Origin of the sequence: Peribacillus deserti, from assembly GCF_002863585.1 — a bacterium.
In the GTDB taxonomy this organism is placed as follows: Bacteria; Bacillota; Bacilli; order Bacillales; family DSM-1321; genus Paraperibacillus; species Paraperibacillus deserti_A.
The window spans coordinates 1-46,310 of record NZ_PGUY01000039.1; the positions used below are offsets into that span (position 1 = coordinate 1).

39 protein-coding genes, 13 tRNA genes and 3 pseudogenes are annotated in these 46,310 nt (G+C 40.4%); 9 read left to right on the forward strand and 46 right to left on the reverse strand.

The window, feature by feature from the left end; translation table 11 throughout:
* Positions 1-317 precede the first annotated feature (317 nt).
* Positions 318-1,247: pseudogene (locus tag CUU66_RS12745) on the forward strand (IS1595 family transposase); the annotation flags it as partial.
* Positions 1,248-1,386: 139 nt separating this feature from the next.
* Here CUU66_RS12745 and CUU66_RS12750 read toward each other — a convergent pair.
* Positions 1,387-1,920 carry a GNAT family N-acetyltransferase gene (locus CUU66_RS12750; protein WP_101642751.1) on the reverse strand — a complete coding sequence of 178 codons (534 nt, stop codon included), beginning with the start codon at positions 1,918-1,920 and terminating at the stop codon, positions 1,387-1,389.
* A gap of 386 nt (positions 1,921-2,306) precedes the next feature.
* Between CUU66_RS12750 and CUU66_RS12755 the strand changes: the two genes are divergently transcribed.
* Positions 2,307-3,545, forward strand: a complete 1,239-nt coding sequence (locus tag CUU66_RS12755) for an IS110 family transposase (RefSeq protein WP_101642752.1) — start codon at positions 2,307-2,309, stop codon at positions 3,543-3,545.
* A gap of 187 nt (positions 3,546-3,732) precedes the next feature.
* Here CUU66_RS12755 and CUU66_RS12760 read toward each other — a convergent pair whose 3' ends face one another.
* Positions 3,733-4,614, reverse strand: a complete 882-nt coding sequence (locus CUU66_RS12760; protein ID WP_101642755.1) for an aminoglycoside phosphotransferase family protein — start codon at positions 4,612-4,614, stop codon at positions 3,733-3,735.
* A 650-nt stretch (positions 4,615-5,264) separates the two neighbouring features.
* Between CUU66_RS12760 and CUU66_RS12770 the strand changes: the two genes are divergently transcribed.
* Positions 5,265-6,245, forward strand: a complete 981-nt coding sequence (locus CUU66_RS12770) for an aldo/keto reductase (RefSeq protein WP_101642760.1) — start codon at positions 5,265-5,267, stop codon at positions 6,243-6,245.
* A gap of 119 nt (positions 6,246-6,364) precedes the next feature.
* Here CUU66_RS12770 and CUU66_RS12775 read toward each other — a convergent pair whose 3' ends face one another.
* A complete protein-coding gene (locus CUU66_RS12775) occupies positions 6,365-7,258 on the reverse strand; it encodes an aminoglycoside 6-adenylyltransferase (RefSeq protein ID WP_101642762.1) in 894 nt (297 codons plus the stop codon).
* Between the two features lie 772 nt (positions 7,259-8,030).
* Entirely contained in the window at positions 8,031-8,303 is a 273-nt protein-coding gene (locus CUU66_RS24170) for a hypothetical protein (protein WP_180955272.1), read from the reverse strand.
* Between the two features lie 881 nt (positions 8,304-9,184).
* On the opposite strand from CUU66_RS24170, the gene CUU66_RS12785 reads away from it, so the two are divergent.
* Entirely contained in the window at positions 9,185-10,228 is a 1,044-nt protein-coding gene (locus CUU66_RS12785) for a C45 family autoproteolytic acyltransferase/hydolase (RefSeq protein ID WP_101642764.1), read from the forward strand.
* Positions 10,229-10,317: 89 nt separating this feature from the next.
* Here CUU66_RS12785 and CUU66_RS12790 read toward each other — a convergent pair whose 3' ends face one another.
* Positions 10,318-10,785, reverse strand: coding sequence for a hypothetical protein (locus CUU66_RS12790; protein ID WP_101642766.1), 468 nt, complete (start codon positions 10,783-10,785; stop codon positions 10,318-10,320).
* A 141-nt stretch (positions 10,786-10,926) separates the two neighbouring features.
* Between CUU66_RS12790 and CUU66_RS12795 the strand changes: the two genes are divergently transcribed.
* Positions 10,927-11,061, forward strand: a complete 135-nt coding sequence (locus CUU66_RS12795; protein ID WP_101642768.1) for a YolD-like family protein — start codon at positions 10,927-10,929, stop codon at positions 11,059-11,061.
* A gap of 153 nt (positions 11,062-11,214) precedes the next feature.
* Here the strand turns inward: CUU66_RS12795 and CUU66_RS25430 are convergent.
* The 6 genes and pseudogenes from CUU66_RS25430 to CUU66_RS12830 all read right to left on the reverse strand — a co-directional run bounded on the left by CUU66_RS25430 (position 11,215) and on the right by CUU66_RS12830 (position 16,096).
* A pseudogene (locus CUU66_RS25430) lies at positions 11,215-11,753 on the reverse strand (IS3 family transposase).
* Positions 11,747-11,905: a hypothetical protein gene (locus CUU66_RS25435; protein WP_374702995.1), complete on the reverse strand. Its 159-nt coding sequence runs from the start codon at positions 11,903-11,905 to the stop codon at positions 11,747-11,749. Before CUU66_RS25435 ends, CUU66_RS25430 begins: the two are co-directional and overlap by 7 nt.
* Before the next feature lie 143 nt (positions 11,906-12,048).
* Positions 12,049-12,559: pseudogene (locus CUU66_RS12815) on the reverse strand (ABC transporter ATP-binding protein); the annotation flags it as partial.
* Between the two features lie 29 nt (positions 12,560-12,588).
* Complete coding sequence (locus tag CUU66_RS12820) at positions 12,589-13,425, reverse strand: sugar ABC transporter permease (protein WP_101642776.1); 837 nt, start codon at positions 13,423-13,425, stop codon at positions 12,589-12,591.
* On the reverse strand, positions 13,422-14,729 hold the full coding sequence (locus CUU66_RS12825; RefSeq protein WP_101642779.1) for a sugar ABC transporter permease: 1,308 nt from the start codon (positions 14,727-14,729) through the stop codon (positions 13,422-13,424). Before CUU66_RS12825 ends, CUU66_RS12820 begins: the two co-directional genes overlap by 4 nt.
* 65 nt (positions 14,730-14,794) lie before the next feature.
* On the reverse strand, positions 14,795-16,096 hold the full coding sequence (locus tag CUU66_RS12830; protein ID WP_101642780.1) for a sugar ABC transporter substrate-binding protein: 1,302 nt from the start codon (positions 16,094-16,096) through the stop codon (positions 14,795-14,797).
* Positions 16,097-16,391: 295 nt separating this feature from the next.
* Here CUU66_RS12830 and CUU66_RS12835 point away from each other — a divergent pair, with 295 nt between their 5' ends.
* The gene (locus CUU66_RS12835; protein WP_101642783.1) at positions 16,392-16,601 is read left to right on the forward strand and encodes a hypothetical protein; all 210 of its coding nucleotides are present in this window, start codon (positions 16,392-16,394) and stop codon (positions 16,599-16,601) included.
* Between the two features lie 539 nt (positions 16,602-17,140).
* Here the strand turns inward: CUU66_RS12835 and CUU66_RS12840 are convergent.
* Entirely contained in the window at positions 17,141-17,431 is a 291-nt protein-coding gene (locus CUU66_RS12840; protein ID WP_101642785.1) for a hypothetical protein, read from the reverse strand.
* Positions 17,432-17,639: 208 nt separating this feature from the next.
* On the opposite strand from CUU66_RS12840, the gene CUU66_RS12845 reads away from it, so the two are divergent.
* A complete protein-coding gene (locus CUU66_RS12845) occupies positions 17,640-18,464 on the forward strand; it encodes an STAS domain-containing protein (RefSeq protein ID WP_101642789.1) in 825 nt (274 codons plus the stop codon).
* Positions 18,465-18,653: 189 nt separating this feature from the next.
* Here CUU66_RS12845 and CUU66_RS12850 read toward each other — a convergent pair whose 3' ends face one another.
* Complete coding sequence (locus CUU66_RS12850; protein WP_101642792.1) at positions 18,654-19,418, reverse strand: LAGLIDADG family homing endonuclease; 765 nt, start codon at positions 19,416-19,418, stop codon at positions 18,654-18,656.
* Between the two features lie 407 nt (positions 19,419-19,825).
* Here CUU66_RS12850 and CUU66_RS12855 point away from each other — a divergent pair, with 407 nt between their 5' ends.
* The gene (locus CUU66_RS12855; protein ID WP_101642794.1) at positions 19,826-20,026 is read left to right on the forward strand and encodes a hypothetical protein; all 201 of its coding nucleotides are present in this window, start codon (positions 19,826-19,828) and stop codon (positions 20,024-20,026) included.
* A 746-nt stretch (positions 20,027-20,772) separates the two neighbouring features.
* On the opposite strand, the gene CUU66_RS24175 is transcribed toward CUU66_RS12855, so the two are convergent.
* The 20 genes from CUU66_RS24175 to CUU66_RS12955 form a co-directional block, all read right to left on the reverse strand.
* Positions 20,773-20,946: a hypothetical protein gene (locus CUU66_RS24175; protein ID WP_180955273.1), complete on the reverse strand. Its 174-nt coding sequence runs from the start codon at positions 20,944-20,946 to the stop codon at positions 20,773-20,775.
* Positions 20,943-21,962, reverse strand: coding sequence for a TIR domain-containing protein (locus tag CUU66_RS12860; RefSeq protein WP_101642795.1), 1,020 nt, complete (start codon positions 21,960-21,962; stop codon positions 20,943-20,945). The genes CUU66_RS24175 and CUU66_RS12860 overlap by 4 nt, the downstream gene beginning before the upstream one ends.
* Before the next feature lie 280 nt (positions 21,963-22,242).
* On the reverse strand, positions 22,243-22,977 hold the full coding sequence (tatC, locus tag CUU66_RS12865) for a twin-arginine translocase subunit TatC (RefSeq protein ID WP_101642798.1): 735 nt from the start codon (positions 22,975-22,977) through the stop codon (positions 22,243-22,245).
* 279 nt (positions 22,978-23,256) lie between these two features.
* Positions 23,257-23,466 (reverse strand): twin-arginine translocase TatA/TatE family subunit, encoded by a 210-nt coding sequence (gene tatA / locus CUU66_RS12870; protein WP_101642800.1) that lies wholly within the window; start codon positions 23,464-23,466, stop codon positions 23,257-23,259.
* A 53-nt stretch (positions 23,467-23,519) separates the two neighbouring features.
* Positions 23,520-25,244: an alkaline phosphatase D family protein gene (locus CUU66_RS12875; protein ID WP_374702997.1), complete on the reverse strand. Its 1,725-nt coding sequence runs from the start codon at positions 25,242-25,244 to the stop codon at positions 23,520-23,522.
* 339 nt (positions 25,245-25,583) lie between these two features.
* The gene (locus CUU66_RS12880; RefSeq protein WP_101642805.1) at positions 25,584-26,009 is read right to left on the reverse strand and encodes an EamA family transporter; all 426 of its coding nucleotides are present in this window, start codon (positions 26,007-26,009) and stop codon (positions 25,584-25,586) included.
* A 149-nt stretch (positions 26,010-26,158) separates the two neighbouring features.
* Positions 26,159-26,437, reverse strand: coding sequence for a hypothetical protein (locus CUU66_RS12885; protein ID WP_101642808.1), 279 nt, complete (start codon positions 26,435-26,437; stop codon positions 26,159-26,161).
* A 668-nt stretch (positions 26,438-27,105) separates the two neighbouring features.
* Positions 27,106-28,002: an oxidoreductase gene (locus CUU66_RS12895; RefSeq protein WP_101642813.1), complete on the reverse strand. Its 897-nt coding sequence runs from the start codon at positions 28,000-28,002 to the stop codon at positions 27,106-27,108.
* A 142-nt stretch (positions 28,003-28,144) separates the two neighbouring features.
* Positions 28,145-29,065 (reverse strand): 2-dehydropantoate 2-reductase, encoded by a 921-nt coding sequence (gene panE / locus CUU66_RS12900; RefSeq protein ID WP_101642816.1) that lies wholly within the window; start codon positions 29,063-29,065, stop codon positions 28,145-28,147.
* Between the two features lie 40 nt (positions 29,066-29,105).
* Positions 29,106-29,915 (reverse strand): uroporphyrinogen-III synthase, encoded by an 810-nt coding sequence (locus CUU66_RS12905; RefSeq protein ID WP_101642839.1) that lies wholly within the window; start codon positions 29,913-29,915, stop codon positions 29,106-29,108.
* Positions 29,916-30,057: 142 nt separating this feature from the next.
* Complete coding sequence (locus CUU66_RS12910) at positions 30,058-30,636, reverse strand: GNAT family N-acetyltransferase (RefSeq protein WP_101642818.1); 579 nt, start codon at positions 30,634-30,636, stop codon at positions 30,058-30,060.
* A gap of 174 nt (positions 30,637-30,810) precedes the next feature.
* Entirely contained in the window at positions 30,811-31,080 is a 270-nt protein-coding gene (locus tag CUU66_RS12915) for a DUF1292 domain-containing protein (protein WP_101642821.1), read from the reverse strand.
* Between the two features lie 148 nt (positions 31,081-31,228).
* Positions 31,229-32,584: an aspartate aminotransferase family protein gene (locus CUU66_RS12920; RefSeq protein ID WP_101642823.1), complete on the reverse strand. Its 1,356-nt coding sequence runs from the start codon at positions 32,582-32,584 to the stop codon at positions 31,229-31,231.
* Between the two features lie 22 nt (positions 32,585-32,606).
* The gene (locus CUU66_RS12925) at positions 32,607-34,073 is read right to left on the reverse strand and encodes a CoA-acylating methylmalonate-semialdehyde dehydrogenase (RefSeq protein WP_101642826.1); all 1,467 of its coding nucleotides are present in this window, start codon (positions 34,071-34,073) and stop codon (positions 32,607-32,609) included.
* 91 nt (positions 34,074-34,164) lie between these two features.
* Positions 34,165-34,377: a hypothetical protein gene (locus CUU66_RS12930; RefSeq protein ID WP_101642841.1), complete on the reverse strand. Its 213-nt coding sequence runs from the start codon at positions 34,375-34,377 to the stop codon at positions 34,165-34,167.
* Between the two features lie 39 nt (positions 34,378-34,416).
* On the reverse strand, positions 34,417-35,859 hold the full coding sequence (locus CUU66_RS12935) for an NCS1 family transporter (protein ID WP_101642828.1): 1,443 nt from the start codon (positions 35,857-35,859) through the stop codon (positions 34,417-34,419).
* 76 nt (positions 35,860-35,935) lie between these two features.
* The gene (gene hydA / locus CUU66_RS12940) at positions 35,936-37,363 is read right to left on the reverse strand and encodes a dihydropyrimidinase (protein ID WP_101642831.1); all 1,428 of its coding nucleotides are present in this window, start codon (positions 37,361-37,363) and stop codon (positions 35,936-35,938) included.
* 23 nt (positions 37,364-37,386) lie between these two features.
* Positions 37,387-38,646 (reverse strand): NAD-dependent dihydropyrimidine dehydrogenase subunit PreA, encoded by a 1,260-nt coding sequence (gene preA, locus CUU66_RS12945; protein ID WP_101642834.1) that lies wholly within the window; start codon positions 38,644-38,646, stop codon positions 37,387-37,389.
* Positions 38,647-38,706: 60 nt separating this feature from the next.
* The gene (locus tag CUU66_RS12950; protein WP_374702996.1) at positions 38,707-40,077 is read right to left on the reverse strand and encodes an NAD(P)-dependent oxidoreductase; all 1,371 of its coding nucleotides are present in this window, start codon (positions 40,075-40,077) and stop codon (positions 38,707-38,709) included.
* An 809-nt stretch (positions 40,078-40,886) separates the two neighbouring features.
* Positions 40,887-42,671: a M3 family metallopeptidase gene (locus tag CUU66_RS12955; RefSeq protein ID WP_101642836.1), complete on the reverse strand. Its 1,785-nt coding sequence runs from the start codon at positions 42,669-42,671 to the stop codon at positions 40,887-40,889.
* 168 nt (positions 42,672-42,839) lie between these two features.
* On the opposite strand from CUU66_RS12955, the gene pepF reads away from it, so the two are divergent.
* Positions 42,840-44,726 (forward strand): oligoendopeptidase F, encoded by a 1,887-nt coding sequence (gene pepF / locus CUU66_RS12960; protein WP_257967987.1) that lies wholly within the window; start codon positions 42,840-42,842, stop codon positions 44,724-44,726.
* Between the two features lie 190 nt (positions 44,727-44,916).
* Here the strand turns inward: pepF and CUU66_RS12965 are convergent.
* The 13 genes from CUU66_RS12965 to CUU66_RS13025 all read right to left on the reverse strand — a co-directional run bounded on the left by CUU66_RS12965 (position 44,917) and on the right by CUU66_RS13025 (position 46,238).
* Positions 44,917-44,988 (reverse strand) — tRNA-Glu (locus tag CUU66_RS12965).
* A 1-nt stretch (position 44,989) separates the two neighbouring features.
* Positions 44,990-45,064, reverse strand: a tRNA-Asn gene (locus tag CUU66_RS12970).
* Between the two features lies 1 nt (position 45,065).
* Positions 45,066-45,142 (reverse strand) — tRNA-Ile (locus tag CUU66_RS12975).
* 5 nt (positions 45,143-45,147) lie between these two features.
* Positions 45,148-45,221 (reverse strand) — tRNA-Gly (locus CUU66_RS12980).
* Between the two features lie 10 nt (positions 45,222-45,231).
* A tRNA-Gln gene (locus CUU66_RS12985) sits at positions 45,232-45,306 on the reverse strand.
* A gap of 13 nt (positions 45,307-45,319) precedes the next feature.
* A tRNA-His gene (locus CUU66_RS12990) sits at positions 45,320-45,395 on the reverse strand.
* 14 nt (positions 45,396-45,409) lie between these two features.
* A tRNA-Trp gene (locus tag CUU66_RS12995) sits at positions 45,410-45,483 on the reverse strand.
* Between the two features lie 15 nt (positions 45,484-45,498).
* Positions 45,499-45,583: transfer RNA gene (locus CUU66_RS13000), tRNA-Tyr, on the reverse strand.
* 54 nt (positions 45,584-45,637) lie between these two features.
* Positions 45,638-45,710, reverse strand: a tRNA-Phe gene (locus CUU66_RS13005).
* Between the two features lie 7 nt (positions 45,711-45,717).
* Positions 45,718-45,793, reverse strand: a tRNA-Asp gene (locus tag CUU66_RS13010).
* 5 nt (positions 45,794-45,798) lie between these two features.
* Positions 45,799-45,872, reverse strand: a tRNA-Met gene (locus CUU66_RS13015).
* Between the two features lie 167 nt (positions 45,873-46,039).
* Positions 46,040-46,132, reverse strand: a tRNA-Ser gene (locus tag CUU66_RS13020).
* A gap of 29 nt (positions 46,133-46,161) precedes the next feature.
* Positions 46,162-46,238: transfer RNA gene (locus tag CUU66_RS13025), tRNA-Arg, on the reverse strand.
* Positions 46,239-46,310 lie beyond the last annotated feature (72 nt).

The window sequence follows — 46,310 nt, forward strand, 5'->3', positions numbered from 1 at the left end:
CAAGGCTTGTTAAAATGGAGGCTGGTGCAGCAACCAGAATTAGGATTAATCTACCATGAGTGCCCGCAAGGGAGCGACAGTCGGTGGCACCCGTTCGTAATATAAGGTTAGCCAGATATTTCTGGTTGACCTTTTTATTTGGCTATGTTAAAGTTCTTCGTTGATTTTGAATAAATCGCAATCTATTGTGGTAAAGGAGTAAAATGGCGGGTAAGAAACCCTAAGATATATTCTTTATCCCTATCGCTTAAAGAATATATATCAGCTAATATGGTTGCCACAGTCATTTGAGTTGCCCCTTTTGTCATTAATAACAATCAGGTTCTCAACAAGGAGCTTTAATAGGTGAATTAAGGGAGCGGAAATTTTCTCACGGCTTTCATTGTCGTCATTGTGGAAGTATGTCAGTTGTTCGCTATGGAAAGCGAAATGGTCGCCAACGTTACAAGTGCAAAGATTGTATTAAATTGAGCTGTAATTTAACAAATTCCCCTATGTATCGTTCAAAAAAGGCAGACAAATGGATTTCATTTATTGAATGTATGTTGAAGGGGCTATCTCTTCGTAATACAGCCGAAATAGTTGGTATCACTCACGTAACTGCTTTTTACTGGAGACATAAAGTGTTGTCTGCTCTTGCGAAAGAAAGTGTAGGTACATTTGAAGGAATAGTAGAAGTAGATGAAATCTATTTCTTAGACAGTTATAAAGGTCGAAAGACTATCGCAACTCGCAAATCAAGAAAACGTGGTGGTTCAGCGTCAAAAAGAGGTATCTCCAATGAACAAGTCTGTGTATTGGTTGCAAGAGACCGAAACAAAACAACCCTTTCGAAGCGTGTCGGTTCAGGCAGAATTCTAACCGAACAAATCGATATAACTCTTACTTCCCATTTACAAAGTGATACGGTACTTATTTCTGATGCTCATTATTCATATAAATCTTATTCGGCTAAAAACAATGTCGAACACATTATCATAAATGGAAGTAAGAAAGAATATGTCAAGAAAGGCATCTATCATCTTAACAATATTAATAATTATCACTCCCGATTAAAGAAATGGATAAGTCGATTTAATGGCGTTTCTACGAAGTATTTACAGCTCTATTTAGTGTGGTTTCAGTTCCTTGATATTAGGAAAATGGAAAGCGAATTAAGCAAGAAAAAGCTAATGCTTATTTTATCAAGTGTTCTCGGAACTTGGGAAACCGCAGATACATTAAGACTTAGAAACACAGCCTTCTAAAATTACAGAATATCTAAATAGGAAATCACAAATATGCACCGGTGGATTTAAATTAAAAATGAACTTGGAAATGTATCTCCAAGCTCATTTATTTTAATGTCCATTTTTTCTAAATATCCCATTATTTTAATAGTTAATCTTATTTACTATTTTTAAGAATTGAGTAGACATATGTATCGTGTGCTTTACCACTTTGATGCATATAATCCCTCAGAATACCTTCTTTTTGAAACCCTACTTTAGTTAGCAAATTATTAGATGCTTCGTTATCTATAAAAACGACAGCCCCTAAGCGAGTAAGACCTAATTCATCAAAGCCATATTGAAGGACTTTCGAAACTGCTTCCGAGGTATATCCCTTTCTCCATTGTTCCGGATGAATTTCATAACCTATTTCCGCCCGTTTATGTTTAGGTGACCAGGCATTAAAGCCAATTGTTCCAATTATTCCTTGAGTTCCTTTTATTTCAATTCCCCACCGTATGCCCCTTTTTTCTGTATAACTTTTTGCAAAAAAATCAACGAATGTTTCCGCTTGTTTTATATCCTCTAATGTCTCTTGCCCGTAATAACGTGTCACATTCTCATTAGAAAAACAAGCAAATATGTCTTTTGCATCATCTATTGTTATTTCTCTTAATAGTAATCTTTCTGTTTCTAATATAGGAAACATCTTTTTCTCTCCCTTTTGTTTATCTGTTTAAATTTCCGTTTGAACTGTAATTATCCCATTAAAAACCGTTATTTTTATTAGGAATTTTCACAATCTCATATTAATTTTAACATAAATATCCAATCATAATTTTTTTATTGTCTATTTAAAATCAAATCAACCTTTCCCTTTAACATAGCCTTTTATTTAGGGTCTTAATATTACGGTAGTCGGGGTAGAACGTCGCACCCGTGGGTTAAATCCCGTCAGCTAAACTGTTCACCCCCTACTTGTATAAACATGTTTCAGGCTGGTTGGGACAACGATCCCGTTTAACAAGCGAACCTATGACATTACAAGAAGCCTTAGGGGATACCGACAAAAAGAGTTTCTAGGAGGAGAAAAGCATGAATCCAGTAGTAGGCCTGGATGTATCAAAGGGAGAAAGTCAGGTCCAGGCATTTTTAGATAAGGGGAAACCTTATCGTAGAGGCTTTAGTATTACTCATAACCTCAAAGGATTAGGGAACTTACTAGAATTCCTTATAGAGGTTGAAAAAACAGCACTCGGTCAACAACCTTCGGTCGTTTTAGAGGCAACTGGACATTATCATACTCCAGTCATTCAATTTTTGGAGGAACACAAGTATGTTTATATAATTGTTAATCCTCTCATCTCACATAGAGCCAAGAGTTCAAGTTTACGGAAGGTAAAGACAGATGCAGCTGATGCTTATCACCTTTGTGAACTGTTTTATAAAGAGGAGCTGGGGCCTCATAAAAAACGTGGTATACAGCTCTTAAACCTGAGGAATTTAACTAGACAACAAGAGAGTATTGCGGAAGTTACAGCCAAAACCAAGATTCAACTTCATACCTTATTGGATCAAGTATTCCCTGAGTACAGAGGGGTATTTGGGAGTTTATATTCAAAGGTATCATTACTCACCCTGCTTGAATTCCCGACATCCGAGGAAGTTCTAAGGGCTAGTGAAAGTGAAATTACCGAGAAGATTTCTTCTTTATGTAATAGCCGATCAAGGCTTTGGGCAAAAGAAAAGGCACAGAAACTAAGAGAGGCAGCCCTTCTAAACCCTTTCCAAAGGAATCTGTACCAGAGCCATATCTTTAACCTTGAGATACTGGTTAAAATTGTTCTTCAATACCAAGAGCATCTATCAAAGTTATCAGTAGAAATAGATGCCCTCGCAAAAGAAATTGAAGAATATAAGCTACTCCAATCCATCCCTGGAATCGGAGAAAAAACCGCGGCAACGATTATCTCTGAAATTGGTGAAATAGATCGGTTTAATAATGCCAAAAAGCTCGTTGCATTCGCAGGCGTCGATCCCAGTGTCTACTCTTCTGGTAAATTTACTGCATTGGTTAACAGGATTACCAAACGAGGTTCCAGCAGACTCCGTCACGCCTTATACATGGCCGTTCAAAGTGGCATTAGGGACGCTCGCAAAAAGAAGATGACTGATGAAATCATTCCACGCAATAAAAGACTGAGAGAGTTTTATGACAAGAAACGCGAAGAAGGAAAAACCTTCAGAGTAGCTGTTATAGCCTGTGTAAATAAACTTTTGCATTGGATTTATGCCTTACTAAAAAGCAGAACCACTTTCCAAGATATTGTTTAAAAACAATATCTAACTAAATACAACAAAACCTTCCAATTCGGCAAAACGGAAGGTTATTTGGCATGCTTATTTTTAGCATACCACAGAATAAAAATCTATTTAAATGAAAAATGTTGACAAACTATTAGCTGGTTTAGCTTAAGTACAATGTGATAATCTTAATTTTAATTGAAAATACCTGTATCCATTAATTTTTTTTATAATCTTTCACTATTGTTTGAATAGTTATTTTTGCTTCTTTTGCTTTCAATTTATCAGTATCTTTTTTAGCATTATATGTTATCAATGCTTTCCATAGAGCCCATCCACGTGCTCTATTCCAGGTTGCTTCGTCCAAATTCAGTTCATTCTTCAACACTTTTCTGCTGGCATCATCAAAGAAAGTCCAGGCTATTGCTGCATCACAAGAAGGGTCCCCTACTCCTAAAATACCAAAATCAATAACTGCACAGAGCTGTCCATCTTTAACCAACACATTCCCTGGTGCTATATCACCGTGTACCCATAAGGGCTTTGATTCCCATACAGAATCTAAAGCTAACCCCCATATTTCACTCAACAAACCTTCATCAAAATCCTCTTTGTTGTTCTTTATAGCATTTCTAGATTCCTCATTATAAATAGATAGTGATCCACCTCTATAAAAATTATGCTTACCAGCTGATGGGCCTATGCTGGCATCAATAGCTTGTAACTCTTTTAGAAATGACCCCAAGTCTTTTGCTATGTGATTAAGGTTTTCAATATTGTTATGTGAAAGGGGTTCTCCCTGAAGCCATTTATAGATGGACCAGGACCAGGGATAATTTTCATTCGGATTTCCTTTTGCTATTGGAATGGGAATTGGTAATGAAAGTTTTTCAGCTAATATCGGAAGCCACATTTGTTCTTTTTCTACTTGTGGAGCATAGCCTGCTGAACTAGGTAATCTTACACTCATATGTTCACCGAGATGAAATGTTCTATTATCATTCCCGCCATTTTTTACAGGTGTGATATTTAAATTAGACCATTCTGGAAATTGTTCGTTTATTAGACTTGATACTAATTCTATATTTATAATCAATATTTAACTCACCCACCCTTTTCTATTTATAATAGCTTTTTTCTTCCTCAACACTCTTAAATCCTTCTTCTACGAAACTGCCCGTAAGATGAAAAACAAAAAAAGACTGCCTTAGCAGCCCTCCTTCTTTAACTAACGCGCACCCGTTTAATATATTCTATCAAGTATAAAGAAAAGGAGCCCTTACAAGGCTCCTTTGATTTAACAGTAATTCCGTTTATTTATCTCTTATTCAATCCAACAAGTTCAGTCAATACCTTCCCATTGTTATACGTCTTCACTAGCCCCACACCTTTAGCATAGAAATTCGTATATCCATCCTGATCCTTTACCTCTATACACTTAAACGTTCCTGCCGTTGTTTTAACGGTTTTATTTTTAGATGATACCCATAATACAAGAAAAGCAGCCTCAAAACTTTCAAAAAAACACTCTCTGGAAATCATTAAAAACGTTCGTTATGGGTCAAAACTGCCCTTTGAATAAGGAAATTGCCCTTTTCATTTCCAGCAAATGTATTAGTGTATAATACATACCTTCTGCTGTCGAGACCCCTTATTCTTTACTTGTTTCTTTATCAAAGATTATAATAAATTTGGAAATTTAAAAATTTAACTATTTTACACCTTAATTAAGCAGAGAGGATGGTTAATATGAAGAAAAGAACGCTTGGAAAATCTGATTTAGAGGTTTCATCTCTTGGTTTAGGCTGTATGGGCATGTCTGATTTTTACAGTGGACGAAATGATGATCAATCAGTAAAAACCATTCATCGTGCCATCGAACTGGGCATCAATTTCCTTGATACAGCGGATATGTACGGCGTTGGCCAAAATGAAAAATTAGTTGGTCAAGCTATTAAAGATCGACGTGATCAAGTTATTGTTGCAACAAAGTTTGGAAATGTAAGAGGGGAAGATGGATCATTTTTAGGAGTTAATGGCCATCCAGACTATGTAAAACAAGCTTGTGATGCAAGTTTATCTCGCTTAGGTGTAGATTATATTGATCTTTATTATCAACATAGAGTAGATCCTAATGTTCCAATTGAAGAAACAATTGGTGCGATGTCTGAATTAGTTCAAGAGGGAAAAGTACGCTACCTGGGCATGTCTGAGGCAGCTCCTCAAACGATCCGCCGTGCTCATACGGTACATGAAATAACAGCCATTCAGACGGAATATTCACTATGGAGTCGAGATGTCGAAGACAAAATTTTACCTGTAATCCGTGAGCTTGGAATTGGATTTGTAGCCTACAGTCCTTTAGGAAGAGGCTTTTTAACAGGGCAAATTCAAACATTTGAAGACTTGGCAGAAGATGATTATCGCCGCTTTTCTCCTCGCTTTCAAGGAGAAAACTTTACAAAAAATTTAAACCTTGTGAATCAAATTAAAGAATTAGCAAGAGAAAAAGACTGTCAGCCTTCACAACTAGCACTTGCTTGGATTCTTTCTCAAGGTGATGATATTATCCCGATTCCAGGAACAAAACGAGTTCAATATCTAGAAGAAAATATTGGAGCCCTTAAAATTCAATTATCCAAAGAAGACATTCGCCGCATTAATGAAGTAGCTCCAAAAGGTGTGGCAGCAGGAGAACGTTATCCGGATATGAGCAACGTTAATTTGTAATGAGGTTTTTCATTTAAAATAATCCAATAATTAAAATAACCTTAGGGTGATCCTTCTATCCTAAGGTTATTTTTATGTCTATAAAGACACTTTCCGTTATCCATAGGGAAAATGAATGTTTATGTATTTTGTTTAAAAATTTGCTTTGTTTCACGGGGTAAATTCCGAACACGATGAAGATATTCCGTCATATTTACATCATCCACGACTGGATAAATAAAAGTAAAGTATTCGGATACATCTTTAGATAGGTTCCGAAACAAGTCACAAGTAGCCAATATAGCAACCCAAAAATTATCATAATTACTATCAGAGTATGTCCTTTTATACATTTCCCAATAGGATTCCGGAAGGTATTTTTTAAAATACTTTCCCATCTTTCCAGTTGAAACTTCGAAGTTGTTATGGAGACCAATCCACCATGAAACCATATCATCCAGGGAAGCCCTGGTCGTATATTCAAACATCAATTTTGCATACGGCAACTCATCCCGCCAAATTCCTTTTACAACATTTTGCAAGCACCACCAAAATTCGTTAGTACAACTATTAAACATTGCTTCAGTTGGTCTTTTTACATGATAGTCACTATCCGTTGGATTGTCGATAAGCGGTAGAATTTTGTCTTTGTCTAATAACGGTAGAGTAAGTTTATCATTTTCATATCCTTCGTGCATAGCTTCTATTGTTTGGAGTTGAAGGTCGATCCGATTCCCATCTTTGAATAGCATTAAATAAGTGTATGAACGTTCGAAATCGCGTTCCATGCCTATGAGTTGATCCATTTTATCAGGCTCTTGCTTCATAATCAACTCGCCAAACAGACTAATCCAATTTTCATCAATTATAAATGAGGCTGTTTCCGTCACAACAAAAACAATATCGTAGTCCTGAAAAATATCTTTTGGTACATTGGGATTGGTTCTAGAACCATTCATATAAGCTGCTCGGATTCGGTCATCGTTCTTAGCTACTCCTACTATCAAATCAAACATTTCCTGATTGCTTCGCATAAGAATTCACCCCCGCAAATATATGGAACCGTTTAATTTCAAAAACAAAACTTAAAATCTATTATTATAAATTTACTATATGATCTAAAATTGTTCAAAAAGTAATAGCCTACGCGAATAGTATGTGGCTCTTACTTTTATGCATTAATTAAGTTAAAGAGCCTCAGAAACTAACTCACCCGTTAGTGAATCGCATATAATTCTCGTACTATTCATCTTTTGAATACTATTAAAAAGCCCATCAATAACTTTGATTGTTACCAATGCAACAGTTATAAACTATATAATAGCAAGAACACCTATTGTACCTTGTATTAACATTTCCTGTTGTATTTCCATTAGTTGTAATCAACTACGACATCAAGAAAAAATAAGCCATCCAACCTTCCTTAATGTGGGTACCAATCACTGTTCAACTAACGCATCCAATAGTTTAATGTGTTTTTTCACAAACTTTCTGCTGATATAAAAAGGGTAATTACATTTTACTTTTTTAAATAAAGCAATTTTATTTAAATCCCAGAACCATCCACTCTCCTACTTCTTGAAAACCAATTTTATTGTAAATCAAACCAGCAGTAGGATTATTATAAAATAGATAAACTATTTTCCCTTCACTTTTTGTTGGACAATTCGGTCCTCAATGGTTGGAATTCCGAGGGACGTTTCTTCCCATTTTTCTTTGGAATATAGACTCTTTTGACTGGTTGGGGCTGATAGGTCTTCGCTCTTAATTTACTAAGAAGATTCATAATGTTATCTTCAAGGTTTGCTACATAATTTCTATGGTTTCCCCATCAATTCCACCTGCACCTTTGTTTTCCTTTACCTTAAGGAAACTCTCAGTAAGTTTACGATCAAACAGGATCTGTCCGTAAACACTGTGCATTTTGTATTTCCACTCTTGATTCATTGCGTATTCCACGCCTTTCCTTGATGTACATTCAAACGGTTTTACCTCGGTAACTTGATTGTTGGCATTACATCTCGTCCATAGCATAGAGCCATAGGTCGCTCCCTTCCGTTCACTTAGTGTTATGGTCACTAAGCTACTTCCGTACTATGAGAGCGTCTGACTTCTCCACCCGTTCTTTATCACTTCGGTCTACCCTTATAGATAAGAACCCTGCCTGTTTGGTAAGGTGGAGACCTCACGGGGTCATCGCATTTTCCTTCTGAACATACCCTGCACCATCACGTTATAAGTCGCATTCCCTTGTTCTGACTTCTAAAAGAAATGCCTGAAAGTGGGCTTCCTCTACCTATCAAAAAGTCGCCGACTTACTCCGCCGCCGTGCTTCACGCTTATGCATTAGGGTCTGTCCATTCGCCTGCGGATCTTTCGATTTTCCGCATCTCCTTCAGACAAACACCTCGCGATATTGCCCTAGATTAGGCTTCCCAAGCTAGGTCAGTCTCCTTGGGGAAGGATTTTCACCACCTGGAATCCAGTTTCCTTACATTCTTCCAGTCGTTTCACCTCGATGACGTCTCTGTCCTGTAAAGTAGTGAAGGACGCTGACTAAGTCAGCGTCCAATCGACTGCCCGTCGCACAAAAGGCTGCTGAAGCAGCCATACTTTCAAATTAACATTATGAACCAAATATTTGTTTATGCTTTCCTAAAATTAAACGTGAGGACTAATAAAGCAGATGAATACAAAATACGAAATAAAAATAATAGGCAAAGCAGAAAATTGTTTAGCCCAAAGACATCTTCTGAATGTGCTGTGGGCTACTGAAGACTGCTTGCGAATCAAAGAAGATTTAAATAAATCAATGAATATCAAGAAGGCAAATTAAATCCATCAGAACAATAAAGCAGGAAACGAATGACTTTTACCTGGATTTGTTAAGAACGAGGAAAGAGACAGTAATAGATTTTTTAGATATAGTTAAAGTGAATCAATATCAAAAGGAGTAATCAATGTTCCCTGTTTATAGCGATACCATTCAATTTAAAGGGACTCATTATGAGTTTGGATATATGCAAGGAGAAACATTAAAAGAGTCTCCTATTTTACCAAATCGAGCAAAGCAATGGACTTCGAGAAGAACACGTCATTTCGCTACTGACCAAGAAAAGGCACTAACTCTATTGTCAAAATATATACCGGGAGTTATAGAAGAAATACATGGATTAGCAGATGCTTTACAATGGAGCATTGATGACGCAATAAGAGAATTTGGCGGGTATTATTTGGAGTACGGAAAAAGCGGGTGCTCTATCTTAACCGGCACCGACTACCTTATACGGAATTACGACAGTCATCCTGGTTCTTACGAAGGAAGATTCACTCTTTATCAACCAACCGATGGTGGATACGCAGTTATTGGTCCTTCTATGCAGATAACCGGAAGAATTGATGGTATGAACGAAAAGGGTCTTGCTATGGGGTATAACTTTATCAATCGTATCCATTCGGGAGACGGATTTATTTGCAACATGATTGGGCGAATGATACTAGAGACATGTTCCAATGTAGAGGATGCTATTAATCTACTGAAAGAAATCCCGCATCGAACGTCATTCAGTTATGTATTGCTCGACCCAAAAGGTGATTCTTATGTAGTAGAAGCATCTCCCCGCTCCGTAATAGCTAGAAAATCAAACACCAGCACGAATCATTTCGAAATGCTTCTAGAGGAAAATCGTTATCGAATGGACGATTCGAAACGAAGACAACAAATTATGGAGAAACAACAAAAATTAGGTGTTTACGAGGCTTTTTCTTTATTAAATAACAAAGATGAACAAGTTTTTTCTGAAAAGTACGATGCTTCGTCAGGAACTTTACACACTTCTGCTTACATTCCAAAAGAAAAAAAGGTTTGGTTCGCAATGGGTCCAAACCGTAACCCAGTCATTTTTGATTTCGAGAAGTTTCTAGGTGGAGAAAAAAATAACATCAAAAAAATAAAAGGGGAACTAAATTTTAATGTCCCCTTCCTGAATATGAATTTATTATAATTCGTACCCATTATAAACTAATAAAACTATAATAAAAGAAGGCATTATTAATGTCTTCTTTTTTTGAAAAGAAATAATAAAAAGACTGTCTATTCCACTTCAAGAGCAAATGAATAAAAAGCATCCCCATTCGAAACATTCTTCTCTTTTTCATCCATCCACCAAACGCCATATGAATAATAATAAATTCCTTTCTCCGTTGGTGCCTTAAAATGTCCATCCCTTACCGGAACTTGTCTCGGTGTATCTCCAGTTAGTTGTTCAAGATGGACTTCATTCGGCTGTGGAGTGTAATCCATCATGAAGACTACTTCTTCTCCTGGCTGGACAGGGATAGCTTTTTTACCTTTTAGTTCCAAAAGATCTTTAGGTCCAATTGTATCGACACATTTACCACTGTTTCCATTACTCCAGCAATAGGTTCCAAGAACTGTCTCGTAATGTTTGCCACTTGCCACGATCTCCGCTTCTGGTGGTTTTTTTCCTTTCAATTCATTATTTGAACAGGCAGCAAGAATGGTGATTAAACATACCAATAAAGATACCAATTTACTCATACGATTCCTCCTCTTACTCCATTAGTCGGATTTATTCAAGAACATGTTTCAAATGTAAAAAATTTCCTTTTAACATAAAACATATGTTCACAAACACTTAACAAGGAGTGGTAAAATGATACGTGACCGTGGAAACATAAAATGGACAGTTTGATGCTTCCTGAACATGTCAGTATGTTAAGGAAATATGCAAATGAAGAATATTATGATGAGAGAGAACCCATAGCCGATGATCAACAATTGGAGGAAGTAAATAATTTGATTAATTCTGCGTAAAAGATTATCCTTAGGAACGATTAAATTATAAAGGTCCATATAAGGACTAAAAGTCATGGATTGTTGTTTTTGAATCATCGTGCCCACCGCCTTAAAGAGATACCATTATTATAAAATAAAAAAGGCAGAAGCCCTCAATCTTAGTGAGAGGTTCTACCTTTGATTGTTTTTAATAAAGACTTTTTCAGTGGCCTCGTATTGTACCGGGGTCATTTTATTTAATCCCCATTGATAACGATGATTATTATACTCCTCGATATAAGAATCCACCATTTGTTTTAATTCACTTAAGCTAGCACACTCTTTAACATCTACCTCGTCCTTAAAATGACCAAAGAAAGATTCAATTGGAGCGTTATCCCAACAGTTTCCCTTACGGGACATGATTGAGTGATGCCCAATTTCTTTACTTTCTTTTGAAATAGGTGATGAGTGTAATGCATACCTTGGTCTGAATGAAGGATGACTTCAGGATGAAACTGATTCTGTACAGTTTCTTTAAGTCTTTGTAGCGTCTTATATACTATACTCATTTCTAAAGACGTGGATAAATAATGGGCCAGTATTTCGTTCGTGCTTCCATCCTTAATGCAGGATAAATAGGCTTTTTGACCGTTCTCATAATAAAGATAAGTAATATCCGTTAATAATACTTTTCCAGGCTCTCCTTGATTAAATTCACGATTTAACAGGTTAGGGCATGTACGGTGTTATAGGGTAGCTTTTGCCATTTTTTTATAAGGCTTGCTTTTCTAACCTTTGTGAAGAATAATTGATATTTCCTCATTAACCTTCTAATTTTCTTGTGATTCATCTTAACAAAATAGTCATTTTCTAAGAACATTTTGATTTGAAGAGCCCCGACTTTTTCCTTTTTTTGCAGGAAGAACTCTTTGCATTGTTAAATTTTTTCTCAGGCAGACAACAAACCATGCCTGCCCTAAGTTGGAATTCAGCTTCTAGTGACTGGATTGTTTAGTGAAGTTACTGTACCTTCACATCAAGGTTCGAGAGGGGTTCATCCATCAAGAACACCTTCGGATTCCGAACGATGGCGACCAAGTGCCACACGCTGGCGCTGACCGCCTGATAAAGCTTTTGGTTTTCGGTCAATGTACGGTGTGAGACCAAGGATTTTTGCAGCATTTTCCACTCTTTCCTTGATTTCTGATTTGTCATATTTGCGAAGTTTCAACCCGAATGCCATATTATCATACACGCTCATTTGCGGATACAGGGCATAATCCTGGAACACCATGGCGATATCACGCTCTTTCGGCGGAGTCTGGTTCACCACGTTCCCATTGATGGAAAGAGTGCCGTCCGTTATGTCTTCAAGACCAGCAATCATACGGAGAGTCGTGGACTTCCCGCACCCTGATGGACCGACAAAAACAATCAATTCACCGTTTGAAATATCCAGATTAAAATCGGTCACAGAAGGGGCTTGGTCCCCCTCATATTGTTTTTGAATGCCATTCAACGTGATTTCAGCCATGCCAATCCCCCTAGATTTGTCGTTAGAAATCAACCTTTGTTTGCGCCTGCCTTCAATCCTTCCACAATGTGTTTTTGGAAGAGTATGAACAGAATGGTTATAGGGATTGCCACCAGAACAGCACCAGCCGCAAAGTTCGTAAACTGTGTATTGCTCTTACCCGTGATCATGTCGAAAAGACCGATAGCAAGTGTCTTCTTTTCAGGAGATGTCAGAACCAGGCGGGCGAAAATGAAGTCCATCCAAGGACCAATGAAATTGTTTACGGCAACAAACACGAGAATCGGGCGAGCTAGAGGAACCATTACTTTGAAGAACACCGTGATATGGCCAGCCCCGTCAATCCGTGCCGCTTCTTCCAAGCTCTTTGGGATTCCGTCAAAATACCCTTTCACAAGCCATGCACCGAACGGGATGCCTCCCCCTGAATAGACAAGAATAAGGCCGATGTGTGTATCAAGGAGGCCCACTCTGTCAAGAAGAAGGAATATCGCAATCATCCCCATGAACGATGGAAACATTTGAAGGACAAGCATCGTCATAAGACCGTATTTTCTTCCTTTGAAACGGTATCTTGAAAATGCATACCCAGCGCTCACCACGAATATGGTGGAAAGGACCATCGTCCCTAAAGCAATCTTTAATGTATTCCAGTACCATTTCAGGTAGTTGGTTTCTTTGAATAAATAAATGTAATGCTTAAAAGATAAATCTGTTGTAAAAAGTTTCGTTTTCGATAGTGAATCACCAGGATTCAAACTTCCCATGAAAGCCCAGGCAATCGGATAGAACACGATGACCACAAGGGCGATGAGAAATGCATAGCTGAATACAAGCCGAAGATTTCTTGAAAGTTTAGAAGTCATGACATCATGTCCTCCTCTTTAAAGGCTTTGGTGCGTCTGAAGTTCCAGATGGATATGCTTGCGATAATTACGAAAATCAAGATGGAAACGACGGATGCCATGTTATACTGCCTCTGTTCGAGGGTCATTTTGTAAATCCATGAAATCAAAATGTCTGTGGAACCTGCTCCCTGATAACTCGTGTTAACAGGACCACCTTGTGTCATCAGGTAAATCATGTTGAAGTTGTTGAAATTACCTGCGAAACTCATGATAAGGAGGGGTGCCGTTGAAAACATAAGCACGGGCATGGTGATCTTTGGAAATTTCTGCCAGTTGTTCGCTCCATCCACGTCAGCCGCTTCGTACAGTTCCTTGTCAATGGATGTCATCACACCGCTCATCAGAACCATCCAGTACGGGAAGCCGAACCAGATATTGACGACGACAATTGTGATTTTTGCAAGAGTCGGGTCGCTAAGAAAGTATAATCTTTCATTTAATATCCCGAGATCCAGTAAAAGCTGGTTGATCGGACCGAATTCACCGTTGAACAAGTTCTGCATCACAAGGATGGAGACGAATTGCGGAATGGCCCATGGAAGTATGAATACCGACCGCCAGAATCGCTTGAAGACGATTCCTTTCTGGTTCACGATGATGGCGACGAAAAGACCTGCGAAAAAACATGTGAATGTGGAAAGTATCGCCCATAAAACCGTCCATCCGAACACCCCGTAAAAGGTGCTGCTCCACATGTCCATTTTGAACAAATCGATGAAGGTATCAAAACCGACCCAGTCGACCAGGTTTTTCGGTGGAAGGTGATTCGGTGATGAGTAATTCGTAAAAGCAAGAAGCACACCGAACAGATTTGGAAGGATAATCAAAAAGGCGGTTGCGAACACGGAAGGAAGCAGCATCGCAAATGGAAAGCCTTTTTCGTACATGGTTTTAAGAGTTTCCTTGATTCCATTTGGCACAATTCCGATTTCCCGTTTCTTTCCGACCGAATAGGCGTCCACTACGTTGGCTACATGGGCGGAAAGAACGAGGATGGAAGCGATTAAAAAGATCAATCCGTAGATAAGGAGGTTGATAGAATGGTCTCCCTGTACAATATCCCACCCATCAATCGTCTGCTTTGTTTCACCGAGGGTAGTGAGCCCCCACATCGCGTGCTGGAAATCAACGGCGAAAGTGATAAGAATAAATAACCCGACTCCCATCATGATGAGTCCTTTGATGTACTGTTTGTTATAGATTTGACCTAATCCCATGAAAAGAGCTGAAAGAAGAGCGGAAATTTTTGAATGTGATTTCATTGGAGTACTCCTTCCTGATAGTCAAAATGAGCCAACGCCTCCTGGCATTGGCTCACGATCGTAGATTATTTCTGCTGATTTTCGATTTTTCCTTTGATGTCTTTTGTTGCGTTCGTCAATGCTTCTTTAGGAGATGCCTGACCATTCCATATGGCTGTAAATGCTTTTCCAGCTGGCTCCCATACACTTTGCATTTCTGCAATGTTCGGCATTGGCTGAGCATATTTCAATTGTTTGGCAAAACCGTTCAATACCGCATCATTTTTGATGGCATCTGTTTCAAGGGCTTTTTTGGATGCAGGCATCTGGCCTGTCATTTCGTAACGCTTGATCAGCATTTCATCACTTGTCGCGAATTCAGCAAGAAGTGTTGCTGCTTTTGGATATTTCGTATAAGCACTTACATAATATGCTTTAATGCCAGAGAAACTTGTTGGAACCTTGCCGTTTTCAAGTTTAGGAAGTGTTGTTACACCGAAATCAACTTTTGCGTCCTGGTGATTTTTGATATCCCAAGGACCTGAAATACGGTACATCAGTTTTCCTTCATTGAACATAGAGCTGATCAAGTCACCTTTGATGTCTTCGTTCTTCAGAGGAAGAAGTTCGTCATGAATTTTCTTCACGAATTCTCCTGCTTGGATGGCCCCTTTAGAGTCAAGACCAAGATCTTTCACGTCAGTTCCGTTTTTGCCCCCAAATACATACCCGCCGTATCCGCCGACGATTGAGTGAGCGATGTAATAGTTGCCAGGTTCAAGCATCAGACCGTATTTGCGGTCTTTATCGGTGCTTCCTTTTTGGAATTCTTTAGCCTGTTTGAATAACTCTTCCCACGTTTCGGCAGGTTCTTTCACCAGTTTTTTATTGTAGTAAAGGGCATATGTTTCGACTGCCAGCGGGAATCCGTACTGCTTTTCTTTCCCTGTTGTACCTGTAATGGCTGCATCCACGAAACGGTCTGTATATGCTTTGCCCAGTTTATTTTCAAAAATGGCTCCTGAGTTTTCCATATTCCCAACATGGTCATGCGGGGCATGGAATACATCTGGGCCTTTTCCTGTCGGGCCTGCGGCATCTACTTTTTCAGCCGCTTTGTCATGCGCTGATTCTTCAACCTTTACGGGAACGCTGTATTTCTTTGTGAATTCAGCGGCAACAGCCTTTGCCCATGCTCCTTCTTTGCCTCCGTTATCCCAAAGTTTCAATGTAGCTCCAGCTTCAGGTTCCAATTTTACAGCCTCGGCTGGTTTTTTAGCGGGCTGTGTCGGGGCAGATTTGTTAGCGGACTCACCTGAGCAGGCAGCCAATAAGCTTGCTGTCAGAGCGCCTGTTGCCAAAACCGAAAATATTTTTTTCAATTCCATGTGTTTCCCTCCATTTGTATAAGTTAAAACATATTTTTCCAAAAGCGTAAGCGGTTACCACACATCCATCTATTTATACCAATTCGACAAATTCCTTCTTATTTCCTTCTTATTTCCTTTTTATTTCAAATTTCCGCAAAGAATTAATAAATATATTGGGAATATGTCTCTTATATACTGAAGGAAGGAAAAGTGGGGACCCCTAATTAGTTAAAGAACTTTTCACCTTAAAGATGTTTGTTTTAAAATAGAAAGGGTATAGAAACTGTTATAATTAGATTTCTGGGGGAATGATATGGCAACTCTTTTAGAGAATTTAACAGACTCATTAATCGAGACCCGACATCGATATACATTGCTTAAAGATAATGGTATTGAATCAATGGATACCATTTATCCTGCTATCCCTTGGAACGTCGAACTATATTATCAACTTTTAGCGACCTTACCCAAAGAGATTGTCCGTCTGGAACAAAAGATTGTGAACATAGAAAATGATCTTTAAAGTATAAAAGTAATGATTGGCTTTTTCTCTTGCGTTGTTAAAACTATAAAGGCTTATATGCCACAGCAAAGAAAAAGAACCAATTATTGCTTCTTTGTTTCTTTTCTTGGCAGACTGAAAGAAATCGGTACAGTCATGCCTAACCGTTTTTGATACATTAATTCCATGAGTTCGTATGTCTATTCTTCCGAACTGATGCACGAGAACTCGTCATGGCCTTCCTTGGTATAGATATTGGATATCGTATGAATGATATCCGCAGCGTATTTGTAAGTTCTTGCAGTACTGTTTTTATTTCTGGATCTTCGACTTAATTTTTCACAAAGTAACTTATATACATATCAGAGAATTATCACACATATATGTGCCCCTTAACCGAGAAACCTCGGTTGAAGTTAATCTTTCCTTGCTATTTTCCATATGAGGAAACCTCCATGCAATATGTATATCAGAAATTATCCACAATGCACAGAACAATTATCAAATGACTCATCTGTAAAAATGGAGAATAAAAAATACAGAGGATTACTCCCCTGTCGTTATAGTTGTAGGTTTAGTTTTTTTAGTAATGCAGCTTGCTCATCAGCTTCTAGACTAGAAATCTGGCTTTTATAATATTTGCAGAAGATAATTGTCCCGTATACGCCCAAAAAATTACGAGGTAAATTCTTTGATATTGCTTCTTCATTAAATAGCGCAACCGTCTGATCACTGAGGATAAATGATTTAACTTCACCCTCTAATGCTCTTTCAAAATTCTCCCGACTGGACTCAATGGCGATTTTCTCAACAACGTGGTCATATACCATTACACAGTTAATAACACTCATCTCGCATCGCATCCATTTTCTTGAAGTTTCTATTCATATTCCCAGCATTTACAACATTTAAACATATATACAGGTGATTAGGCCTAAGACAAGTTTTTATGCATGATTACTCGGGTATATTGAATCATACCCATCGATCATTGTTTATCAATCTACATGGGTCTTTTTATTTCAATATCTATTTGTCCCCTACAAAAGGAGAGATATCATGTCCAAGACTTTAGAAGAGGTCATCAACTGTTTAAACACCGATAAAAACAAGATAGCATCTTCACTTTTAGATAAAGCCCACCATGACTCAAATGGGAAAGATGAAGAAATCAATAAATATAAAAACTTTTTAGTCATTCTTATCAGCCATATTTCAAAAAGTTTAAGGTTAAGTAAATCAGAACAAAAAAATTTAAATTTCGAGTTTGCAATAAACCATTACTCCTCCTTGGAAGACGGAGCAGCACAAACTGAACCAATAGATTTATTATTTGATTTTCGAATAGGGTTGTTACAAGAGATTCGGAAACAGTGCGTATCTAAAGACTTTCCATTAGAGGACATATATTTTGTCAATGACCAAGTAGTTTATATTTTTGATGAGATCATACGTAATTTTACAAAGATTACTAGGACAATCACCGAAAAATCGGTAAAGGCCATTGAAAAGGAAATGTTGGAACTTGCAGCTCCCATTGTTCCAATTAAAAAAGGAGTGGCGGTCTTACCTCTCATTGGAGATTTTAATGAGAGCAGGGCAGCCCACATTACCGAGACCGTTATACCTAAGATATCGAAGTCAAACATTAGCATGTTAATTATCGACTTTTCAGGAATACATGTATTCGATACCTTCGTTGCTCAACACTTTTTTCAAATTAGGGATATATTAAAACTATTAGGAATATCTCCTGTCATTACTGGTATTAGACCAGCGTTAGCTCAGACAGCTGTACAGTTAGGAATCAACCTTTCAGATGTCCAAGCATATAGCAGCGTTCAGCAAGTCTTGGAACAGTCATATGGAAACAATGAAAGCTAGCCAAGAAACAGATCAAGTCGCTTATCCAATTAGGTATTCCGAAGGAAGAAGCGAAAGGACTGACTTACTGCCGAAAAGGGGACTTAGTGGTTGGTCGATGTGTACCCCCACATTGGACTTTCACCACCTAGATAGATGCCATGCCTGGCACACAACAAAAAAAGAGCATATTATTGCCCTTTTAGCTGTTCACTTATTTTCCTTATGAAAACGAATGTATTTCCTTTGTAAGTATAATTCTTTATCTTTATATATCCATGCTGAAAATTTTTTTATCGGATCATCGCCACTTATATACACTCGATAATGGTGTTCAAATGATTTTATAACAGCGTTAATATTTTGTGATGCCAATATCTTCACGAGTGATTCCATAAAGCTCTTCGATCCGCCAACGATATTTACAAAGTATTTATCTTTATAAATGCAGCCATCACCGTCAAAATATCCTCTTACAAAATGGGACATAAATTCAGCCGGAATTTTAGGAAACTTAAGATTTAGGCACTTATTTGGATTAATCCCATGTATTTCAATTATATCTTTTCTCATTATTTTGCTGTTAAGCATAAGCATATAAACACCCGTTTTTTTATTTTGTATAATAGGATGCTCTGATTTTAATTCGGTTTTTATGGAGTTCAGGATTTCAATTTCTTTTTGAGCAATACTTATCGTTTGAGTATCCTTTGAAGCAACAAAAAACCCCAATATATAAGCCATATTATTCGACCAGGTTTTAAAGTAATCTTCATTAAGTGTATATTGCCTCTTCCAGCTGCCTCGCGGACGCCTTTCCACGTTGTTATTTTTCAAAACTAAATTGATATAACGTATTGAAACATTCGTCTTACCAGCAATATCTGCAGTGCTCATACCCGCTTTATATAACTTGACTACATCGGAGATTTTTAAGGTGAGTTTTGAGTTTTTGGCCAACTGTTCCACCACCATTTAACAGAATATGCTTGCATTCCTATTGTACAAACGTACGTTCTGCATTAGCAAATCTAAACTGTTCAAGTTATTTGATTAAATTAAGCCCTCACAAGCTTAATTTGAGCGAAACTTTCCAGTTATTGCTGTCTCCGTAAAAATAATAGGTTTTACTTTTATTGAAAAATCCGAGAAATACGGTACCGCAAGACCGACTAAAATCAGGCTAAAGATTGTTACATGTAGCTTTTTTTAATTCAGCTTCCCCGCTAACTTAATTGAAATGAATAAAGCATTTTCCTTGCTCCTTGCCCTTGATTTTACTCTAAAAAAAATTTTTTAATTAATCAAAAAACGAACAGGTGTTTGATACCTGAGTATCGTATATATACTTTAAGAAATTTAATATCACGAGGTGAAAATGAATGTCTAAGAAGTATCAGGATAAAGTGATTGTATTAATAGATAAGGGCGAAGTTGATATACCGATAGAGGATTGCGACATGCTATTTTATATTGAGGATACATTAAATAGCCTAAATGTGGATTTTCAAAAACTCATTCGTCCTCCCAAAAGATCAGCACCAGTTACATTGCTAACGATTCGGATAAAAGAGGTTAAATAAAAATTCTAATTCACATACTATTTCTAATGCACTCCTATTTACAAGGACATCTTTAAACCACCTATAATTATAGATAATATCATCCTCTAAATGAAGGCTTTCCACCTCGGGTTATTTTAGAATTAAGCCCATTCATTAGTCAGGCTAAAAAAAGCTTCGGTGTTCATCATTACTGGATCAAACTAAAATTATGAATTAAACTCAATTAATCCTCCTTTCTACGGCAAATTAAATGCGGATATACTAGCTGGCCTTCAGGAAAAAATGATATGGTATTGAAATGTAGCTAGTTTGTATGGAATCCAGTCTTAATTTCAAAGGCTCTATTCACAGTATTTAATAACCTGTTGACGGCGTGGCCGACGCCAGCCGCATCTTATACAAAAAAGAATTCTATCTTCCCTTACAATAAAATAATTCCTAAATGAATAATCATATTTACCCTATATTTTCAAAATTTGCTCTTAAATTCGTGATTCCGCTCTTAAATTTTAATTTTCGCACTTAAATTCTGGATCTCGCTCTTAAATTCTGGATTTCGCTCTTAATTTTGGGGTTCACATATATATTTTGGGTTTCTCTCTTAAATTATGGATTTCACTCTTAAATTATGGATTTCACTCTTAAATTCTGGATTTCGCTCTTAAATTGGGTCGGCTTCTAGAAAAACTATGGTATTGCTCCGAGCTGTCTATGGACAAATAAAAAAACACTTCAATCATTGGTTTGAAGTGTTTGTACATATATTAAGCCCGATTTTCAAAAAGATCGCCGTATTTAGCTTTGCGCTTGTAAACAACTGCTCCGACTTTTTCTTTTCCTTTAACAGGTGCGACTGCCCTTACACCAACAACAGGCTTACCAAGTTTGAATAAATCCTTGTTAAAAATATGCTCGGCAGGATTAATGAATCTGGTCATTTAGAAGCACCTCCAAATAGATAATTAATGGTTTTAATCAGGTCATAGTTTGCAACAAAATGGGAATCAAGCTGTTCATCTGTTAACACATCCGGTCCAGAAATAGTAACGGTTATTACCAATTCTACACCTATAGGATAGCATATTAAATAAGTTTTGAACAAGTGATCTTTCGTTAAGTGAACAAGTTCCTCACCTTGTAAGAAGCTGTCGATCATCAGGATGCGATCCGGATCATTGTCTTCTTTGTCGTTGTTCACATTAAAGGAATAAAAATTTATATCTCCCGCTTTTCCGGCTGCGTGTTTTAAACCATCTATTCCTTCTTTTTTCCAGACACCCACCCCATCCATCTTAAAAGAAGGGAGAATGGCATAAACACTTCTAAGGGCATCGGATAAATAGTCGTAAATGTTCTCATTATCCGATTTTAGGAGCTCTTTTGTTAACTTGATTGTAAAAAGGGCCACTTCGTCTCGTTCTCTTTGTTTTCTTCTCACTTCGTGCAATAGTATTTCCGGATCTTGGTAGAATTTCAATTCTTGGATTTTCTTTATGATATGCTGGCAGGAAACACTGACCGCAGCATCATAATTCTTTGATCCAGCTTGGTATTTAAGTGGATTCAATCCAATTAAATCAGAAAGCAAGTGGTAATCCTGGATGTTCATATCATCTCTTGTTTTCGGCACTGTATTTGGTATTAAATAAAACACTCTGCTTCTTTTTAATCTTCCCCAGAACAGTCCCATCTCAAACAAGGTATTGTCCCTGGTTATGAGAAACGTTTTTCCGCGTATATCGATAATGTCATCTGGAGAGCATATAAAAACAGCGAAATCATTTTGATGCAATTGTTTTTCGAGGTCGTCCATTGTGTAATTACCAGGCGAAAACACTCCTGCATACCATGGATTCACTTCGGCATAATATTCCAGGGCTTTTTGGACAGCATTCACATAGTCCATCGCCTCTCTTGAAGAACCGATAAAAACACAAGGTTTATTCTCTTCCATAATGCCTCCTTACTTATTTATTCCATGAATCCTCTGCCAGTATGTATAAAAGATCTGCAATACCCTAAGTATATCATGGTAAATAATCGTTAAAATGAGTGGAATGTCTCAAAGAATCAAACAAAATAAACTAATCCTAATAGATTTAATTATTATTATAAGTGCTCTTTTACAAAACCGCAAACACGTGTTCGTATGCGAGCCAGCTGACAATCAAAAAGAGAGTGTCTCTTGTTAAAGAAACACTCCCCGAATGCTTAGCATGTCCTCCCTATGTTTGTTAGCCCACTCCTTGCACCAAGTCATTTTGCACCAATCTTTTTCGGTACACAAAATTAGCCAAGAATACACTTACCTCATAAAGAACAAGGAGCGGAACAATCACCAATATATCAGATATCAAATCTGGAGGTGTGATGAGGATGGAAATGACCACCAGGGTAAAATAAGAAAGCTTTCGTCCCTTAGCCAGCCGGGCGGGATTTAGAATTCCCAGTCTTGTTAAAAACATGACCACGAGCGGCATCTCAAACAATAAGCCTAGGGGCAATGTAAGGTTCAGCATAAACCGGAAATATTTTTTTGCAGTGAACATGGTTTGGAACTGTCCCGCAGAAAGCGACGTTAAAAACCCTATCACTATAGGAAAAAGAACTAAATATCCAAATAAAACACCGGTAACAAATAATAAAAATAAACCTGGGATAAACCTAAATGTTATCCTTCTTTCATTTGGTCTGAGTGCTGGTGATATAAACTTCCATATTTGAAAAGCAGCAAGGGGTATTGTTGCTGCAATTGCACTAACACCTGCTATGGACATGTATACCCACAAAATTTCACTGGGACCAAGCACTGCTAATTTTCCGTCGAAGTTTTTTACAAGCAGCTTATATATATCCTCTACAAACACAAAACTTACCACAAAAATAGCAGCAAAGCCGGCCAGAGTGATAATAATACGTTTTCTAAGTTCCTCTATATGTCCGGAAATCTGCAGCTCTCTACAGTCCATCCTTTTTCCTCCCTGCTGTCAAAAGTATGATAAACCTGCCTTTTCCTATAAACAAGTTCATTATAAAAGCTCTTTTCTAAAAGTTTGTTGTTTTTTAATAAGTTATGTTACGTCACCCTATTGTTCATTCAGTTCGATTGATAAGGTACGAGACTCCTCCGTGAACAGCGGGAAGCGAGCATCCTGAAGTGAAAATCACCCCTTGGTTCATTGCGGAAACAGTCTTATAAAAAGAAGCAGACGAGTTCCCCCGTCTACTCTCTTTGAACCGGCACTGTTTTAACCTTCTTTTTTTACAGCTGCAAGTGCAGGCTTTTTCTCTTGTTCATCATGATCCGAATCGGTTACCAGTCCCTTAGCAGCGCTTTTAAATTCTGTTAGAGTACGGCCGAATGCCCTCCCTATTTCGGGGAGCTTAGACGGGCCAAAAATGATAAGGGCAATTACGAGTACTATAATTAATCCAGGTATCCCAATATTTGAAAGCATTTTATCTACACCCTTTCTAATCCATTCTAATTAATGATAATAGGCTCTTAATCTTAATTTAAGACTTTCTCTCGGCTCAATTGTTTTTCATGTGCACGGTTATGCGCTCGATTACGGTCTTCTTCCACTTCACTTGTTTTTTGGACTCCTTCTGGAACCACTGTTGAGGAAACCTTCCGCAGCCCCGCCTGGTCTTTATCAAATACAAATGATGCTCTTGTTGAAATATCAGCACCTGGTTCTGTGACAAAAGGCACGACCCGATAATCCGCCCGCCATTGTCCAGGCGTTACATGGCAGCGGACATAGCCTCTGTAATCATTGAAAAACTTGATATGGGAGTTCTGGCTCAAAATCTTATCTGTATCGGAACGCTTATCCGCTCCATTACCGCCAGACGTTATGCTGGTCCCTACAAATTCTACTCCAAATGTTTTTGAATCAGGTTCATTGAAATCCAGCTTTAAATTAGAAGCCCAGCTCGCATGCACATCCCCGGTCAACACCACCAGATTATTGATGTTATTGGTTTTAATGACCTCAATCAAACGCTCGCGCGCGGCGGGATATCCATCCCAGGAATCCATGCTGTATTTAGGAGCCGTTGGGCTACCGTAATTCCTCTCTGCAAAGAATATCTGCTGAGGCAGCACATTCCAGATCGATTTAGAGTGAGCAAGCTTATCACCAACCCATTGTTCCTGTTCTGGTCCAAGGAGGGTGCGCTTTGGATCTAATGATTCCTCTGTCTGAGGGGAACTGCTGTCTCCATTAGCCTGATCATCGCGGTATTGGCGTGAATCAAGAACGAAGAAGGACGCAAGATCTCCGTATGTAAAATCCCGGTACAGACGCATATCCGCACCCTTAGGCAGAGAAGACCTGCGCAAAGGCATATGCTCATAATAAGCCTGGTAAGCAGCTGCCCGCCGTTTGATGAATGACTCTACAGACTGCCCTTTCTCCGGTACCAAATTAGCATAGTTGTTCTCAACTTCGTGATCATCCCATGTAACAATCCATGGACATGCTGCATGAGCAGCTTTTAAATGGACGTCTGATTTATATTGGGCATATCTATTTCGGTAGTCTTCAAGAGTGATTATTTCAGGACTATTATGAACGCGGACATTACCGGTCGGTGAAATGTATTCATTCGGGCCGTACTCGTATATGTAATCGCCTAGATGAAACACAAGGTCAAGATCTTCCTTTGCCATATGTTTGTATGCAGTAAAATATCCATGTTCATATTGCTGGCAGGAGGCGAACGCAAAGGTAAGGCTGGAAACGCTCGTACCCTGTTTTGGCAGAGTTTTAGTTCTTCCGGTCTGGCTGACTTCTCCTCCGCTTTTGAATCGGTAAAAATAGACAGAGTTCGGTCTTAAGCCGCTAACCTCTACGTGAACGCTATGACCAAGTTCCGGGCGGGCTATTTCTTTACCCTGATGTACAATCTTTCGAAAATGCTCGTCTTTAGCAATTTCCCACTTAACTTGAAAAGCTTCCCCGGACATCCCGCCGCCGTTTAAAGGATCTGGAGCAAGCCTTGTCCATAAAACCACACCGTCTGATAAAGGATCACCAGAAGCAACACCTAGTGTAAATGGATAATCACTGAATTTTGGGGCTGCATTTACTTCAATACTCCCCATGGACTGCGCCATTGCAAGTCCAAGCGAAAGTCCTGCAAGTTTGCTTGCTCCCGAGATAAAATTCCTGCGATCCATATTTTTGCTCAGGCTGGTCTCACTCCATTTTTGGATCATCTCATCCATTGAACGTTCAAAATTCATTGATTGTTCTCCTCCTTGCTTGGTTGTTGGAACTCTTTTAGTGTAGAGGAGAAATTTTAATTACATGTTAAGAATTGTAAAGCTAGAATGATGCTCCTGGTTAATCCCGCATAGGATAAATGGATTATTATCTTAAACAATGTCTTTTTTTAACATAAATCTTCAGCTTTTAAAGTAAACAGGGACTTCTTTTTACCTGTTTTTCTTAAAGAAACATTTACGAAAAACCCAAAAAACAACCAAATGCATCCAAAAAAGTACCGTTTGATATTCAAACGGTTGAAGAAGATATATGTTTAAAAGGTTAATTCGCGCAAAATATTAATGCAGTGCAGTCAAAAGAACACCCACAGCAATCAGGACGACTCCAATTCCATTTACGACGCTTAGTCTTTCACCAAAGAAAGCAATTGCAGCAACTGTAGCGATTACCACGCTTAATTTATCAATCGGAGCTACCTGCGAGACTTTTCCAGTTTTAAGGGCAAGAAAATAAAACAGCCAGGACGTAGCACCTGCGATTCCGCTGAGTACGACGAATATAAAGGTCTTCTTTTCACCGACAATTTCTGGGATTCTATGTAAATTCCCCTGAACGGCAACCACACTGAATAAAAAGAGTGTCATGATCACTGACCTGACAGCCGTAGCGGTATTGGAATCAACCTTCTGCAAGCCCATCTTGCCGAATATCGATACAAAGGCAGCCGAAACCGCCGACAAAATAGCATATACCAGCCATGACATATATAGCCTCCTTTCGTGTGCGGCAGCTTACTTTATGATGCTGGCCAGTGTTAAAGATATTTTGTGAAAAAAGGAGTGGTATCATACTTTGGTATGTAAGAAGAAAGAAAACGAGGCCCGGAAAAAAAAAGCGGCATTTCGCCGCTTATCTACTGACTGGTGGATGTAGTTATTTTTGGATACGGATCTTCGCCTATATCGGCATTTTTGTTTGCCGTAAAATCCTTAGATCCCATGGTGCCTTCTTCAGCAAGTACTTCTAATCCCTGTTCCATCTGAGCTGTTTTATCTTTCTCATCCGGGAATGTATGATTCTTGCTCATTAGAGATTGAAATTGCTTTTTTAGGCTATCCATTGCTTTTGGATTTCGAAACAGGTAGACAGCCGCTCCTACCGCTATTGTGCCTGCTATATTTCTGGCATTCATGACTCCACCTCCTCTATATTTATAGAATAAGTACCCGCTCCTTTTCTAAACAAACATGAAGATTGTAAGATAAGGGGAAATTATTAGAGAATTATACCTACAAGTATAAGCATCAAGTTCATGTAATCAAGAGGTAAACATTCAACTGTTGTGGATACATAAAGGAATAATATAATAAACTGCTATGCCAAATCCATTGCGATGGACGGCGTTAGTGATAGATATTTCCTACAAGGCTCGGATTCCTCCCACGTATTCTGCTGCATTTTATTTATTTCCCCGCTGCTCTCTGTCCGCCTTCCTGAACCAGGAATAAGATATAAATCATGATAGAAACAGCAACAGACAGTGACGCGGTGATATAAATCCTTTGATAGCCAAACGAGTGGCCAATTTGCTTTCTAAAAAGAAAGTCAAAAGTATTGACTCGGAAAGTAAAAATGAAGTGGGTGCCGCTGACTTTTTTTGGGGACAGTCCCCCATTTCCCGGGCTGTCCAAGCGCTGATACGGCTGGCTTCCTCAGGGGACTGTCCCTATTTCCCAAGATTATGAATGATCCATTTTCTTATAAAGGTCCTTGGTAAAAAATAAAAAACCCCGTGATAAGGATTAAAGCATCAATACCAGGGGTTTTATTATGATTCTTATTCATTAGTGAAATCCTATTCTATGAAAAATCATAGGTTACTTCTGTTAAGGATTCTGACACATCCCAAAGACGCTTCATCGTTTCGTGATTATAGACAGAGGCAGCTGGAGTTTCAATTGCAGGGTACCCTTTTCGGTTCCCTTTTCCATCCGGCCCGATATACTCTCCTCCTTGCAGCTGGTCATTAGTGGCTGCATATAGGGTAGGAAGTGCACCCATATCTGCCTTTTGTAAAAATAACTCGGACAGTTTCTTTAGAAATCTGGGAGCATCTTTTTGTCCCAATTTAAATAGATTGGTCACTGTAATCCCGGGATGGCAGGCGATACTCATAGATGGAAGCTTATGCTGTTTAAACCTCTCATCAAGCTCTTTTGCGAATAATAAATTGGCTAATTTGCTTTGGCCATAAAACTTCATCGGTTTATAACCATTTTCACCTTGCAGGTTATCAAAATCTATAACAGCGCCTTTATGTGCCAAGCTGCTGAGAGTCACGACACGGGAGTCCGGTGTTTTCTTTAGGGTCGGGAGAAGCAGACCGGTCAAAGCAAAATGCCCTAAATGATTGCTTCCAAACTGAAGCTCGAATCCATCTTGGGTCTTCTGATAAGGCGGCACCATCACTCCTGCGTTGTTTATAAGAATATCGAGCTGACTATAGCGCTTTGAGAAGCTATCAGCAAAATCCCTTACACTTTGTAAATCAGCGAGATCAAGTTTCATTACTTCTGCCTTTGCTTCTTTATTTTCTCTTTCTATTAAATTTGCAGCCTCTTTTCCTTTTTGCTCATTGCGCACGGCCAAAATGACCCGTGCGCCTCTATCAGAAAGGACCTTTGCAGCTTCATAGCCGATACCGCTATTGGCACCTGTTACAATGATTGTCTTGTCCTTCAAATGTGTATGTGTCATATTTCAGCCTCTTTCATTTGGCGAAGATTTGCGAATCTATCTTACGGTCGTTGCCTAAAGAGCAAAAAGAGCCAAAAATGAAAAATGTCATTCAAGGCTCTTATTAATCTATATGGCAATCTATCCAGGGTATGCACAATTTTTAGGACTTTAGCTGTTTTTCATATATTAATAGATTCTGATAGATTACATTCAACAAGGGTGCATTAATAGAGTGCCTCTCAGCTAATGTCATTAAATACCCATGAATATGCCCCCCTTCTATGGCTGTTCCTTTTTCCATATCGCGCTGCATGGAGGATTTCATGCTGTACGTCATTTTTTCGATTGTATTCATATGCTCTTCAACGATGCCATCACGGATTGGAGCGCCATGTGCCTTCATGATTTCTGCTGTTTCTTCGAGAAGCTGCTTAAAAAGAGCTCTTCCTCCATCCAAATCGCGGATTGGTCCTACTGGACTGCGCATTAAGGTAGTCAAGCCGGATAAAGTAGTGATGAATAAGTATTTATGCCACATTTCCTGCTCGATTTCATCGCTTTGTTCAAAAGAAGCTTTGGTGCCGCTCAACACTTCTGCAATCCGTCTTATGCGATCAGAGCTTGTTTTATTCAATTCCCCGAAGACTACGCGATGCATGGGGCTTGTTTGGTGGACCTCTCCTTGTTCATTTAGAGTGGTTTCAATGAAACACAATCCGCCGATGACCTTTTTTTCCCCAAATTCATTTTTTAACCTGTTTATATGTGCGATTCCATTCAGTAGGGGCAAAACAACAGTTTCCTCGCCAACGAATGGTTTGAGATCTTTAATAGCTCCGTCCAAATGATAAGATTTTGTTGAGAACAATATTAAATCAAAAGGAGCAGCTGTATCGGCTGCTGTCAATAACTGCGGCTTACATCTAATATCTCCGTGAATACTATGTATGACTAAATCTTGTTTCTCAAGGAGCTGCTTTCTGCTATTCCGGACTAGAAAAGTTACATCCTCGCCTTTTTCCGCCAGCCTGCCCCCAAAATACCCCCCGACTCCGCCTGCTCCTAATACTAATATCCTCATAATATCCCCCTTTTCTATCATAATCTCATTTTACCATTGATTAAACGTTTTCATAGTATCGTGCGAGCTCGATTATCATGGCACCCATTCTTTCATGTTCAGGAACGATATAGTTCCTGACACCTTCTTCATATAAAGCCTCAGCTGTTACTTTGCCAACAGCGGCAGCAAGAACATACCCCTTAAAAGCATCCAGCAAGTCATCTGTCAGACTTAGTTCTTTGGCATGCGTAAATAATGAACGTACCTGTACAGCTGTTGTAAAACAGAATGCATCCATTTGTTGTTCAATGATCTCCGTGCAGATTTTTTCAACAGAACCTTGGTCAGGCAAGATATGCCGATAAGGCAAGATGGTGGAAACATGGGCGCCTTTATCTTTAAAAAATGTTATTAAGGCCGGAGCAGGATCCCCATGGAGCTGAATCACTACTTTTTTGCCGCTGAAGTCCTCATCCTTGAGAGAGCGGATCAGCCCTCTTGTAGTTCCATCATCATCTACAGCATCTGGTGTTATTCCAGCTTTTTTTAATACCGCAAAGGACTTGTATCCTCTGGCAGCGATTTTAGCTTCTTGCAAACGACTGAAAAAAGCATCCTTCATTTTAAGTTTTTCTGAAATGTTAACTAACGTATCGATGCCGATTCCGGTAGTAAACACAATCCAGTCCGCTCCCTCTCTTACAAGCGCTTCTAGTTCAGGTTCAACCTCCTTTTCCGCAAGAAAGACAGTTCCCTGCAAGGAACGGACCACCGCGGTTCCTCCCTGTTTTTCTATCAGGGCGCTGATTTCTTCTGTTTTGCGGGAACTCCCTATCCCGACCCGCTTTCCCTTCAATCCTTTACCCAACATATTTCCCTCGTTTCATTGGTGAATTTTTTCTTTAATGATTACTAATTTTATGGCTTTTTTAAGCATAGTACAACTATGATGTTCAAGGAAAAAGACACTCGGCTGGCGAGTGTCCTGATAAGAGTAAGGATGGAGCAGTCTACAAATCCTCTAATATATTTTCACTTTTGTTTTCGTTTTCGTTATAAGTAAGAACCTCATCCACGTGCTGATAAGACTTTCCGTAAAATTCCCGGTCTTTATAGGTATGAATTTGGTTATACATCTTTTTCATCGCCTCAAAAATGACTTCTTCAGATTCATTATGCGGAGACCAATACAATATTTCCATCTCATTGATCTGTTTTGTTGCAAGCGATCTTCGTCGATACCCGATGCTCTGGGCATGCTCAAAACCTTCACGTTTATAAAAACGAAGTCTCTTTCCTGTGTCGGTATCCTCATAATTAACAGGTTCTACTTCAAGAATAATAGGCTTCCCTTTTTGTTTTAATCGATCCAATAATTTATGTCCCAGCCCCTGGCCGCGGGCGTCTTTAGACACAAATAGATAATCAATAAAAACAAAGCTTTCTAATTCAACATACATCAAGACATGGTGCGGACCCTCATCTTTATGGTAGATATCTGATTTCTCTTCAAGCAGGGTTTCCATGTGTTCTTTAGATTTCATCTCTTCAACGGGAAAATATTGATTCAATTTTTCATACCAGTGCATAGCTAGACTCCTTTATTGTAATGTTCTTTTGTAGATATAGTTACCAAGATTCTTACTGCCTCAAGAGTACTATACCCTATCTAATGAAAGATAAAATTCTCAGATAATTTAACTTAGCTGATATATAGAAAACCCCGGATCTATAAAGATCCGGGGCTTTCGCAGCTGGTTTTATTAAGACTTATCTTCCATGATTTCATCAAAGGCAACAGACACTTTTTCAAATTCCTCGTCACTGTCAATGGCTGCCAGGTCACCCTCATGATCCACCTTTAAAAAGAATACATCAATATCAGTTTCCGTTTCCTGCCGGATATCTTCCACAAAAGCGACTGCCGCATATTCGGTACCTTCAATATTAATGGTACCCAATACTTCGATTTCCTGATCTTCTCCAGTATCAGCAGTTATGGTAAATGTTTCTCCTACTTCAATTCGCTCCATGCAATTTCTCCTCCCTAAATGAAGTTCTATCTTTATTTTCCCATTACAGAAAGAAAAAATGCATATAACAGATTGAAAACACAATTCGGCAAAAAAAGTAATTCCATTCATGCAGCTTTTTAAGTGTGCCGGGTTGACTCGTCTTTTCCTATTTTAAAACTCCAAGGGCAGCAACAAGTGTTTCTGTTATAAAATCCAAATCTTGGTTTTCAATATTTAATGGCGGTGAAAGGGTCAACACATTATTAAAACCCGCAACGGTTGTGCCATTTTTCCCAATTAATACTCCTTTATTTCTGCATTCCGCAATCACCGAATTGACTAATGAAACTTCCAGTGGTTCCTTCGTTTCCTTGTCTTTGACCAATTCAATTCCAATCAGCAGCCCTTTACCGCGTACATCTCCTACACGAGGGTGGTTATAGAGGAGACGTGATAATTCGGATAAGACCTTGCTGCCCAGCTCTTCGGAACGCTCGAACAGCTTTTCCTTTTCCATGATCTCCAGATTCTTTAGTGCGAGCGCACAGGCTGCCGGATTACCGCCAAAGGTATTCACATGCCGGAAGAAGTCATATTCCTCCTGGCCTTTAAATGCCTCATATATCTCCTTGCGGACAGCGGTTGCGGACAGCGGCAGATAGGCGCTGGTGATTCCTTTCGCCATCGTGATAATATCCGGTTTCACTCCGTAATTCATGAACCCAAACGCTTTTCCTGTACGTCCAAATCCGCAGATCACCTCATCTGATATGAGCAGAGCCCCATGCTTTTCGCAGACTTCCTTTACTGCTTTCATATATCCATCCGGCGGCACCAGGACACCTCCGCCGGTAATGATTGGTTCCATTATCATGGCTGCAATGGTTTCACTATGCTCCCATGTCATGAGCCGGTCCACCTCTTTTACGGATGACAAATCTCCCGGATGGGCCACATGGCAATCATCACGGTATGAATCCGGAGGGGAGACATGCAGGAAACCAGGCGAAAGCGGTTCGTACTTATATTTTCTCTCTGCCTGGCCTGTGGCTGCGAGTGCCCCCAGTGAGCTTCCATGATAGCCTCTGTAGCGGGACACAATTTTGTAGCGGGAATGATCTCCTCTTTGCTGGTGATACTGGCGGACTATTTTAAAGGCAGCTTCGTTGGCTTCCGACCCGCTGTTGGAAAAAAAGATCACATACTCGTCTTCTAGTAAATCATTCAGCTTCTCTGCCAGTTTTATGGCTGGTACGTGGCTCTGTGAAAGAGGGAAATAAGCCATTTCCTTTAATTGCTCATATGCGGCTTCAGCGAGTTCTGTCCTTCCATACCCTACATTGACACACCATAGCCCAGCCATGGCATCCAGATAACGATTACCCTCCGCATCCGTGACCCACGATCCTTCCGCTTTGGCTGCAACAAGAGTAGCATTTGGGTTGTAGGGCTTCATGGAGTGCCATAAATATTTTTCATCCTGTAAAAGAAGTGTTTCCTGGGTATTATCGATTTGAACCATTATAGCATCTCCCTCTCTTTATTTAGACCTCATATCTGGACGTTATCATTTTTTTACGTGTATAAAAATTCAATCCATCTTTGCCGTTGACATGCAGATCTCCATAGAATGAATCCTTCCAGCCTGAAAAAGGAAAGAAGGCCATTGTTGCGGGAACCCCTACATTGATCCCGAGCATTCCTGCGTCAGCTTCTTCACGGAATTGCCGCACAGCCCTTGCATTGTTCGTATAAATTGTTGCTCCATTTCCATACCGGGATTTTTTGATATACTCCAACCCTTCATCTAAATCCCTTGCACGCAGCAAACTTAAGACAGGTGCAAAAATTTCATCCTTAGCAATGGTCATTTCTGGTGTTACCCTGTCAAAGATGGTAGGTCCCAGGAAATTCCCCTGCGGATGGTCTTTCATTTCTTTACGGCCATCCCTGATCAGCTTGGCACCTTCCTGTATGCCTTTGTCGATGTAACCAAGTACCTTTTCCCTATGCTCTTTACGGATGACAGGCGTAAGCAGGACTTCATCATCCATGCCATTTCCAATGATCAGCTCATCCGCTTTCTTTGCTAAAGCCTCTAAAAAGCGGTCATTATTCCCAACAACGACGACAGCACTGCAAGCCATACACCTCTGGCCCGCGCTGCCAAAAGTTGAGCTGATTATATGGGAGACAGCCTTATCGACATCGGCATCCGGCATCACTATATGGTGGTTCTTAGCTCCGGACAAAGCCTGAACCCGTTTTCCTTCTGCAGCAGCCCTTTCGTATACATATTTAGCCACTGCCTGCGAGCCGACAAATGAAATGGCGGCAACGTCCTTATGTTCAAGGAGGCCGTTTACCACATCATGGGCACCATGCACCACATTCAAAACTCCCGGAGGTGCACCAGCGTCAGAGAATAGTTCCGCAAGTCTGTTAGCCAGCATCGGAGTGCGTTCAGAAGGCTTTAAGACGAATGTGTTCCCGCAGGAAATAGCGAGAGGAAACATCCAAAGGGGAACCATCATCGGAAAGTTAAAGGGAGTAATGCCTCCGATTACTCCTAACGGATATCGGAACATTTCTGAATCAATATCTTCTGCTATTCCCGATAGAGTTTCTCCCATCATTAAAGTAGGGGCTCCCGCTGCAAATTCTACACACTCAATACCGCGCTGGACTTCTCCATAAGCCTCCTTGTATGCCTTGCCGTTTTCTTTCACAATAAGTTTTGCAAGCTCCACGTGATGATCTGTCAGAAGAGTATGATACTTAAACAGAAGCCTTGCCCGCTTTGGTACTGGGACTCGTTTCCATTTCTCAAATGCTGCTTTTGCAGCCGATACTGCTAAATCGACATCATCCCGTGTGGAAACCGGAACACTAGTGAGCAGTTCGTCTGTAGCTGGATTAGGAACTTCAAGGGTATAAGGGCTGCTTGAACTTTTCCATTCTCCGTTAATGTAATTTTTCAGAATTTTCACATCTTTACTTGTTATACTCATAGTATCATCTCCCTGGATCAAATTGAAAGTTCGAAGGTAATTAACTGTCATATAAAAGGATGGGAATCGTTCTCCCACCCTTTTACATATTCTACGAGCTCTTCTGTTGAATGAAGATACTGGAAAAATACTTCCTTGCGTTCGCCGTTCTGATATGCAGAGTTTTCTTTGTACCGCTTTTGAGGTGGAAAAACTCTACAAATGCGCCATCCAAATTTTCTACGGCATGATAGATGTTGTAACCTTCACTTAGGAGCTGATCAATTTTTTCTTTTTCTGCAAGATACTGCTCATGTTCCGACATGGATTCCTCTCCTCCCAGCCAATAAGCGTTTTCCTCCAATCAGGCCGTGTCACCTGTCTCTGTGTCTTCAATGATCCAATCGCGGCCGACCGAGATTCCGAGGTACTTTTCATCGCTTGGATCTTCTATCTCTGCCTGTTTATACTTTTTGAACCACCAAAATTTTGCAAGGATATAGTAAATGGCGGCTCCGCTTAAGAAGCCTACTAGAAAACCATAATCTTTTGTAAAGTAAGAAGCAGTGGCTCCGATAATCCATGCAAGGAAACCTGCAAGATTAACACCGCCGCTGTACCGGTACTGGCCTTCATCTTCATATAGGGCCGGCACGTTGACTCTTCGTTTCCGGAGCAAATAATAATCAGCAAAAAGGATGCCTACAATCGCTGATAGAATCCCGCCTACCACTAATAGAAACGGGATGATCACATCAAATAAGTTCCATGGCTGCACAATGGAACCGACAATTCCAGCCGTGATGACTCCGGCCCAGAATGGGAATTTAGGGCCGCCTACATTGGAAAAAATAGTTGCTGCCGGCACAACATTTGCAGCTGTATTGGTTGACCACTGGGCAAGGACAATCATCAATAATAGAATGGCAAGAATGATTCCGCTTGCCGATTTTTGAAGAGCGGCCACAGGGTCGGAATTTAAAACAGCGATATAGGAAACAGCTCCGATGATAATCATGAACGTCTGGGTTAAAGGCATTGCCACCATATTTCCCCAAAGTGATACCTTGTTTCGTTTAAACCAGTTCTTTTCATTGGAAGGGGCCTTGATAAATCGGGAGATGGATGGAATATCTGCACCCAGCGTAGCCCAGAAACCCATGTTGCTGAATATGACAACCAGGAATGCTGTGAAAGCCGCCCCGCCTGAGACCGGATCCTCAGCCCAGCTCCACACATGGCGTCCTTCTGCAGCTGCGGTGTCCGATAATGAAAGATACATCCAAATTGATATAAACAGGATGATCGGTGCAGCCATATCGGCAAACCGTTCAATGGATTTTATACCAAGAGCCGTATTAACCAGCTGGACGAGCGCAAAGAGCAGGTAGCAGACAAACCAGTTATCGAAGCCAAATAATATATCTAATATTCCATTCATGGCGGTAGAACCAAAATAGGTGTTAATCCCAAACCACATCGAAGCAGTGACACCGCGGGTAACGGAAGGAATATGTGTCCCAATCGTTCCAAATGGGGCCCGCATATATACTGGAAAGGACAAACCATGTTCAATTCCTATATCTGCAATGAGTGATATAAATAATCCAATCGCAAGGCAGCCGATTACCGTCGCAATAATGACAATTGGAAGCGGCAGTGATACCACTCCTGCCCCGCCGATTGCAAAGGTTGCCAGTACAACTACCATACCTACCCACATAAAAGAAAAACCTAATGACGTAATCGTTCGATCTTTTTGGTGGACCGGGTATAGATCCGGTGATTTTAAGTGGCTTTTTTTCATGGGAGCACTCCTCTTTTCCGGTTTATCCTTTTTACTGGTATGACTTTACATATAGGCACCGCGGCTAGAAAAAGGATTAAGATGGCTGTATGGAGACCGTTTCGTTTTGATTTTTGCAAGTGTATTGTTTATATTTAGCCCGTTTAAGATATTTTCCAGATCCTAGGTTTCCGACAAACTTCTTATCACGGATAACAAATTCCCCACGGACGAGTACGGAAACAGGCTCCCCCGTGACTTTCATTCCCTCAAAAGCATTGTAATCCACAGCCATGTGGTGCGTTTTGGCAGAAAGAGTTCTTTCTATAAGCGGATCGAATATCACGATATCAGCATCGGCACCAACAGCTATGGTTCCTTTTTGAGGATAAAGCCCAAAAAGCTTCGCAATGCGTGTGGAGGTAATATCAACAAATTGATGGAGGTCAATCCTGCCTTTACTTACTCCCTCGGAAAAAAGAATGGAGAGCCGGTCTTCTATGATAGGGCCGCCATTAGGAATTTTCGTAAAATCATCTTTCCCCAGATCCTTTTGTCCCTGAAAATCAAAGGAACATTGATCAGAGCCAAGGGTTTGGAGCTGTCCCGTTTTGAGCGCATTCCAGAGAACGTCCTGGTTCCACTTCTCTCTAAGGGGTGGTGACCAGACATATTTCGCACCTTCGAAATCTGGTTTTTCGAGATAGCTCTCATCCAGCACTAAGTACTGTGGGCATGTTTCCCCCCAGATATCAAAACCCTTGGCACGTGCTTCAGAGATTTTCTCCACCGCCTCCGCGCAGGAAACGTGTACCACATATAATTGTGAATCCGCAAGACCAGCAAGCTGTGCGGCACGTCCTGTTGCTTCTCCCTCCACTTCAGGCGGCCTTGTTAATGCATGGTAAATCGGTTCTGTTTTCCCTTCTGCTAAAGCCCTTTTGGTTAGGAAATCAATCACATCGCCGTTTTCTGCATGCACCATAACCAATGCTCCAAGGTCTTTTGCAGCCAGCAGAGTCCTGAATAGGGTCTCGTCATCAGCCTGGAATACATTTTTGTAAGCCATAAACACTTTAAAAGAGGTTATTCCCTCTTCCTCTATCACCTGCGGAAGCTCATTCAGAACATTCTCATTGATTTCGCCGATCATAAGGTGAAATCCATAATCAATGACTGCTTTGCCGTTTGACTTCTTATGCCAGGTTTCTATCGCCGTTTTTAATGGTTCCCCTTTATTGGTCAGGCAGAAGTCTATGATCGAAGTGGTTCCTCCAAAAGCAGCGGCAATGGTTCCTGTTTCAAAATCATCTTTAGTTACCGTTCCGCCAAATGGCATATCCAGGTGAGTATGCGGATCAATGCCGCCCGGTAATACGTAGCAGCCCTTGGCATCAACGACTTCAGCATCAGCAGGGGATAAATTTGTCCCTATACCCGAAATCACTCCGTTTTCAATCAGCAGATCAGCTTTATACGTATCGGAAGCTGTTACAATGATTCCGTTCTTGATCAATTTTTTCATGAACCTGCTCCTTTCATGGCTTTTTATTTTGAAGAGTTAAGCGCCGCCTGGCGTTCATTCCAAGTCATAGGTTGCATGCTTGTTTGTTCGACCATCGTAATGGCACCCTCCACAGGGCAGACAATCGCGCATAAATTACAGCCGACACAGTCTTCTTCTCGCACTTTTAGATAGCTCCTGCCATTATCACCCTTGATCATATCGATACATTGGTGGGAAGTGTCCTCACAGGCAATGTGGCACTTATTGCAGTTAATGCATACATCAGTGTTAATTTGAGCTGTAATATTGTAATGAAGATCGAGATTTCCCCAGTCTGAATACCTCGGCACGGATTTTCCGATGAGTTCAGAAACAGCGGAGATATTTTTGCTATCTAAATAATGATCGAGTCCCTCTATCATATCTTCGACAATCCGGAATCCATGGTGCATGGCTGCTGTGCAGACCTGGACTCCTGCTGCGCCCATGAGGATAAATTCAACGGCATCCTGCCAATTGGATATACCGCCAATTCCTGAAATCGGTACAGAAATCCGCGGGTTCCTGGCGCATTCCGCAACCATATTAAGCGCAATAGGCTTTACAGCAGGGCCGCAATAGCCGCCATGCGCTCCTTTTCCTGCAACATGTGGAATTGTGTTCCATGTATCAAGATCGACTCCCATTAGGCTGTTGATTGTATTAATCATACTGATTGCGTCTGCGCCGCCGTTGACGGCCGCTTCAGCCGTAACAGTGATATCTGTTATATTCGGTGTCAATTTAACAATCACAGGTGTTTTTGCAGCCTCTTTCACCCAATATGTCTGCTTTTCGACCAGTGACGGAACCTGGCCCGATGCTGAGCCCATCCCTCTTTCAGCCATACCGTGCGGGCAGCCGAAATTCAATTCAAGTCCGTCTACTCCTACATCTTCTACCCGCTTCACGATTTCATGCCATTTTTCCTGCTTAGGCTCTACCATTAAAGAGGCGATGATCGCATGATTAGGAAAGCGTTTTTTAGTTTCATAGATTTCTTTCAGGTTCACATCCAGGGGGCGGTCGGTAATCAATTCTATGTTATTGAACCCTGCAACTCTCTGTCCGTTAAAATTAATGGCAGCAAACCGGGAAGACACATTTAATATGGGATCCCCGAGTGTCTTCCAGACTGCTCCTCCCCACCCGGCTTCAAAAGCACGCTGCACCTGGTATCCAGAATTTGTGGGAGGTGCCGAGGCAAGCCAGAATGGATTTGGAGATTTAATGCCAGCCAGATTTATGCTTAAATCAGCCATTTCTTTTCCCCCTTCCTAAAAAATGATCTATTTATATCAAAGTTTTATAGATTGATTAATCTATTTAGCAGTTCCCGCAGTTTGTGCCTGCTTATGAATGGCATAGGCAGCAAGCTTTCCCTGCTGGGCAGCGGTGACTACCATTGCATCTCCCTTGCCCTTGCCGAATAGGATGTCCCCACAGGCAAAAATTTTGGGATTTGAGGTTTGAAACGTCTCTTTATCCGCTGTAACCACTCCATATTCATGCTGAAGTCCGAACGCTTCAATAAGAGGGAGATGCCTTGTCTGTCCGATTGCTTTTATCACAGCGTCTACCGGAAGAGTGAATTCTGATCCTTCGACCTCAGCAGGGCTCCTGCGCCCATCCTCACCGGGGTCGCCAAGGGCCATTTGAACGCATTCAATGCCGGCAACCTGTCCCTCGGCGTCTCCGATGATCCGTTTAGGGGCAGTTAACCAGCGGAATTCAACACCATCCTGCTTCGCAAATTCATATTCAAAATCGTAAGCCGTCATCTCCTCAACAGATCTGCGATAGAGGATTTTTACATTTTCAGCACCCAGGCGGACTGAACAGGTAGCACCGTCGATCGCTGTATTGCCGGCACCAATAACCGCAACACGTTTCCCGGCAAAATCCCTGGACAGCTTTCCGCTTTTCGTTGCCTTAACGAACTCAATGGCATCGTACACCCCTTTGAGCTCTTCCCCTTCAATCCGAAGATCGGGAACATGGGCCATTCCTGCTGCTAATACAATATAATCGTAGGAATGAAGGAGTTCCTCAGCTGATACATCTCTTCCAGCCATGGTGTTAGTCAGAATCCTGACATTCAGTTTTTGAACTTGTTCTACTTCCCAGAACGAAATGGACTGGGGGAGGCGGAAAGACACAATGCCATACGTATTTAATCCTCCCGCTTTCTCGGCAGCTTCATATATCGTCACCCTGAAGCCGAATCTTGCGAGTTCCCTCGCCGCCGATAATCCAGCCGGTCCGCCTCCGATCACAGCAGCCGTCTTTCCGTTAGGTGTGCCTGCTTTAAACAAGGTTTGTTCATTTTTGATGGCCCAATCCGTTGCATATCGCTGCAGCTTGCCTATTTGAATAGGGCTCGTCGAATGGTTTAGAACACAAGATCCCTCGCAAAGCTCCTCAGTTGGACAAACCCGTGCACAGCTTGCTCCTACAGGGTTGGAAGACATGATAGTCTTTGCGGATCCAAGCAGATTGCCTGAGGCTATTTTCTTTATAAAAGACGGGATGTCAATCCCGGTAGGGCAGGCTTTAATACAAGGCGCATCATAACAAAATAAACACCGGTTAGATTCTTCCAGAGCTTCTTGATTCGTAAATCCCCTATCAGCTTCTTCAAAATTCCGTTCAAGGTCGGTTATCGAAATACGCTGTGTTTTGATAGTAACCACAAGATTACCTCCTTAGCCGATTAGTATGGGTCAAGCAGAAGGGCCTCTGCCGATGGCCATTCATGGCAGTGAAGAAGTCATTTTTCTATTAGCTTTCCGCAGTGGCGGTCACTGTAGGACTGCCGCGTATCCCTGACTTCCCTAATCAATTTTTATTCTTCTTGCCAACCACATCAGGTAACACCTGCAGAACTATAATAAGTCGCGATTTTTTTCCACTCATAAATAGAAAAGACAATAACCGCTCCCTATCCCTTTGCCAGCTTCTGAAAAAGCTGTCGTCGGTCCAGCCAGGATTTCTTCCGCAGAATCATGCCATTTTGGATTTTGTTCCGAACAAAAGTTCAGAGCTTAAAAAATCTCTTGTAAACAAATAGTCTAGGCTTCTCTGTCTGCTTTTCTTTCACAACCCCACTATGCTGCTCAATAGCTTTCGCTTTATGTACCTCCATAGGCTCTTTTCCATCCACATCCTGAAAGCGTGTATCAGTCGGATTTTTTATTCCCGCACCCCCTTTAGAAAAGTAAGACTAGATATCTGCCTTATTAACACTGTATGTACAGAATTCCTAATTTATTTAACTTGTTTAATCTAAAATCGGCGAGGATAAATATCTGGCTTATAATTCGGATCATTAAATCGGAGTAATTGCCACAATATTTTCTGCCTGCATCTAGGGAACCTGCCTGCCAAGACATTTACTGCTCACTCATTTAGAGGGTTTGCTTATTTTTCTCCTAAGCTCTTTTATGGACAACAAAAAAAAGCCGCACCTCTCAATCCGGTACGGCATTAAACATCCAGCTTCCTAATCACTTGTCAGCTGAATATATTCTTCTATATTTTTCTTAATTTTCTGGATTGAATCCATCCAAAATACCGGCTGTGTCAAATCGATGCCGAAATGCTTTAGCGATAGCTCCTCAACAGATAGCAACCCAGTATCTTTTAGAAAAAGGATGTATTTTTCTTCAAATTCCCGTCGGCCTTTCTTATATTCCTTTAATAGTCCGTAGCTGAATAAATACCCGAAAGTATACGAGAAGTTGTAAAACGGTTCGTTCAGATAATAAAAATGAGGAGTAAGAATCCAAAAGTAGTCTTGATAATGTTCTAGACAGTCTCCAAAAACCTCTTGTTGTTTTTTGACTACCCGTTCTGTTAACTGCTTTGCAGTCAAAAATTCTCCCTTATTCTTTAATTCATATAGTTCCAGCTCGAAATCAAAATGAAATTGAACATATAACAGGTACAATACAGCAGCATTAATCTCTTCTTCTAAATATAGTATTTTTTCTCCCTTTGACATCTGTCCGGATTCTGTAAATACTAGCTCAGAAAAAGTGGAGGCGGTTTCCGCCAGTGTCATTGGATATTTTTGCAGGAAAGACGGCTGATCAAATAAGATCGTTGTATGAAAGGCATGTCCCAGTTCATGGGCGAGAATAGCTACATCCTTCAACGTTCCATTAAAATTCACAGAGACTCTTATCTCTTTACTCACTGGAAAACCGGCAGCAAAACCTCCAAGCTGCTTATTGGGCCTTATTCCAAAGTCAATCCACCCATTTTGATATACGTCTTCAACAAAGCTGGAAAATTCAGTGAAATCATCCTTCGTTTTTTCTACAATTATATTGATTGCCGCTTGTGGTGTATACTTGTTCTGATTAGCTTCAGCTTTACTTGGCACAAAGATATCAAAATAGCTTAATCTAGATATATGTAGAAGCCTTTTTTTTTGCTCGAAATAAGGCTGGAAGATATGATTATTTGATTTGATAACTGCCCACATGGTGTCTAATGTTTCTTTTGACATTCGATTGCGATTCAGCGGCTCTTTGAGAATCGAGTCCCATCCTTTATGTTTATATACTTTCATTCTGAAGCCAGCAAAGTGATTCAATATTGTAGCAAATAAATCCTCTTTTTCTTTTAAAACTTTTGATCTTATATCATGTACCCGCAGCCTGACATTTCGGTCCTCATCTGAATTATATTGAGACAACTGACCAAGAGTTATTAGTTCTCCAGTTTCTCCTGCCGAAAAGGGAAATCTTAATTGACTGATCGTCTGCTGATACAAATCTGACCAGGCCTTGATCCCCTCAATAGATAAGTCGTTAATGATTTCTTCTGCCTTCTCCGTCAGCGTTACTAAAACGCTCTTCCGTATCTCTTCCATAAACAGAATGATATGGCGGTCCCCAATATCTGATTTAACCTCATTCCATTGTGTCCCGCGTATACCACATACATATTTTTGAAAAATAACCTGCAGGGAATCCAGTTTTTGCTTTATTCCGTGGCTCCTGGCATCCAACTGAATGGCCGTTGCTTCCGTTCTGTTTTCTGAAATAACACAGTAAGCGAACTCATTGAGCTGCTCTGTTCTTTTGTGAACATCCTCCATAACACAGATGAATTCTTTAACTCTTTTAGAACTATGATCTAATATATGATCTTTATAAAATGACAAATATCCTGTAAGATCATCTTCCAAGTTTTTAATAAACTCTTCAAGCGGCTTTGAATGAATATGGTATAAGGATTCAAGGCTCCATCTATCTTTCATAGTACTGCTAGTGCTCATCCTTCTTAGCTCCCTTATTTCGTTAATGAACTTTAAGATAATTCCATTTTAGACAATATTCTAACTTTTATAAATGCTTTTCTATTTGCTTATGAAATGCATAGGTTTGGAAGCTACGCCCATCCTATATGTAGAACATGACTTGTCGGTTTAGGAGGAAATTCATTCATGAAGCGTTTTATGACATTAATTGTGGCTGCGGTATTTTTGATCCCGCCCCTTAGCTCTTCAGCAGCCGGCAAAGAGATTCAAATACCCTACTCATCTAGAAAAGATATACCACGGGACTATAAATGGAATCTTAATGATATCTATCCAACAAAAAAAGCTTGGGAATCAGATATAAAGAAAGCGGAATGTCTAGCAGTTCGTTTCAAGAAAAAGTTTCAAGGCAGTCTTGATAAGTCACCTGTACATATGAAGAAAGCCCTGGAAGCATACACAGAATTATCCCGAATTGAAGAAAAGGCTTATGTATATATCAATTTGGAGTTAAGTACCGACGAGTCAGACCATCACATTCAGGCTTTAGCTAATCGTGCGGATATTATGTCAGCCAAGGTATCTGAACATACAGCCTGGTTCAGCCCTGAAGTGGGAAAAATTCAGGAGTCTACTATGAAAAAATATCTAAATCATCCTGACTTGAAAATCTACAAAAACTTTCTTGCTGATATAGCCCACTCCAAATCACATATTTTATCGAAAGAAAAAGAAGAACTTCTTGCTAAAGTATCACCCCTAAGCGGTACAGCACAAAACGTATATAGCATGCTGTCCAAAGATATCAAATTCCCCAGTATTATGGATGAAAGAGGCAAAGAGGTACAACTCAACAGGGTGAATTTTAGTACGTATATGGAGAGTCCGGACAGAACTGTACGCAAAGCTGCCTACGAGGCATATTATGCCACACTTGCTAAGTTCCAGGATTCCTTTGCTTCTGTCATGAGTGCACAGGTAAAATCACATAATATCTCTGCAGATGTAAGAAATTATAAGTCAGCCATAGAAGCGGCGTTAAACCCAGATCATATCCCGGTTAAAGTGTATGAGGAACTGTTAACCTCCGTCCATAAAGGACTTCCTCAGCTGCACCGCTATATGGAAATAAAGAAAAAAATGCTCAAGGTTAATGAGTTGCATATGTATGATATCTCCACCCCCATTAATGAAAGAAATTCTTCTTATATTCCTTACGAGGAAGCTAGAAAAATGGTAATAGAAGGTTTAAAACCACTTGGACTGGAGTACGGAAGTATATTAAAGAAAGCATTCAATGATAACTGGGTGGATGTGTATTCCACCGAAGCTAAACGGACGGGGGCATTTCAATGGGGAGCTTATGATTCTCATCCTTTCGTATTGCTGAATTACCAAGGTACAAAGAATGATGTCTCAACACTTGCCCATGAACTTGGCCATGCTGTGCATGCCTACTATTCAAAGCAGGCACAAACCTATATCAATTCAGGGAATCCTACTTTTACAGCAGAAGTCGCTTCGACCCTTAATGAAAATCTCCTCTGGGAAAGTGAATATAAAAAAGCAAAAACGAAGGAAGAAAAAATCTTTCTATTAAATCAACGGCTGGAAGATTTCCGTACCACATTATTCCGTCAGGCTCAATTTGCTGAGTTTGAAAAAAACATTCACGAACTGGACGCTGAAGGAAAAAGCATCAATGCGGAAACGTTAAAAAAGATATATGGGGATATCAATAATAAGTACTATGGCAGTGCCATTGCCCGTGATGAACAAATACCGATGGAATGGGCACGGATTCCACATCTTTATGATTATGACTTTTATGTTTATCAATATGCTACCAGCTTTGCCGCTTCCCAAGCCTTGGCACAACAAATACAGGATGAGGGAAAACCGGCAGTTAAAAGGCTGAAGGAAAAGTTTTTAAAGGCTGGCGGCTCAAGTGACCCAATCAGCATCTTAAAAAATACCGGAATCGACATGTCTACATCAAAACCGATTGATGAAGCCATGCAGGTTTTCAAGGAAACACTTGATGAATTAGAAAAATTGCTAAGCAAAGAATGATGAAACAGGAGGCCTGATAAGAGGACTATATCAGGCTTTTTAGCCACTTAACAATCATATTAGTAGACATCGGATCAAATACCTGATCAAATAAAACAACATGAAAATATGGCCTTTCGTCTAAAATGGTGGAATGGGAACACAAAAAAAGCTGTTTCGACGAAGCGAAACAGCTTTTCATATATCTCAATGACCCCTACGGGATTCGAACCCGTGTTACCGCCGTGAAAGGGCGGTGTCTTAACCGCTTGACCAAGGGGCCGTGGCTCCGCAGGTAGGACTCGAACCTACGACCGTTCGGTTAACAGCCGAATGCTCTACCACTGAGCTACTGCGGAATGGTGGGCCTAAATGGACTCGAACCATCGACCTCACGCTTATCAGGCGTGCGCTCTAACCAGCTGAGCTATAGGCCCATATTTGGAGCGGGTGATGGGAATCGAACCCACGACATCAGCTTGGAAGGCTGAGGTTTTACCATTAAACTACACCCGCAATTAAGGTATGGCTGGGCTAGCTGGATTCGAACCAACGCATGACGGAGTCAAAGTCCGTTGCCTTACCGCTTGGCTATAGCCCAATAATTACTTCAATGGGGCGACTGATGGGAATCGAACCCACGAATGTCGGAACCACAATCCGATGCGTTAACCACTTCGCCACAATCGCCACAGATATAAACTTGGCAGGGGCAGTAGGAATCGAACCCACACTGGAGGTTTTGGAGACCTCAGTTCTACCTTTAAACTATGCCCCTATATTTTCAAAAAAATGGTGGAGGGGGACGGATTCGAACCGCCGAACCCGGAGGGAGCGGATTTACAGTCCGCCGCGTTTAGCCACTTCGCTACCCCTCCATTTTTTAATGATGCCCGCATGAGAAATCCCCATGCAAAGGCACCGGAATTTAATGGCTCAGGACGGAATCGAACCGCCGACACAAGGATTTTCAGTCCTTTGCTCTACCGACTGAGCTACTGAGCCGTTATAATGGCGGTCCCGACGGGAATCGAACCCGCGATCTCCTGCGTGACAGGCAGGCATGTTAACCGCTACACCACGGGACCACTTATTGCGGGGACAGGATTTGAACCTGCGACCTTCGGGTTATGAGCCCGACGAGCTACCAGACTGCTCCACCCCGCGACGGTAAAAAATGATTTGTTAATATTTATGCTTTGATTCTTGCTGTAGTAGACTGTCCCGATTTCAGAAAGCATTTCTAGCAGCAGCTCAATCGGTACAACTCGCAGCTTAATTCATCGGATGTTTTGCTCGTTGCTCCACCCCACGACGATATAAAGTAAATTTTATGGAGGAGGTAGAGGGATTCGAACCCCCGCGGGCTTTTACACCCCTGTCGGTTTTCAAGACCGATCCCTTCAGCCGGACTTGGGTATACCTCCGTAAATGACAAAAGTTTATAATGTATTTATGGCGCGCCCGAAAGGAGTCGAACCCATAACCTTCTGATCCGTAGTCAGACGCTCTATCCAATTGAGCTACGGGCGCAATATTAATTGGTGCCGAGGACCGGAATCGAACCGGTACGGTAGTCACCTACCGCAGGATTTTAAGTCCTGT

Excerpts from the sequence above, each read along its gene's own strand:
- CUU66_RS12750 (WP_101642751.1), bottom strand. The coding sequence starts at position 1,920 with ATGTTTCCTATATTAGAAACAGAAAGATTACTATTAAGAGAAATAACA.
- CUU66_RS12755 (WP_101642752.1), top strand. The coding sequence starts at position 2,307 with ATGAATCCAGTAGTAGGCCTGGATGTATCAAAGGGAGAAAGTCAGGTC.
- CUU66_RS12770 (WP_101642760.1), top strand. The coding sequence starts at position 5,265 with ATGAAGAAAAGAACGCTTGGAAAATCTGATTTAGAGGTTTCATCTCTT.
- CUU66_RS12775 (WP_101642762.1), bottom strand. The coding sequence starts at position 7,258 with ATGCGAAGCAATCAGGAAATGTTTGATTTGATAGTAGGAGTAGCTAAG.
- CUU66_RS12785 (WP_101642764.1), top strand. The coding sequence starts at position 9,185 with ATGTTCCCTGTTTATAGCGATACCATTCAATTTAAAGGGACTCATTAT.
- CUU66_RS12790 (WP_101642766.1), bottom strand. The coding sequence starts at position 10,785 with ATGAGTAAATTGGTATCTTTATTGGTATGTTTAATCACCATTCTTGCT.
- CUU66_RS12795 (WP_101642768.1), top strand. The coding sequence starts at position 10,927 with ATGGACAGTTTGATGCTTCCTGAACATGTCAGTATGTTAAGGAAATAT.
- CUU66_RS25435 (WP_374702995.1), bottom strand. The coding sequence starts at position 11,905 with ATGTTCTTAGAAAATGACTATTTTGTTAAGATGAATCACAAGAAAATT.
- CUU66_RS12820 (WP_101642776.1), bottom strand. The coding sequence starts at position 13,425 with ATGACTTCTAAACTTTCAAGAAATCTTCGGCTTGTATTCAGCTATGCA.
- CUU66_RS12825 (WP_101642779.1), bottom strand. The coding sequence starts at position 14,729 with ATGAAATCACATTCAAAAATTTCCGCTCTTCTTTCAGCTCTTTTCATG.
- CUU66_RS12830 (WP_101642780.1), bottom strand. The coding sequence starts at position 16,096 with ATGGAATTGAAAAAAATATTTTCGGTTTTGGCAACAGGCGCTCTGACA.
- CUU66_RS12835 (WP_101642783.1), top strand. The coding sequence starts at position 16,392 with ATGGCAACTCTTTTAGAGAATTTAACAGACTCATTAATCGAGACCCGA.
- CUU66_RS12840 (WP_101642785.1), bottom strand. The coding sequence starts at position 17,431 with ATGAGTGTTATTAACTGTGTAATGGTATATGACCACGTTGTTGAGAAA.
- CUU66_RS12845 (WP_101642789.1), top strand. The coding sequence starts at position 17,640 with ATGTCCAAGACTTTAGAAGAGGTCATCAACTGTTTAAACACCGATAAA.
- CUU66_RS12850 (WP_101642792.1), bottom strand. The coding sequence starts at position 19,418 with ATGGTGGTGGAACAGTTGGCCAAAAACTCAAAACTCACCTTAAAAATC.
- CUU66_RS12855 (WP_101642794.1), top strand. The coding sequence starts at position 19,826 with ATGTCTAAGAAGTATCAGGATAAAGTGATTGTATTAATAGATAAGGGC.
- CUU66_RS24175 (WP_180955273.1), bottom strand. The coding sequence starts at position 20,946 with ATGACCAGATTCATTAATCCTGCCGAGCATATTTTTAACAAGGATTTA.
- CUU66_RS12860 (WP_101642795.1), bottom strand. The coding sequence starts at position 21,962 with ATGGAAGAGAATAAACCTTGTGTTTTTATCGGTTCTTCAAGAGAGGCG.
- tatC (WP_101642798.1), bottom strand. The coding sequence starts at position 22,977 with ATGGACTGTAGAGAGCTGCAGATTTCCGGACATATAGAGGAACTTAGA.
- tatA (WP_101642800.1), bottom strand. The coding sequence starts at position 23,466 with ATGCTTTCAAATATTGGGATACCTGGATTAATTATAGTACTCGTAATT.
- CUU66_RS12875 (WP_374702997.1), bottom strand. The coding sequence starts at position 25,244 with ATGGATGAGATGATCCAAAAATGGAGTGAGACCAGCCTGAGCAAAAAT.
- CUU66_RS12880 (WP_101642805.1), bottom strand. The coding sequence starts at position 26,009 with ATGTCATGGCTGGTATATGCTATTTTGTCGGCGGTTTCGGCTGCCTTT.
- CUU66_RS12885 (WP_101642808.1), bottom strand. The coding sequence starts at position 26,437 with ATGAATGCCAGAAATATAGCAGGCACAATAGCGGTAGGAGCGGCTGTC.
- CUU66_RS12895 (WP_101642813.1), bottom strand. The coding sequence starts at position 28,002 with ATGACACATACACATTTGAAGGACAAGACAATCATTGTAACAGGTGCC.
- panE (WP_101642816.1), bottom strand. The coding sequence starts at position 29,065 with ATGAGGATATTAGTATTAGGAGCAGGCGGAGTCGGGGGGTATTTTGGG.
- CUU66_RS12910 (WP_101642818.1), bottom strand. The coding sequence starts at position 30,636 with ATGCACTGGTATGAAAAATTGAATCAATATTTTCCCGTTGAAGAGATG.
- CUU66_RS12915 (WP_101642821.1), bottom strand. The coding sequence starts at position 31,080 with ATGGAGCGAATTGAAGTAGGAGAAACATTTACCATAACTGCTGATACT.
- CUU66_RS12920 (WP_101642823.1), bottom strand. The coding sequence starts at position 32,584 with ATGGTTCAAATCGATAATACCCAGGAAACACTTCTTTTACAGGATGAA.
- CUU66_RS12925 (WP_101642826.1), bottom strand. The coding sequence starts at position 34,073 with ATGAGTATAACAAGTAAAGATGTGAAAATTCTGAAAAATTACATTAAC.
- CUU66_RS12930 (WP_101642841.1), bottom strand. The coding sequence starts at position 34,377 with ATGTCGGAACATGAGCAGTATCTTGCAGAAAAAGAAAAAATTGATCAG.
- CUU66_RS12935 (WP_101642828.1), bottom strand. The coding sequence starts at position 35,859 with ATGAAAAAAAGCCACTTAAAATCACCGGATCTATACCCGGTCCACCAA.
- hydA (WP_101642831.1), bottom strand. The coding sequence starts at position 37,363 with ATGAAAAAATTGATCAAGAACGGAATCATTGTAACAGCTTCCGATACG.
- preA (WP_101642834.1), bottom strand. The coding sequence starts at position 38,646 with ATGGCTGATTTAAGCATAAATCTGGCTGGCATTAAATCTCCAAATCCA.
- CUU66_RS12955 (WP_101642836.1), bottom strand. The coding sequence starts at position 42,671 with ATGAGCACTAGCAGTACTATGAAAGATAGATGGAGCCTTGAATCCTTA.
- pepF (WP_257967987.1), top strand. The coding sequence starts at position 42,840 with ATGAAGCGTTTTATGACATTAATTGTGGCTGCGGTATTTTTGATCCCG.